Annotated in this window: 41 protein-coding genes and 2 pseudogenes (1 of these 43 running past the window's edge); 16 read left to right on the top strand and 27 right to left on the bottom strand. The window is 64.9% G+C overall.

The features are described from left to right. Together AC628_RS07120 and AC628_RS07115 are read left to right on the top strand one after the other, a co-directional pair. Positions 1-9,659 carry the 3' portion of a filamentous hemagglutinin family protein gene (locus AC628_RS07120; protein WP_143201473.1) on the top strand. It extends 3,649 nt beyond the left edge of the window, so only the last 9,659 of its 13,308 coding nucleotides appear in the window; its start codon lies beyond the left edge, outside the window; the stop codon is at positions 9,657-9,659. 269 nt (positions 9,660-9,928) lie between these two features. Beyond that, the gene (locus tag AC628_RS07115; RefSeq protein WP_074126059.1) at positions 9,929-10,834 is read left to right on the top strand and encodes an FkbM family methyltransferase; all 906 of its coding nucleotides are present in this window, start codon (positions 9,929-9,931) and stop codon (positions 10,832-10,834) included. Between the two features lie 101 nt (positions 10,835-10,935). Here the strand turns inward: AC628_RS07115 and AC628_RS07110 are convergent, their stop codons facing one another. Then, on the bottom strand, positions 10,936-12,909 hold the full coding sequence (locus AC628_RS07110; protein WP_074126013.1) for a substrate-binding domain-containing protein: 1,974 nt from the start codon (positions 12,907-12,909) through the stop codon (positions 10,936-10,938). A 107-nt stretch (positions 12,910-13,016) separates the two neighbouring features. Between AC628_RS07110 and AC628_RS45775 the strand changes: the two genes are divergently transcribed. Further along, positions 13,017-13,139, top strand: coding sequence for a hypothetical protein (locus AC628_RS45775; RefSeq protein ID WP_283806539.1), 123 nt, complete (start codon positions 13,017-13,019; stop codon positions 13,137-13,139). Positions 13,140-13,453: 314 nt separating this feature from the next. Here the strand turns inward: AC628_RS45775 and AC628_RS07105 are convergent, their stop codons facing one another. Continuing rightward, complete coding sequence (locus tag AC628_RS07105) at positions 13,454-15,436, bottom strand: substrate-binding domain-containing protein (protein ID WP_074126012.1); 1,983 nt, start codon at positions 15,434-15,436, stop codon at positions 13,454-13,456. Between the two features lie 455 nt (positions 15,437-15,891). Between AC628_RS07105 and AC628_RS07100 the strand changes: the two genes are divergently transcribed. Together AC628_RS07100 and AC628_RS07095 are read left to right on the top strand one after the other, a co-directional pair. Beyond that, on the top strand, positions 15,892-18,996 hold the full coding sequence (locus AC628_RS07100; protein WP_074126058.1) for a helicase-related protein: 3,105 nt from the start codon (positions 15,892-15,894) through the stop codon (positions 18,994-18,996). Positions 18,997-19,826: 830 nt separating this feature from the next. Continuing rightward, positions 19,827-21,377 (top strand): porin, encoded by a 1,551-nt coding sequence (locus tag AC628_RS07095; RefSeq protein ID WP_074126011.1) that lies wholly within the window; start codon positions 19,827-19,829, stop codon positions 21,375-21,377. An 83-nt stretch (positions 21,378-21,460) separates the two neighbouring features. On the opposite strand, the gene AC628_RS07090 is transcribed toward AC628_RS07095, so the two are convergent. The 4 genes from AC628_RS07090 to AC628_RS07075 form a co-directional block, all read right to left on the bottom strand. Next, entirely contained in the window at positions 21,461-22,513 is a 1,053-nt protein-coding gene (locus AC628_RS07090) for an LLM class flavin-dependent oxidoreductase (protein WP_074126010.1), read from the bottom strand. After that, positions 22,513-23,436, bottom strand: a complete 924-nt coding sequence (locus tag AC628_RS07085) for a glutathione S-transferase family protein (RefSeq protein WP_074126009.1) — start codon at positions 23,434-23,436, stop codon at positions 22,513-22,515. The genes AC628_RS07090 and AC628_RS07085 overlap by 1 nt, the downstream gene beginning before the upstream one ends. 112 nt (positions 23,437-23,548) lie before the next feature. Next, positions 23,549-24,307 carry an SDR family NAD(P)-dependent oxidoreductase gene (locus AC628_RS07080; RefSeq protein ID WP_074126057.1) on the bottom strand — a complete coding sequence of 253 codons (759 nt, stop codon included), beginning with the start codon at positions 24,305-24,307 and terminating at the stop codon, positions 23,549-23,551. Positions 24,308-24,403: 96 nt separating this feature from the next. After that, complete coding sequence (locus AC628_RS07075; RefSeq protein ID WP_074126008.1) at positions 24,404-24,973, bottom strand: TetR/AcrR family transcriptional regulator; 570 nt, start codon at positions 24,971-24,973, stop codon at positions 24,404-24,406. Between the two features lie 104 nt (positions 24,974-25,077). On the opposite strand from AC628_RS07075, the gene AC628_RS07070 reads away from it, so the two are divergent. Both AC628_RS07070 and AC628_RS07065 read left to right on the top strand, forming a co-directional pair. Beyond that, positions 25,078-25,866, top strand: a complete 789-nt coding sequence (locus AC628_RS07070) for a crotonase/enoyl-CoA hydratase family protein (protein ID WP_074126056.1) — start codon at positions 25,078-25,080, stop codon at positions 25,864-25,866. Between the two features lie 205 nt (positions 25,867-26,071). After that, positions 26,072-26,920 (top strand): division plane positioning ATPase MipZ, encoded by an 849-nt coding sequence (locus tag AC628_RS07065; RefSeq protein ID WP_074126007.1) that lies wholly within the window; start codon positions 26,072-26,074, stop codon positions 26,918-26,920. Positions 26,921-26,935: 15 nt separating this feature from the next. Here the strand turns inward: AC628_RS07065 and AC628_RS07060 are convergent, their stop codons facing one another. From AC628_RS07060 to AC628_RS07045, 5 genes and pseudogenes are all read right to left on the bottom strand, one after another. Next, positions 26,936-28,375, bottom strand: a complete 1,440-nt coding sequence (locus tag AC628_RS07060) for a glycosyl hydrolase family 79 N-terminal domain-containing protein (protein WP_245321078.1) — start codon at positions 28,373-28,375, stop codon at positions 26,936-26,938. Between the two features lie 129 nt (positions 28,376-28,504). Next, a pseudogene (locus AC628_RS07055) lies at positions 28,505-29,312 on the bottom strand (IolE/MocC family protein). Between the two features lie 3 nt (positions 29,313-29,315). Then, complete coding sequence (locus AC628_RS45170) at positions 29,316-29,624, bottom strand: hypothetical protein (RefSeq protein ID WP_245321077.1); 309 nt, start codon at positions 29,622-29,624, stop codon at positions 29,316-29,318. Next, positions 29,621-30,658 (bottom strand): MFS transporter, encoded by a 1,038-nt coding sequence (locus AC628_RS07050; protein WP_245321076.1) that lies wholly within the window; start codon positions 30,656-30,658, stop codon positions 29,621-29,623. Before AC628_RS07050 ends, AC628_RS45170 begins: the two co-directional genes overlap by 4 nt. Positions 30,659-30,736: 78 nt before the next feature. Then, the gene (locus tag AC628_RS07045; RefSeq protein ID WP_074126005.1) at positions 30,737-31,609 is read right to left on the bottom strand and encodes a phytanoyl-CoA dioxygenase family protein; all 873 of its coding nucleotides are present in this window, start codon (positions 31,607-31,609) and stop codon (positions 30,737-30,739) included. A gap of 97 nt (positions 31,610-31,706) precedes the next feature. Between AC628_RS07045 and AC628_RS07040 the strand changes: the two genes are divergently transcribed. Further along, positions 31,707-32,717 carry a LacI family DNA-binding transcriptional regulator gene (locus tag AC628_RS07040; protein WP_074126004.1) on the top strand — a complete coding sequence of 337 codons (1,011 nt, stop codon included), beginning with the start codon at positions 31,707-31,709 and terminating at the stop codon, positions 32,715-32,717. 62 nt (positions 32,718-32,779) lie between these two features. On the opposite strand, the gene AC628_RS07035 is transcribed toward AC628_RS07040, so the two are convergent. From AC628_RS07035 to AC628_RS07005, 8 genes and pseudogenes are all read right to left on the bottom strand, one after another. Continuing rightward, complete coding sequence (locus tag AC628_RS07035) at positions 32,780-33,313, bottom strand: NADH-quinone oxidoreductase subunit B family protein (RefSeq protein ID WP_074126003.1); 534 nt, start codon at positions 33,311-33,313, stop codon at positions 32,780-32,782. Between the two features lie 12 nt (positions 33,314-33,325). Then, positions 33,326-34,837, bottom strand: a complete 1,512-nt coding sequence (locus AC628_RS07030; RefSeq protein ID WP_074126002.1) for a hydrogenase large subunit — start codon at positions 34,835-34,837, stop codon at positions 33,326-33,328. An 18-nt stretch (positions 34,838-34,855) separates the two neighbouring features. Continuing rightward, positions 34,856-36,304, bottom strand: coding sequence for a hydrogenase 4 subunit F (locus AC628_RS07025; protein WP_074126055.1), 1,449 nt, complete (start codon positions 36,302-36,304; stop codon positions 34,856-34,858). 9 nt (positions 36,305-36,313) lie between these two features. After that, positions 36,314-36,964: pseudogene (locus AC628_RS43775) on the bottom strand (hydrogenase-4 component E); the annotation flags it as partial. After that, positions 36,964-37,920: a respiratory chain complex I subunit 1 family protein gene (locus tag AC628_RS07020; protein WP_074126001.1), complete on the bottom strand. Its 957-nt coding sequence runs from the start codon at positions 37,918-37,920 to the stop codon at positions 36,964-36,966. The pseudogene AC628_RS43775 and the gene AC628_RS07020, both read right to left, overlap by 1 nt. Next, positions 37,911-39,926, bottom strand: a complete 2,016-nt coding sequence (hyfB, locus tag AC628_RS07015) for a hydrogenase 4 subunit B (RefSeq protein ID WP_502689540.1) — start codon at positions 39,924-39,926, stop codon at positions 37,911-37,913. Before hyfB ends, AC628_RS07020 begins: the two co-directional genes overlap by 10 nt. Continuing rightward, on the bottom strand, positions 39,923-40,195 hold the full coding sequence (locus AC628_RS07010; RefSeq protein ID WP_074126000.1) for a helix-turn-helix domain-containing protein: 273 nt from the start codon (positions 40,193-40,195) through the stop codon (positions 39,923-39,925). The genes hyfB and AC628_RS07010 overlap by 4 nt, the downstream gene beginning before the upstream one ends. A gap of 161 nt (positions 40,196-40,356) precedes the next feature. Further along, positions 40,357-41,256, bottom strand: coding sequence for a CHAD domain-containing protein (locus AC628_RS07005; protein WP_245321075.1), 900 nt, complete (start codon positions 41,254-41,256; stop codon positions 40,357-40,359). 303 nt (positions 41,257-41,559) lie between these two features. On the opposite strand from AC628_RS07005, the gene AC628_RS07000 reads away from it, so the two are divergent. From AC628_RS07000 to AC628_RS06990, 3 genes are all read left to right on the top strand, one after another. Beyond that, the gene (locus tag AC628_RS07000; RefSeq protein WP_074125998.1) at positions 41,560-41,994 is read left to right on the top strand and encodes a MarR family winged helix-turn-helix transcriptional regulator; all 435 of its coding nucleotides are present in this window, start codon (positions 41,560-41,562) and stop codon (positions 41,992-41,994) included. Between the two features lie 143 nt (positions 41,995-42,137). After that, on the top strand, positions 42,138-42,905 hold the full coding sequence (locus tag AC628_RS06995) for an enoyl-CoA hydratase-related protein (RefSeq protein WP_074125997.1): 768 nt from the start codon (positions 42,138-42,140) through the stop codon (positions 42,903-42,905). Between the two features lie 111 nt (positions 42,906-43,016). Beyond that, entirely contained in the window at positions 43,017-43,907 is an 891-nt protein-coding gene (locus AC628_RS06990) for an aldose 1-epimerase family protein (RefSeq protein WP_074125996.1), read from the top strand. A 27-nt stretch (positions 43,908-43,934) separates the two neighbouring features. On the opposite strand, the gene AC628_RS06985 is transcribed toward AC628_RS06990, so the two are convergent. The 3 genes from AC628_RS06985 to AC628_RS06975 all read right to left on the bottom strand — a co-directional run bounded on the left by AC628_RS06985 (position 43,935) and on the right by AC628_RS06975 (position 46,270). After that, on the bottom strand, positions 43,935-44,234 hold the full coding sequence (locus AC628_RS06985) for a hypothetical protein (protein WP_245321074.1): 300 nt from the start codon (positions 44,232-44,234) through the stop codon (positions 43,935-43,937). Between the two features lie 32 nt (positions 44,235-44,266). Continuing rightward, entirely contained in the window at positions 44,267-45,268 is a 1,002-nt protein-coding gene (gene trpS, locus AC628_RS06980) for a tryptophan--tRNA ligase (RefSeq protein ID WP_074125995.1), read from the bottom strand. A 267-nt stretch (positions 45,269-45,535) separates the two neighbouring features. Beyond that, positions 45,536-46,270, bottom strand: a complete 735-nt coding sequence (locus AC628_RS06975; protein WP_074125994.1) for an SDR family NAD(P)-dependent oxidoreductase — start codon at positions 46,268-46,270, stop codon at positions 45,536-45,538. Between the two features lie 208 nt (positions 46,271-46,478). Here AC628_RS06975 and AC628_RS06970 point away from each other — a divergent pair, with 208 nt between their 5' ends. The 3 genes from AC628_RS06970 to AC628_RS06960 all read left to right on the top strand — a co-directional run bounded on the left by AC628_RS06970 (position 46,479) and on the right by AC628_RS06960 (position 49,122). Further along, positions 46,479-46,892, top strand: a complete 414-nt coding sequence (locus AC628_RS06970) for a DUF3830 family protein (protein ID WP_074125993.1) — start codon at positions 46,479-46,481, stop codon at positions 46,890-46,892. Between the two features lies 1 nt (position 46,893). Beyond that, complete coding sequence (gene puuE, locus AC628_RS06965) at positions 46,894-47,832, top strand: allantoinase PuuE (protein WP_074125992.1); 939 nt, start codon at positions 46,894-46,896, stop codon at positions 47,830-47,832. Between the two features lie 147 nt (positions 47,833-47,979). After that, the gene (locus AC628_RS06960; protein WP_074126052.1) at positions 47,980-49,122 is read left to right on the top strand and encodes a mechanosensitive ion channel family protein; all 1,143 of its coding nucleotides are present in this window, start codon (positions 47,980-47,982) and stop codon (positions 49,120-49,122) included. 13 nt (positions 49,123-49,135) lie between these two features. On the opposite strand, the gene AC628_RS06955 is transcribed toward AC628_RS06960, so the two are convergent. Genes AC628_RS06955 through AC628_RS06935 form a run of 5 tightly spaced genes read right to left on the bottom strand, consistent with a single transcriptional unit; the run spans position 49,136 to position 54,507 of the window. Then, positions 49,136-50,668, bottom strand: a complete 1,533-nt coding sequence (locus tag AC628_RS06955) for an ABC transporter ATP-binding protein (RefSeq protein WP_074125991.1) — start codon at positions 50,666-50,668, stop codon at positions 49,136-49,138. After that, positions 50,665-51,348, bottom strand: coding sequence for a biuret amidohydrolase (gene biuH / locus AC628_RS06950; RefSeq protein ID WP_074125990.1), 684 nt, complete (start codon positions 51,346-51,348; stop codon positions 50,665-50,667). The genes AC628_RS06955 and biuH overlap by 4 nt, the downstream gene beginning before the upstream one ends. A 15-nt stretch (positions 51,349-51,363) precedes the next feature. Then, on the bottom strand, positions 51,364-52,290 hold the full coding sequence (locus AC628_RS06945; protein ID WP_074125989.1) for an ABC transporter permease: 927 nt from the start codon (positions 52,288-52,290) through the stop codon (positions 51,364-51,366). A 1-nt stretch (position 52,291) separates the two neighbouring features. Then, complete coding sequence (locus tag AC628_RS06940) at positions 52,292-53,401, bottom strand: ABC transporter permease (protein ID WP_074125988.1); 1,110 nt, start codon at positions 53,399-53,401, stop codon at positions 52,292-52,294. After that, positions 53,398-54,507, bottom strand: coding sequence for a BMP family ABC transporter substrate-binding protein (locus tag AC628_RS06935; protein ID WP_074125987.1), 1,110 nt, complete (start codon positions 54,505-54,507; stop codon positions 53,398-53,400). The genes AC628_RS06940 and AC628_RS06935 overlap by 4 nt, the downstream gene beginning before the upstream one ends. Before the next feature lie 372 nt (positions 54,508-54,879). On the opposite strand from AC628_RS06935, the gene AC628_RS06930 reads away from it, so the two are divergent. Next, positions 54,880-56,142: an allantoate amidohydrolase gene (locus AC628_RS06930; protein WP_074126051.1), complete on the top strand. Its 1,263-nt coding sequence runs from the start codon at positions 54,880-54,882 to the stop codon at positions 56,140-56,142. Between the two features lie 138 nt (positions 56,143-56,280). Beyond that, a complete protein-coding gene (locus AC628_RS06925; RefSeq protein WP_074125986.1) occupies positions 56,281-57,525 on the top strand; it encodes an ATP-binding protein in 1,245 nt (414 codons plus the stop codon). The last annotated feature ends 146 nt before the right edge of the window (positions 57,526-57,671 follow it).

Raw genomic sequence — 57,671 nt, 5'->3', positions numbered from 1 at the left:
TCGATGTCAGCGGCGTGTTCGTGCCCAATCCGCAGGTGACCACCTATTCGACGGGCACGGTGCGCGACGGCGGCACGATCTCGCTGTTGGCTACCACCGTGGTGGCGGAGGCAGGCGCGCAGTTCAATCTGCAGGGTGCGGCGGTGACCGCGGAAAGCAACCTGATCCAGGTGCCGCAGACTGGTTTCGGGCCGCACGTCGCCGGGCAGGCGGCCTGGAGCAACGGTGGCAGTCTGCAGCTGTCCGGCACGACCGTCTATTTTGCCGGCACCGTCGATGCGGCGGGCGGCGCGCCGCTTGCGACCGGCGGCAGCCTGACCATCGGCGTCGTCAATCCAAGCGTGAACGGCGCGCCGCCGGCGCCGGATACCATCACGGTGGAGCAGCCCGGGGTGGTCGCAGCGAACCTCTCGGCTTCGGGCGCGTCAGCGACACCGGGTGCATTCATCGGGGCCGACACGCTGAGCAACAGCGGCTTCGATTCCATCACGCTCAATGCGGGCAAGATCGTGTTCGACGGTTCGGTCAACGTCAGGATTCCCGGCGCTCTGACCCTTTATTCTCGCAACGGGCGCTTTGCGCTAGCCGACGCCTCCACGGTCAATTTGAATGCGGGCTACGTTCGCTTGGTCGGGCTTGGAGTGGACAGCGGCGTGCCGGCTACCGTCGGCACCGGCACCAGCACGTTGAACATCACGGCGCAATGGATCGACCTCGAGAGAGGAATCTTCATTGACCGCGCCGCGGAGACCAATTTCACCAGCGCCGGCGCCATCCGGTTGCTGCCGAATTACTATGGCTTTGTCGACGGTGGCCCCGGCTCGGGCGAGACGATTTTCGGCGGGGCGCTGGTCGTTCCAGGCAATCTGACGCTGCGCGCGGCAGAGATCTATCCGGTCAGCAACACTGGTTTCCTGCTGATGTCGACCGGCTCCGCCGGCGCGATCACCGTCGCCCAGAACGGAGTGGCGACGCCTCCGCTCTCGGCAGGCGGAAGTCTCGTGCTCAGCGCGCAGACCATTGTGCAGCGTGGTACATTGTGGGCCCCCCTTGGCAAGATCGTCGTCGGCGTACGGACCAGCGCCGACCTCCCGGCCGACCTCGCGCGGGCGATTAAAAATGTATCTGGCGTATCTTTTGCGGCAGGTAACTTCACGCCGACACAGAGCGTGACGTTGACGACGGGCAGCCTGACCTCGGTCTCGGCGGCGGGCCTGGTGATTCCCGACGGCTACACCATCGACGGCACCACCTGGTATCAGGGCAACATCAACGGCGCAGCCATCGTGCCGCCGGTGCTCGCCGCACCGCCCAGCAAATCGATCAGCCTGTTCGGCACGGATGTGGCGACCCAATCCGGCGCCGTGCTCGACCTCAACGGCGGCGGCGATATCTATGCGACGGAGTTTGTCGCAGGCACCGGCGGCAGCCGCAACGTGCTCGCGACCTACCAGCAGAATCCCGCCAACGGCAGCATCACATCGACCTACGCCGACGGTCGCCAAGTCTATGCCCTGGTCCCGACCTATTCGGCAACAGTTGCAGCCTACGATTCCAACCTTGCCTTCGCTCCATATTATTCAGGCCTGGTAATTCCGGCCGGCACCAATGCCACGGCCGGATCCAGGCAGCCATTCGCGAACGGGATCGCACCGGGGCAGTCGGTGACCATCGGCGCCGGCGCCGGCATCCCCGCCGGCACCTACACGCTGCTGCCGGGAATGTACGCAACGCTGCCCGGCGCCTACCGCGTCGTCCAGGTTGCCAGCAACGTCAATCCGAATGCGGTCGCCAGTACCTCGAGCTCCGACGGCTCGCGATACATCACCGGCACGTTCGGCAATCAATTGACCGGCGCGCGCTCGTCGCAATCGGCCGTGTTCCAACTGCAGTCGCAATCGGTCTGGTCGCAATACTCCCGCATCGACATCACCTCTGGAACGACCTACTTCCGCAATCAGGCGCTTGCCGCGGGCAATGCGCCGCCGCCGCTGCCGATCGACGGCGGCGTGCTGGTGCTCGGCGCCATCAACTCGCTCGACCTTGCCGGCACCAACCGCTTCGCGCCCGGCACCAGCGTTCTGGCGCCAGGCCTCGTCGGCGGCGGCGGTCAGGTGCAGATCGGCGGCAGCAATATCCTGATCCGCGCCGCCGACCAGGCGGTGCCCGCCGGCGATTGCCTTGCCGGAAGCGCGCCGGGCTGCACCGGCTCGACCAACTATCTGGTGCTCGATGCCGATCAGATCAGCCGCCTTGGGGCGTCCTCGGTGCTGATCGGCGGCACCGCTCAAGTGATCAATGGCGTGCAGAACATCACTGCCACGGCGCTCAATCTCGAGGTCCTGACCGACGCGGCGCACCCGTTGACCGGGCCCGAGCTGCTTCTGGTCTCGCTTGCCGGCGACGGAGCTCTTGTCACCGGCAGGGGCCTTGTCATCGATGACGGCAGTGTCGTCAGGGCGGTCGGCGCAGTGCCCGGCGGCACCAACCGCAACATCACGATCGGCGCGTTGCCGGTCAAACAGTCCGATGACAGTTATGTCTTTGCCAGCGGCGACGGCGCGCTGCTGCGCGTCTCGAATGGCGACACGGTGACGGTCAGCCGAATCTATGTCCCCGGGCAATATGCCGGCAGCGGTCCACCGCCGAGCAGCCAGACCCCGCTGGGCGCCCTCTCGGTCGGCGCCGGCGCGATCATCGACGGCGGCAATGCGCTGACGCTCGACACCAGCGGCAGCGGCACGCTCGCCTCCGACGCCATCCTGAATGCCAGGAATTACGACATCGCCGGATCGGTCATCAACATCGGCGGCGGCAGCGGTGGTATTGTGCTGAACTCCGCGGTGCTCGCGAATTTCAACGATGCGGTCTCGGTCCGGCTGCGCAGCGCGACCGCGATCAATCTGTACGACGCCAGCGGATTGCAGATCGGCGATGCTGCGCATCCGATCGGCACGCTGACCTTCGATAGCGCCGGGCTCTACAGCCAGGGTGGCAACACCACCGTCAATGCCACCAACATCGATCTCGCCAACACCAGCGGCGCGACCGGCACGGGCATCACCGGCGCCGGCGGCACCCTCACGCTCAATGCTTCGCAGGTCATCACCGAGGACGTCGGCGCCAAGCACCTCGGCGGCTTCAGCCAGATCTATTTCAACGCCGGCAAGGCGATTGCCTTCAGCGGCAATGGCACGCTCGATACGGGATCGATTGCGGCTGCGGCGCTGATGTTCAATATCGGCGGTGTCACGATCGCGAACCCCGGCACCGGCTACACCAGCGTCCCGGACGTGACCATCTCGGGCGGCGGAGGATCCGGCGCCCAGGGCACCGCGTTGCTAGGCGTGGTCAGCTTTGCCGTCGTCAGCGGCGGGTCGGGCTACAGCAATGGCGATCCGGTCACGGTGTCCGGAACCGACAATAATGGCAACCCGGTCACGGCGACCGGCACCGCCATCGTCGATGCCAACGGTGCTGTCGTCGGCGTCAAGCTCACCTCGTCCGGCTCCGGCTTCCCCGGCTTTGTCGACTCCATCTCCGTCGACAGCGCCACAGGGGACGGCAGCGCCCAGTTGACCGCGGCGCTGGGCGTGGTCGGCGTGACCATCACCAATCCGGGCACCGGCTACACCAGCATGCCCACCTTCTCCTTCGCCAACGGCGGCGGAGGCGTGGCCACGACGGCGCAGGCTGTCGTCGACGTGACGGGAATCAACCTGACCAACTCGGGTGACGGCTATCTGAGCACCCCGACCATCAAGATCAGCGGAACCGGCACGACGGCGACCGCGACGGTGTCCGGCGGTGCCGTCACCGGCGTGACGCTGACCAACGCCGGCACCGGCTATACGAGCCTGCCGACGGTGACGTTCGCGGGCGGCGGCGCGGGCGCCGCGAACATGGTGCTGTCTGCCCCGGCGATCGTGGTCAATAGCGGCGCGACGCAAGCGCTGAGCACGCTGGGCAATGTCAACCTCGTCACCGCCGCGGGCAACAAGCCCGCGAGTATCGCCAGCAATATCGGCGGCGTTCTCGCCATCGCCGGCGGGTCGGTCACCGACAGCGCGACGATCCAGGCGCTGTCCGGCAAGGTCAGCTTGACGGCGACCGCGGGCGACGTCGTGCTTGGTAGCGGCGCGCTCATCGATGCATCGGGCTCGCGCATCACGATCCTCGACGTGGTCCAGGACGCGCCCGGCGGCGACGTGCAACTGGCGTCGACGGCAGGCAACGTCATTGTCGGGCAGGGCGCCACCGTCAGGGTTGCCGGGGCAGGCCGGGGCTTTGCCGGATCGTTGTCGATCCTGGCTGCGAACACCGCGGCGCTCGACGGCACGCTCGACGGCAGCGCCGCGTTCAAGGATCTCGGCGGCAATTTCACCTTGCAGGCAGGGAATCTCACTGGGGCGGCCGGCCTGCCGCTCACAGCATTCACCGGCGGCTTCTCGGTGCGCCTCGGCAGCGGCGACATCCGCATCGAGGCCGGCCAAACGCTCAGCTCCGGCAAGGTTCTGCTGGTTGCCAACAATGGCAGCGTGATCGTCAACGGCACTATCGACGCCAGCGGCCCGAGCGGCGGCCAGATCTCGCTTTACGGCGCCGGCGTCACATCAGGCGGCGTCACCACCGGCGGCGTCAGCATCGGCGCCAGTGCGGTTCTCAATGCGTCCTACGCAGCAGGCGATCCGTCCGACCCGGCCTTCGCCGCCGCCAGCCTGGTGCAGACCGGCGGCACCATCACGCTGGGCACCACCGGCACGCCTGATGCGGGCGGCGCCGTCAACGCCACCTATGGCTATCAGAACATGTCGACCTCGGGCGCGATCAGCGTCGCCGCGGGCGCTATCTTCAACGTCAGCGGTGGCCCGGGCGGGCCGAACATCAACAACTCCGGCGGCGCGGTCATCATCCGCGCGCCGATCCTCACCAACAACACTGTCAATGTCGACTTCCGTGGCACCGTTATCGGCGTGGTCGATGCCGGCGGCAACCCGATCGGCAAGGGTGTCGTGCTCAGCCCCTACGCGGTGTGGAGCACCACCGACAGCTCGACTGGCGCGCGGCATTTCGACGGCATCATCGATCCGGCCGGATGGTTCGACGCCGCTGGCAATCCGCTGCCGGGCACCGATCAGTCCGGCAACACGATCGTGGCCCCGACGCCGCAGGCGCCGCTGGCGACCGGAACGATCTTCATCGTCACGGCGCCGAATGCCGATCACGTCGGCTTCTATCAGAACACGCTGGCGAGCTTCGTCCAGAACCTTGCCGTGACGCCGGCGGCGGGCGGCGCGAGCTTCGCCAACATGCATGTGCGGCCCGAGATCGATCTGATCAATCCGAGCCTCGACATCAACAAGGGCAACATCACGGTCGCCAGCAACTGGAATCTCGGCGCGGGCAGCGTCGATGCGTCCGGCCACGTCTCGCTGGTGTATCGCACCGCGGCCGGCGGCGAGCCGGGGTCGCTGGTGCTGCAGGCAATGAACAACGTCAACATCAACGCGACGGTGACCGACGGCTTCTTCGTCAACTACACGCCGCGCGGCGGGGATGCGTCCGCGCTCTATGCGAGCGAGATCAATTCGAGCCTCTATCAGGCCTATCTCGGCATGTTCCCGGACGGCAACAATCTGGTCTACAATTCAAGCGGCATCGCCGATTATCTGGTGAAGACCAATGGCTCGTGGTCGGGCCCGTCATCGCCCACAGCCACGCCCAGCGGCGCATTCTTCGGCCTGTCGGATGCCGCCTACAACGCGCTAGCACTGCAGTTCAAGCTGGCGCAGCCGACCGTGATTTCCTCCAGCGATCCTGCGGTGATCGATCAATACAATCTGTATTATTCGCAATACCTGAGGATGTTCCGCGCCTACGAGACCGAGCTGGTCGGGGTCAACGTCAATGGGATCAACGCAGCGGCGACAGGCGTTTCGGCGCGCGGCGGCATCGTGCTGTCTTATGCGGACTTCGTGGCTTACACCAACACGCTGCCTGGCGATCACGTGAATCCGTCAATCAACGCGATCCCGGCGGCGCCCACCACGAGGACGCAGTATTACAATCTAACCAACGGCATTGGCAGGTTGCAGTACAATTCGGGGACCGGCAACGTGGTCACCGGGGCACAAGACTATGCCACGAAGTGGACGGCGTACTTCCTGAGCGTCATCAATACCAACCTGGTGAACAGCGGTAAGCCGAGGTTGAACACTTATCTCTTCCCGACGAGCCTTCCGATTGGTTTGGACTATGCGGCTGGAGCTGACTTCGCAAACGGTGTCCTCGCCGCCGTCGCAGTGACACCACCGGCGCCGCCGGCGGCCTACACCGTCGTGCAGGGCACCTACCTTCCGTCGACGGATCAGCTCCCTCCCGCCGACCGGATTGCCAACAACCCGGCGGTCTACAACCCGGTCGGGGGCACCCTCAGCACGGTCTATAACACCACATCCGCATCGCAACTGATGTCTGCCGCCGTGAGCGGCAAGGGCAGCTTCTCCTACGACATCGTCGCCGGGGCAGATTTTACTGCTGCGAACGCGCCGCCGGTCGATCCCAACGCGGTGATTTCCCTGTCACAGTCCTCGACGGTTACGGGCAATGTGAGCATCGACGGGCACATCTCTTATCTCAATAAACTATCAACGGCTCTCGGAACGACGACAGTCAACATCCCGACCCTCGTGCGCACTGGCACAGGCTCCATCACGATCGCTGCGGCCGGCAACGTCGAACTGCGCGATCAGGTTGCTCCAGGGGCGGTCTATACCGCCGGCGTTGCCACGACTACGCCGGCGGATTTCAATGCGCCGACCTTGCCCGCGCTCTACACCGTCCAACCAAACGGGCTCGTCAGTGCGCCGGCTTGGGCTACCGGCGGCGGAGCCGTCACTGTCAGCGCCGGAGGGTCGATCATCGGCATCGAAATGCCGATCGACGCCGATGGCAGCCAAACTGGCATTGCTGGTGCCTCGACGGGGCAGATGTGGAGCGATTGGTACGTCCATTACGGCCTCTCAAACGGCACGTCGACGCCGTTCTCGGGTTGCGCGGCTGCGGGTTCGGTTGCCTGCCAGACCGCAACCTGGATCAACTACGCCACCTTCTTCCAGGGCTTTGGTGCGCTCGGCGGCGGCAACGTCACGCTGTCGGCAGGCGCCGATATCATCGATGTCGGCGCGTCGCTGCCGGAGACGCTCGTCGTCGGCGGCGGTTTCACGTCGGCCAATCCGCCCAAGGTGACTTATTACGGCGGCGGCAATCTCAGCGTGACCGCCGGCGGCAACCTCCTGAGCAGCGATTTTATGGTGAGCCGCGGCGCGGGTCTTATCCGGGTGGGCGGCTCGGTCCAGGCCACCACCAGCAATCCGTTGAACCAGGGTCGTCCGACGGTTGGGGTCACGACGAACGACGGGAGTTCCGTCGTCGGCACCTATGCGCTGCCCTTGCTGCTCTCAGTGCAGGATGGCTTCATCACTCTCGCTGCTCGCGGTTCGGTGACGCTCGGCAATGTCTACGATCCCGCTGCGCTGCCGCTAAATGCCGGGGTGCAGACGGAGGCAAATCGCTACCTACCTGGTGTGGCCCCATTCTCGACAGGCAACGGTGTCTGGAGCAATTATTTCACCAGCTATGGCGCCGCGAGTGGGATTTCGCTGACGAGCATCACGGGTGACGTGATAGGCCCGGCCGTTTCAGTGAATTCGATCCCGGGGCTTTTTGCACACAACGCCAACGCTAACCTCGCCCTTGGAGGAAATGCGAACCCCTCGATCGTCGGGCTGCTGCTTCCCGCGACGTTCGACCTGACGGCACTCAGCGGAAATCTGGCTCTCAGCAAAACAGACGCGAGCAATCTGCTACCGAGCAACTCCGGCACGATCAACCTCGTTGCGGCCGGCTCTATCGACCTCGGAACTGGCCTTTCGATGCCCGACCTCAGCACCAGCATCGCTCAGTATGTCGGCTCACCACTCTCCGCGATCGACGTTGCCAATTCCATCAACCCGCTTGGGCTGCCGTGGGCGACCCTGACCCAGGCGCTGCATGCGAACGATCCCGTGCCGGCAGTGATCGCGGCCGGCAAGGATATCCTTGCCGTCAATGCTGTCAGCACTTTCGCCGCCAGCGTGACCCTGATCAAGCCGGCGCGGATCGAAGCGGGCCATAACATCTACGCGGGGCTGGCCCCGGGCGGCGGCGTTTCGACGACCAGCAACGGCACGCCGTTGGCCGGTAATAGCTTCAATTTTCAGGGACAGAACAACAACGCGACCGACATCACCAGCATCGTCGCCGGCAACGATCTGGTCGGCGGCTCCTATCTGCTCTACGGCCCCGGCACGTTCGTGCTGCAGGCCGGGCATGATCTGGGTCCGTTCTCGCCATCCGACACGTCGACACGCGGCATCGCGACGATCGGCAACGGCAGCGCGATCGGCGGCGCATTCGCCCTGAACAATCCTCTCAAGCCCTATTTGCCGTCCAAGGGAGCCGAGCTCGATCTGCTGTTCGGCGTGAAGCCCGGCATCAACTATGCCGCGGCGATCGCCGATTACGTTGATCCGGCGCAGGCCGGCACCGGCGGCATCGACTTCCTCAGCGATATCGCCGCTGTCCTTGGCCAGCCGCGCGATCAGGCCTGGGCCACCTTCCAGGGCCTGCCGCAGGCGCGGCAGCAGCTACTCGTCAACCGCGCCTTCCTCGACTTCCTGATCCAGGTGGGCAAGGACTTCAAGAATCCGGCGAGTCCTTATTTCGGCCAGAACGCCCGCGCCTATGCGGCGATCTCCACCCTGTTCCCGGCCGGCTACGGCTACACCGACAACAGCCTGAGCGTCGACGGCAAGGCCGCGCCGAAGATCGCCACCGGCAAGTTCAATGTCGCGGCCTCCGTGCTCGAGACCCAGATGGGCGGCGACATCAACATCCTCGGCCCGGGCGGCGGCATCACCGTCGGCCATTCTTCGCTCGATACCTTGAGCCCGAGCCAGGAAGGCATTCTGACCCTCGGCGGCGGCGCCATTCGTGCCTTCGCCAACGACTCGATCCTGGTCAACCAGAGCCGCATCATGACCCAGCAGGGCGGCGACATCGGCCTGTTCACCGCCAATGGCGACATCAGCGCCGGCGCGGGACCGAAGACCTATGTCTCGAGCCCTGCGCTCAGCGAGATCTGCACCGTCGACGGCTATTGCTACATCAACCCGCAAGGGCTGGTCACCGGCGCTGGCATCGCCGCGCTGGTCACGCTGCCGGGCCAGGATCCGACCAAGAGCAATGTCACGCTGGTCGCGCCGCGCGGCACCATTGACCTCGGGGCGGCGGGCGTCCGTGGCAATGATCTCATTTTCGTGGCGCCGGTCGTCCAGAACGCGTACAACGCGCAGGCCACCGGTACGGTGACAGGGCTTACAGCCCCACCATCACCGAACACGGCGTTGGCCGGAGTCACCAACAACGCGACGGCAGCGACCCAGCAGTCCGGCCAACCGGCGCCGAACAAGCCCAACGACCAGCCTTCGATCGTGATCGTCGAGGTGCTGGGCTACGGCGGCAGCGGCGGCGACGACACGACGCCGGCGGGCAGCGGCGACAGCCAGAAGTCGAACAGCAGCGACGACGAGCGCCGTCGCCGCGGGCAGCAGCTTTAGCCCGTCGTTGTGTCATGGTTGCGCTGATCCGGCTTACTCACTGCCCTTCTCATGTTGAAGGTCCGTGAATGCATGCAACCTCGTCATTGCGAGGAGCGGAGCGACGAAGCAATCCATGGTTCCGCGCGTGTGGACCGATGGATTGCCTCGCGGAGCCTGTCATCCGGCGGCGCTTCGCGCCGACCGGGTGGCTCGCAATGACGGGGATAGAGCTGCGCGCTTCGATCGCAAGGTTCGATGCGCCTTGCGCCGCTCGGTGAGGTCTTATGATGTCATCTCTGTCAACCGCGCCCGCGCCATCAGTCCCAGCTGACGAAACCGACCCGCTCAGCGCCCTGCTTGCAGCCGAACGTCTCACCGCCGTGGTCGATATCGGCGCCAACCCGATCGACGTCCCGCCCTATCTGCCGCTGCTGCAGAAGCGGCTGTGCCGGCTGTTCGGCTTCGAGCCGCAGCCCAGCGCGCTGGCCGAACTCAATGCGCGCAAGAGCGAGCTTGAGACCTATCTGCCTTATGTCGTCGGCAACGGCGAGCAGGCCCGCCTTCGCGTCTGTGCCGCGCCCGGGATGACCGGCCTGCTGGAGCCCGATCCGCTGATGCTGAAGCACTTTCAGGGCTTCAGCGAATGGGCCCGCATCATCGCCGACAGCAAGATCGCGACGCATCGACTCGACGATATCGGCGAGATCGATGCGATGGATTATCTCAAGATCGACGTGCAGGGCTCGGAGCTCGCGATCTTCCAGAACGGCCGGCGGCGGCTCGCGGAAGCGGTCGTGATCCAGACCGAGGTCTCGTTTCTGCCGCTGTACAAGAAGCAGCCGGTGTTCGGCGAGATCGACCTCGAACTGCGCAGCCAGGGCTTCGTTCCCCATGCCTTGCTCGGGATCAACAAGCGCATGATCTGGCCGATGCGCGGCGTCAATCCCTATGAGGCGTTCAACCAGCTGCTCGAGGCCGACGCCGTCTATGTCCGCGATTTCACCAAGGCGGAGGCGATGAGCGCCGAGCAGCTCAAGCATCTCGCCCTGGTCGCCCACCATTGTTACGGCTCCTACGATCTCGCGGCCATCTGCATCCAGCATTTGCTCAACCGCGATGCGATCGTCCCCCAGGCCGGGAGCCGCTATTTCGAGCTCGCCGCCGCGCACCGCGCCGCCGCCGAGGCCGGCTGAAACGCCAACAGAACGGCCGGGCCCCGATCGAGAGCCCGGCTGTTGATGCCTTGCGTGAGATCGAGATCCGGGTCGCCCCGGATCACGATTCCATGTTGGCGCTAGTTCGCGCCGCCGGTGACGCCGGTGCAGCCGTCGGTCTGCGTGCCCGACGTGCTGTAGGCCGCGATCGCGCTCGGCAGGCCGCCGGCCGCGCTCGATGTCAGGTAGGCGTTCAGGATGTTGGTGGCCCACACGCCGTCGAGCTCGTGGAAGCCGTTGTTGCGGATGACCCGGGCGACGTTCGGGTCATAGCCGGGATTGTCGGAATTCGATGTCGCCGGATTGTAGTTCGGCAGCCCGGTGACCGATCCGCCGAAGTACCAGGCGAGCCAGTTCTTCACGGCGGGCACCCGCGTCCCGGTCGTGTCGGCGTAGCAGCTGTACACGTTGAGGAAGCTCGCGCCGGTGATCGGATAGTCGGCCTGCGACTGCATCGGGATGCCGATGACGGACAGGCCGTCATAGGTCACGCCGCCGACGACGGTGCCGGCGGGATAGACCTGGGCGTACAGGTTCCAGGCATCATAGCTGCTGTTGATGTCCGGTGCCGTCAGATTGGAGAACGCCAGCTGGGCGTTGTTCGGCGTCGGCGGGACGAAGTTTTGCGCCTTGCCGTTGCTGCCGACCTGGCCCGGATGATAGACGCCGAGCAGGCGCTGCCGTTCGTTCTGGACGCTGGCCGACAGCGGTGCCGCTGCGGAGATCGTGGTGCCGGCGATTTCCTCGGTCACGGTCTGCGCATAGGGCTGGGTGAAGTCGGCGCTGAGATAGCCGATCCGGCCGGCGAAGCGCGGGTCGGTGCCGATCTTCAGCGCTTCGTGGTTGCTGCCCGACGCGCTGATCCAGTGCGGATCCGGACGTTCCTCGTCGTCATCCACATCAAAGGGGTCGCTCTGGTCGGAGCTCTTCACCGCCCTGATGTTGTCGAGCAGGCGGGAGAATTTGCCCGACGGCAGGTTCGCCGTGGTGCTGCCGCCGACGCCGACACCGGTGAAGATCTTCTTGTAATTGTAGGTGCCGGTCGGGTCGAGCAGCGGGCAGAGGTTGGCGAGGTAGTTGGTGAGGATGAAGCTCGCGCCGGCATCATCCGCGCGATAGACCACCTTGATCGGCAGCCGGCCGCTGGTATAGGCGACCGGGGTCAGCGAACCGTTGGTGTTGGCGTCGTAGAAGTGCTGGAATTGCTGCACGCCGTTGGCGTCGAGCGCGGGGATCAGCGTCGAGGTGTCGTGCCAGTCCGTCACGGTCGCCGAGAAGATCGCGCAGAGCTGGGCCGCGGAGAGCTGGATCGCGCCGCCGGCCTGGTTGTTCGGCGACAGCGCCGACTGGTTGGTCCAGGTCACGCCCGAAGCGGAATTCGAGGTGTTGACCGCAATCGCAACCGGGACCTCCATGGCCGGCACCTGGATCGGCGCGCCGACGGCCGAGGTGTTGAAGCTGGCGGCCGAGCTGCTCAGGGCGCCGATCAGCAACGTGTTCTGCCAATTGGTCGAGGGGACGAAATTGCTGAACGAGATGGTGGTCAGGCTTGCAATCGTGCTGGCGAGCGGCGCGTCGCTGGCGGCGAAGTCGAGCCGCGGATAGGGATAGCTCTTGAAGGCCGAATTGGCGGTGTCGCGGAACGGCGGCTTGGCCGAAGGCTTGCGCACCACGGCCGGCGCGGAGGCCGGGCTGCCGCGGAACAGTTGCCGCGCATCGTCGGCGATGTAGGCGCGCTGGCCGTTGCCGGAGCCGACGGCGGCGAACAATCCCTCGACCGAGGTCGAGACGAGGGTGCAGCTGGTCGGCAGCAGGTTCGGGCTCGGCGTTGCGGTCGTGAAGCTCGGCGAGAATGCCTGGCCGTCATTGGCGAGCGTCGCGCCCGCATAGCAGTCGAAGATCTGCCGCAGCGCCAGCGACGACAGCGTGCTGCCGCCGCCATAGATGCCGGTTTGGGCCGCAGCCGGTTGCCGGGCTCCGATCATGGCGGCGGCCGACAACACGACCAGCGAGGTCGTGCCCAGCACGCGTTCGGCGAACGATTTCGTCTTCATGATAACCTTCCCTGTTTTTGTTGCGTGACACGGCAGCGCCGCGCGACGGCCTGACGGCCTCGTGATGTCCGGAACGTCTTGTTCGATGGCTTCAGAATGGGATGGCGATGAAGAAGACCTTGCAGGAACGTCTCAAGACAATCGAAGCTGTTCGCCGCGCAAGGCGAACAGCCCTGCGCGTCGTTGTCGGCATCGGCGCCGATGTGGCTCACACCCCTAAGACAATCTGAATGGGTGCGATGCGCAGAGACCCGTGGTGATTTTTCGGACGTGGGTGGGTTCTGAAGAGAAACGCCTCACCCCATCAGAGCCGTCACCGGATCGATGCGCAGGCGTCACGATCCGGCTTCAAAGGTGCGGCGGGATTGCGAGGGCTCGATCACGAGCAATTCGGCGACGCTCGCACGCTGCGCGGCTAGTGAGAGTTTCGACGGCGTGTCGACAACGAAACGTGCGCCTCGTTCGAGACGCCCGTTCGCGTCACATACCCCGCGCTGCCTCAGCGTTCCGCAATCGGGGTTGCACGCCGGCAATGTGCGTTGGGTTACTTGGCGCCGCCGCTGGCTCCATTGGCTACATTCAAGCAGCCGACTACCTGGGGCGTGCCTGCGGCAGCGATGTCGGTGTAACTTGGGCCCCAGGAGCCCCAGTACTGTTTCTTGATGTTCTGCGCATAGCTGACCGGCACCGGGTGGAAGCCGGCATTTTGGACCACCGGAACGACGTCGGGATCGTAGTTGGGATCGGTGCTGTCGGCGCCGGCGAAATACCAAGTCAGGAAGTTGACGAGGTTGGTCACGCGGTCGGGATCGCTCTGGACGTTGTAGCAGCTATACAAGTTGAGGAAGGTCGTGCCGCTGAGCGGATATGCGTTCAGCTTGTTGGTGAGCGGCAGCACCGGCAGGCCGGTCACGTTAACGCCGGATTGGATGACGGTGCCGTACACGTTGGCGTAGATGTTGTAGTCGTTCCAGGTCCAGGTCGTGGAGGGGCTCTTGAGCCTCGTGTCACCCCACGCAGCGTTGGCGGCGTCCGGTGTCGGTGCGATGAACGTCAGGGACGTCGATCCCCCATTGTTCGGAACATAGGTGCCGGCAGCGCGCAGTTGTTCGTTCTGCAGCGCGGCCGAATACGGCGCACCGACATTGCTCAGGCCCGCTCCCGACACCTGGGTGGTGTAAGGCCTGGTCAGATTGGCGCCGACATATCCGATGCGGCCTGCCCCGCCAACTCCATCGCTGATCGTGGCGGCCGCGCCGCCGCTTCCTATTGCGGGAATCCACGTATTTGTGGTCACTGTCGTGTTCGTTGACCATGGACCAGGGCCACGCACAGCGTCGATGCGCGCGATCAGATTGGTGAAGGACGTGCTCGGCAGGGTCGTAGTATTGAAGATTGACTTGTAGCCATAGAGGCCGCTTGGAGTGTCAAGCAGCGGGCAGACCGCCTTGAGATAGTTGGTCAGGATGTAAGTCTCGCCGCTTTCGTCGCCGTTGTACACCACCCGGATTGGGAGGGACGAAACCGAGTATGCCTGCGCCGTGCCCGAGCTGTTGAGGTTCGTGTAGTCAAAAGCGGCGAGCTGCTGCGTGCCGGTTTTGTCGAGGAACGGGAGATAGTTGGGAGTCGTGCTGTTCCAGTTGGTCACCAGGCCGGTGAAGATGGTGCACATCTGCGCGGTCGAGAGCTGGATGGCGGCGCCCTGGTTGGCCTGGGTCGCGGGCAACGTGCCCGTGCCGGCGACCGCCGAATTCACCGTCATCGTGCTGGTGTTGACTGCAATCGCAACGTTGGCCTCGAACGCCGGGATCTGGATCGGATTGCCGTAGACCGTGGTGCTGTAGGCGACCGATGCGGTCGAGGTGCTGTTCATTATGATCTGGGTCAGCGCGCCGCCGGTGGTGGTCCAACTTTGCGTCGGATTGAAGCTGATGGACGAAGTGGTCAGAGCTGCCAACGTGGTACCGATCGGCGCTTCCGACAGGCCAATATCGATACGTGGATAGGGATAACTGCCGAACGTCGTCGCTGGAGCTCCCGGATTGGCCAGGTCGATCATCGGCGGTTGGATCGCCGGTAGCGGCGTGTTGATCGGAAAGTTGGCCGATGCGTTCGGCATGAGCCTCCTACTGTACCATTGCTGCGGGGTGTTGGTGATGAAGCCGCGCATGCCGTTCCCGCTGCCGACGCCGGCCACCAGGCCCCGAGCTGGAGCGCTCCTGAAGGCATCCGGATCCCAGACGGTGCAGGTGGTCGGCAACTTGCCCGGTCCTGGGAATGTGGAGTCGAACGAGAAGCCGTCGGGATAAGCAGTGCCGGAGCCAACCGTCGCGCCCACGTAACAGTCGAAGATCTGCCGAAAGGCTCCAGAGGCAAGCGTGCTGCCGCCCGCGTAAATGCCGCCGGTCGCTATGGGAATCTGCGCATTCGCGGGCCTCGCGCCCGACGATGCGAGAAGGGTTGCCGCGGATATGGCCAGGATCGAGGTCGTGCCGCGCAGATGCCCCGAAAACGTTTGCTTTCTCACTGCTGTGCTCCCGATTGTTCGCCGAGCGTTGATTGTCCGGATATCGACACCTACACGCAGAGCTTGTAACTGTAAGACATCTCTACGCGACGCGATGCGCAGCTGGTTTGCGATGATTTTTTCGTGCGCGTCCGCCGCGACCTCTCTCGTGACGCGATCCGATGCAGAGGCTGGACTACAAAGCGGCTGGCACCGCGCGCGAGACATCTCCGTTGCCGCAATTGATCCCCAGCCCGCGGCTGTTCAACGCGCGTGCGAGACTGTAATGAGGGCGCGGGCTGCATGCGTCGGGGGGCGCCGGCGGCCTGCGGTCGCTTGTCACCAGGCGATCGCTCTCACGAAATAACGATGGATTTGACGTGGCGAATACCAAGAAGGCCCGCGCTGCTGCTGGCGCGAAGAAGAACAGCAAGGGATTGGCGCGTTCCGGGATCTCATCTTCCTCGCCCCTCGGCATGTTGGCGCTGCATCTCCTCGAGCAATGGAAGAAGTCCGGCCGCGACGGCATCGTGTTCCTTGCGGAGAGCGAGAACAGGGCCGAGCGCCTCGGCAGCGTGCTGCATTCGCTCGATCCTTCGCTGGAGGTGCTGGTGTTTCCGCGGCTGAATACCTTGCCGTTTGACGGACTGGAGCCGTCGCGCGAGATCGCGGGCAGGCGGAGTTCGGTGTTGCGGCGTCTTGCGAAGAGCAAGAGGCCCGTCTTCCTGGTGTCGACGGCCGAGGCGGTCATGGAGCGGTTGCCGTTGCCCGCGAGCTGGAGCCGCCTCAGCATCAGCTTGAAGGTCGGGGCGCGCTATTCCGAGCAGGATCTCAAGGATCGCCTGGAGGCGCTCGGATACGATCTCGACGAAGAGGCGGATTATCCGGGAAGCGTCCTGTTCCACGGCATGACGTTCGAGGTGTTTCCGGCCGGCGCCCTTGGGCCGTTCAGGATCGAGCATTCCGGCGGAGTGATCCGCAGGATTGCTGGCGTCGATCCCGACGAACACGACGTCGTCTTCGACACGCAGGAGCTGTTGATCGATCCGATGTCGGAGCGGATCGCGCTGGGAGGCAAAAGGGCGCAGCGCGCGGCGCTGCCGGACTATTGTGATCGCGCGCGCTGGATCGCGGACGCCGGCGTGTCCGCTCACGCCGACAGCTGGCTGAGCACGATCAAGGAAGCGGCCGGCCGCAGGGAAACGGAGCGCGAGTATTTTGCGCCCGCTGACTGGAAGCGGCTGACCAAGCGCATGAGCGTGCTGCCGCGAAAGGCGGCTTTCATCCCGACACCTGATTTCTCGAAGGTCGCTTCGTCGCGGAAAGCGCTCCGCGCCTTTGTCGCCGACACGGAGCGCGCCGGATCGCGGCTGCTGCTCGTTGCAGCTGTTGAGGACGACCTGCGCACGATGGAGCGCATGGGCGGGATCAAGGCGGAGCGCTTCACCGACTGGAGCGAGGCGGCAAAGGGGCGGGGCGGCGAGGCCGCGCTGTTGGCAGACTTCGACACCGGCTTCATCGGTTCAGGCCGCAAGCCGCTTGTCGTGGTGACGGCAACCGATGTGCTCGGCAGCCGGGCCCATCATCCGCAGCCGATGGCCAGAGCCTGGAGTGCGGCGTTCGATCATCCCGACGTGCCGGAGCGGGGCGCGGTCGTCGTTCATCTGCAGCGCGGCCTCGCCGAGCTCGACGGCTTGCAGACCCTCGACATGGGGAAGGGATCGTCCCGCGAGATGATCAGGCTGGCATTTGCCGGCGATGACGCCGTGCTGGTTCCGCCCGCCGACCTTGCACTGATCTGGCCCTATGCGGCTGAACTCGGCAGGCTGACATTGGACAGGGCCGACGGCAGCACATGGTGGGCGCGACGGACCAAGGCGGAGCACGAAATCCAGATCGCCGCCAAGGCGCTTGCCAAACATATCGCGCAGCGGCGTCGCCGGCGCGCGCCCAAGCTGGTCGCTCCCGGTCCCGCATATGAGCGGTTCGTCGCGCGCTTTCCGTATTTCACGACGGTCGACCAGGCGAAGGCGATCCGGGACGTGCTCGACGATCTCGCGTCGGGTCATCCGATGGACCGGGTCGTGTGCGGCGATGTCGGATTTGGCAAGACCGAGGTCGCCCTGCGCGCGGCGGCGGCCGTTGCGCTGTCGGGCAAACAGGTTGCCATCGTTGTGCCGACCACTGTTCTGGCAAGGCAACACGTCGCGACGTTCCGCAAGCGGTTTGCGCCGCTCGGCATCGAGGTGGGAAGCCTGTCGCGCGCGACATCGGCGCAGGAAATGCGGGAGACGAAGGAGAGCCTGCGAAGCGGCAAGATGAAGGTCGTGGTCGGCACGCAGGCGATCGCATCGAAGGACGTCAAATTCGCCAGGCTGAGCCTGGTCATCGTCGACGAGGAGCAGCATTTCGGGGCAGCGGAGAAGGCGAAGCTCTCGGGTCTGGCGAAGGGTGTCCATACGCTCTGGATGAGCGCCACGCCGATCCCGCGCACGCTTGCGGCAGGTCTTGCGGGATTCAGGGATCTCAGCGTGATCGCATCCCCGCCGGTGCATCGCCTGCCGGTCGTGACCAAGATCGCGCCATTGTCGGACGCTGCCATTGCAGCGGCATTGCTGCGCGAGCAGCGACGTCACGGGCAGAGCTTCCTGATCTGTCCGCGCATCCAGGATCTCGATCCGCTGCTGGCGCGCGTGCAGGCGGTCGCCCCGGAGCTCCGCATCGTTTGCCTGCATGGCAGGCTGCCTGCCGAGGAACTTGACGATCGCATGATGAGCTTCGTCGAGGGCGAGGCCGACGTCCTGTTGGCGACCAACATCGTGGAAAGCGGTCTCGATATTCCGCGGGCGAACACCATCGTGGTCTGTTGGCCGGAAAAGTTCGGTCTGGCACAGCTTCACCAGCTGAGGGGACGGGTGGGACGCGGTGGAACGCGCGCCTTCGCGTACATGCTGACCGAAACGAACTCGGAGCAATCCGGCAAGCGGTTGGCCGTTCTGGAGGAGTTCAGCAGACCGGGCGCAGGTTTTGCGATCAGCGAGCGTGATCTGGACCTCAGAGGTGCCGGAGACCTGTTGTCCGAGCGGCAATCCGGCCACGTGCAGGTGTTCGGACCGGTGCTCTATAACCACCTTCTGAAGCAGGCTTCGGAGAAGACCAACGATCGGTCCGCCGATCTGTGGGTGCCCGACCTCAACCTTCCGCTCGCGGATCTCTTGCCAAGGAGTTACGTGCAGTCGGAATCGATGCGCCTTGAAATTTATGGCCGCGTCGCCAGGTGCCGGAATGAAGACGATCTGGAAGATCTGGAGGAAGAGACCTCGCGCCGTTTCGGCAGGCTGCCGCCGGCGGGTCGGGACTTCTTCGCGGCGGCAAGGCTCAGGATCGATTGCAAGCGGCGAGGCATCGTGAGGCTCGATGTCGGGCCGGAGGCCGTCGCAGCGACGTTCCTCCCGGGGAGGCTGCCGAAATCCAGAGCACGATCGCTACAACGCGACGGCGATCGCGTCTTTTACTCAGATCGGACACACGAGCCGCCTTTCGAGCGGATCAACGACCTGCTGGATATTCTGGACGAGTGAGTGCGACGTCACTCTCGGCACCGCCTTCGTGGGCTGGGTCACACGCCCCGTTGCTTCACAGCGCTTACCAGCTCTCGTCAGACACGAGTCTTGTGACTGCATCCGACTGCATCGCGCCGTGTGACTGCGTCACGCGCGCAGTGGAGATATTTCATCGCGCAGCTGCTGCGGAGAACAAATCGACTGATCCGGTGCACTGACATCGCCGTGACATGTAGTGCCGGTACTGCAGACCTAAAGCGGTCCGTCCGCCGTCCTTCGGCCTGCTCCGAGCCATCGGAAAGCCCCCTTCCAGGCCCGACTCGACGGTATCCAGGGCGGGCTATGTCGTTCAGATACCGGTATTTTTGGGCCGAAATATCGTGCCCGGGGCCGGAATCAGTACCGCCAAAGCGGGCTCCAATTTTCGCTTGCTCCGTAGGACTACGCGTTTTGCACACCGTTCCGCCCGGTGTTGCCCAAATTTGCGCCCGCCAGCAGTATCTTAAATATTCTTATTAAATTTCAATGGCTTGTTGAGGTGCTGCAGTTCAAATGCCCGTGATATTTGTGCAACATTTGCCCGAAAACAGCCGCAACTCCTGCCATGGCAAGCGGTCTTTTGTTGCGTGATCGGGGGGCTTCTGTCTCATATGGAACTGCGACGGAGGGGGGCATCCCGAGGTCGTCCCGTTCTAGGTGGTTCGCTTAAGTCCCTCGCGTTCATGCGGGTGTGTCCGAAGGCGCGAAGCGACTGAGCGGGGATTTAAGGGACAAAGGGAACCAACCTGAGGGTGTTTACCCGGCGGATCCGGAACCTTCCCTGAGATAGAGCAACTTGGAGGTTTAACATGAAGATGGTTAAGAGCCTTATCCTCGGCTCGGCGGCGGCACTCGTCGCGGTCGGCGGAGCTCAGGCGGCCGATCTTCCCGTCAAGGCCAAAGCGGTCGAGTACGTGAAGGTTTGCTCCCTGTATGGTCCCGGTTTCTACTACATCCCGGGCACCGATACCTGCATCAAGCTCGGCGGCTACCTGCGCGCCGACGTCGTCGTGAACTCGAACTCGGATCACACCGGCAACACCTCGGGTGCCGGCGGTGCGAACAACCGGTTCACCAACGGCTACACCTGGCGCTCTCGTGAAGACTTGAACATCGATACGCGTACGGCGACCGAATACGGTGTCGTCCGTACCTTCTTCGATGCGACGTTCTCGTGGACGTCGGACACCTACGCTGGCCAGGGCAACGGCGCGACCGTTTACTCCCCGATTGGCGCGGTTCAGGCCCCGAACAACGCGAACTCCGGTGCGGTTGCTGGCGGTACGGTTGGCGTCTACTACGCCTTCATCCAGTTCGCCGGCTTCACCATGGGTAAGGCGGTCTCGCAGTTCTCGGCTCCGTGGGCCAACTATCCGGGCAACAACTTCGACGGTCTCGTCGGCGGCGGCGGTACGATCACTGGCGTGAACCAGTTCACCTACACCGCTCAGTTCGGCAACGGCGTGTCTTTGTCTCTGTCGGCTCAGGATCAGACGGCCTACTACCAGGCTGGCGTGAACAACACCCTCGCGGGTGGCGCTTACGGCACCAGCGATTACGCTGGTACGATTGCTCCGGACCTCGTCGCGATGCTGCGCGTCGACCAGGCTTGGGGTCTGTTCCAGGCGTCGTTCGCGGCGCATGACAACCACGCGGCCTACTACGGCGGCACTGAGTTGACCGGTCATCCGGACGACAAGTGGGGCTGGGCTGGTCAGTTGGCCTTGTCGATCAAGAACATTCCGACCGGACCTGGCGACACCATCAACGTGCAGGGCGTCTACACCAACGGTGCGACGCGCTACAACATCCAGGACCTCGCTGGTTCGGCTGGTGCGAACACCATCTATGGTGGAACCGGTCTGCCGGGCGCCTACCAGAGCATTGGTATCGGCGTTGCTCCTGACAGCGTGTTCGGTGCTATCGGTGGCGTGAACACTGGGCAGCAGCTGGTCACGACCTGGGGCTTCCGCGGTGCCTACGTGCACAACTGGAACCCCTACTGGAACACTTCGATCTACGGTGCTTATGCCGGTATCACCTACAACGATACGGCTAAGACCCTGCTCTGCGGCGTCGGCGGCGTTGGCGGTTCGGTTCGGACCACCCTCAATGCTCTGGGCGGCGCGATCACCACCTGCAACCCCGACTACAATATCGCGCAGATTGGTACCCAGACCCAGTGGACCCCGGTCAAGAACCTGACCTTCACGGCAGACCTGACCTACACCCATCTGGATCAGAAGTATGCTGGTACGGTGTCGGCGCCCAGCGCCGCGATCGGCAAGCCTGCTGCTCTCTACGAGCTGAAGGACCAGAACACTGTGACCTTGCTGCTCCGCGCTCAGCGCAACTGGTAATACCGGTTGATCTGATAGCCGACTAACAGACCCCCGGCGCCAAAACGCCGGGGGTTTTGCTTTGTGCGGGCGGCTCTCGTGCGTCACGCGGCGAGCATGTCGCGCACCATCGGCACCACCTTGTTTCCATAGAGCTCGATGCTCTTCATCAGCTTCTCATGCGGCAGCGGGCCCGCCGAGTATTTCAGCTGGAAGCGCGCGGCCCCGAGCGCCTTCACGGTCGCCGCGATCTTGCGGGCGACGGTTTCCGGCGCGCCGACATAGAGCGAGCCGTGCTCGGCCTCGGCGACGAACTCATCGCGGCTCATTGGCGGCCAGCCGCGCTCCTTGCCGATCCGGTCGCGCATGACCTTGTAGTCCGGCCACAGCTCTTCGCGGGCTTGCGCGTCGGTCTCGGCGACGTAGCCCGGCGAATGCACGCCGATCGGCTGCGGCGTCCGGCCGAACTGCTGGTAGGCGCGCTGGTGCAAATCGACATAGGGCGCAAAGCGCTTGGGATCGCCGCCGATGATCGCGAGCATCAGCGGCAGGTCGTAATGCGCCGCCCGCACCACCGATTCGGGGCTGCCGCCGACGCCGATCCAGGTCTTCAGCCGGCCGTGCTCGACCGGCGGATAGACCGACTGGCCCTTGAGCGGCGGCCGCAGCTTGCCCTCCCAGCTCACCGGCTCTTGCTTCAGGAGCTCGGTGAACAGGTCGAGCTTCTCCTCGAACAGCTCGTTGTATTGCCTGAGATCGAAGCCGAACAGCGGGAACGACTCGGTGAACGAGCCGCGGCCGAGGATCACCTCGGCGCGGCCGTTCGAGACCGCATCGACGGTTGCGAAGCGCTGGAAGACGCGAATCGGATCGTCCGAGCTCAACACGGTCACCGCCGAACCGAGGCGGATGTTTTGGGTGTGTGCAGCGATTGCCGCCAGCACGGTCTCGGGGGTGGAGATCGCAAAGTCGGCCCGGTGGTGCTCGCCGAGCCCGATGAAATTGATCCCGAGCTGATCGGCCAGCACCGCCTCGTCGACGACGTTGCGGATCACCTGGGCGTGGGACAGCGGCGCGCCGGCGGCGTCCTTGGTGACGTCGCCGAACGTATCAGGCCGCGAAACGCAGCGTTTCCACCCCCGCGAGCCGGCCGCGATCAGCCCGGGACGACCAGGAAGCCGGCGCGCGGGAAATGCACCACGACCTCGCCGACGCGCTCGTCGGACCGGCGGATCGCGATGTGCTGTGCCGACAGCGAGACGATCTCGCCGCGGACCGGGACCTTGCCGTAGTCATCCGGCATCACAGCGACGACGTCGCCGGGCTTGCGACCGTTCGGATCCGTGGGGTCGCCGAACACCGGCGACTCCGGCTGCGCCTTCGCTGCGACCTCGAGCGCGTCGGCCGACGACATCTCGCTTCGCGTGCCGTGGCCGATGGCGCGGATGCGCTCCTCCCACGCCGCGGTGCGTGGAAAAGGCTTCATCATTTCGTCGATCGTGGCGAGGCTCTGCCGCGCGTACCACACGTTCATGTAAGCGCTGACATCGGCGAGGCTGAACTCGCCGAACAGCCACGGCCGACCATCACCGAGTTGCGCCTCGATCCAGTCGACATTGGTGCGGAACTGGTCGCGCATCTGCGGGAGCGCCGCGGTCATGGCGGCGATGTCGAACTTGCCGCCGCGCAGCTTCTCGCGATCCGCAATGAAATCCTGTGGGACCTTGTCGCCGATGAAGCCGAACACGAGGTTGACCGTGCTCTGAAAGAACGGCCGGTCGGTCCACATGCCGAGCGCCCAGGGCATCCCGGCATTTCCTCCGGGAAACAGCGTCGGCGCCGGATAGCGCCGTTCCAGCTCGCGGATGATGATCTGGGTGTCACAATAGATGTCCGCGCCGATCTGCATCGTTGGCGTCCGGCGATAGCCGCCGGTCATCGGCATCAGGTCCGGCCGCGGCATGATCCGGGAAATCCGCACCGAGTTCCAGGCAAGCTTCTTGAATCCGAAGATGATGCGGATCTTCTCGGAGAACGGCGACTGATCGAAATGATGCAGGATCGGCGTGGGCTGCGACATGGCCTTCTCCCGGGGATAGGGGGCGATCGTCTCGGATCTTGTCGCTTAGCCTGACAAGATTTGCGCGGATCGCAATCGATTTTCCCCGGTGAAGGCGTGCCGCCCTGGGCGCTCAGAACTGCTCCGCCCATGGCCGCAGGTCGAGCTCCAGCGTCCAGGCGCTGCGATGCTGGTGGTGCAACACCCAATAGGCCTCGGCGATGGCCGCGATGTTGAGCAGGCCGTCCGGCCCGCGCTCATCCTTCAACTGTGGGCGCATGCTCAGCAGGCGATCGCCGCCGATGCCGCCGTCGACCACGACATGACCGACATGGATGCCCTGCGGCCCGAATTCCCGCGCCACGCTCTGCGCCAGCGCGCGCAGCGCCGCCTTGGCGGCGGCGAAGGGCGAATAGTTGGCCTTGCCGCGCAGCGAGCCGCTGGCGCCGGTGAACACCAGCGTGCCGCCGCCGCGTCCAAGCAAGGCGGGGATCGCGGCCTGCGCCAGCTGGAAGCCGCCGAGCGCGTGCTCGCGCCAATGCTCCTCGAAACGCTGCTCGCTCACTTTCAGGAACGGCGCGGGCCGGTTGGAGCCGGCATTGTGCACGGCCATCGCCAGCGGGGCCAGCCTCTCGGCGGCCTCGACGAAGCGCGCCACGTCGGCTGCGATCGAGGCATCGCCGACGACATGGGTGACCCTGGCGCCATCGGCGGCGAGTTCGGCAGCGGTTGCTGCGAGCTTCTCGGCGTTGCGCCCGGCGATCGCGACCGGATAGCCGCCGGCCGCAAAGCGTCGCGCGATCGCGGCGCCGAGGCCGTTGGATGCGCCGACGCCTGATATCAGCACGCTGCCCTGCACAGCCGTCGGCTCGAGGGTAGATCGGTCGTTCATGGCTTGCTCCATCAAGAGCATGATCCGGAAAAGTGGAAACCGGTTTTCCGAAAAGATCATGCTCAAACAAACAAGGTGCCCGCGGTGCGGGCGCTATCATTCGTCTGAGGCCATCGCGACGATGCGCTCGCGCACCGTGCGCAGAATGGCATCGGACCGCTTCGGATCGGTGATGACGCGCGAGATCGCGAGTGCACCGACCATCGCGCTGACAGCGACGATCGCGCTGTGATCGTCATCGTCACCGAGCGTCTCGGCGACCTTGGCGATGAAGGATTCGATGTGCGGCTCCATCACCGCGCGGCATTGTGCGTCGGCGCGGCCGACATCGGAGATCAGCGCGCCGATCGCGCAGCCCGACTTGGGCGTGTCGCGATGGGTGCGGCTGAGATAGCTTCGCACCAGCGCGTTGATGCTGACCGGTTTGTCGGGATCGCGCGCTGCGTGCGCCGAAGCTTCGCCCGCGGTCAGCGCTTGTTCCAGCGCCGCGGCGATCAGGTCGGAACGCGAGGCGAAGTGCCCGTAGAAGCCGCCATGGGTCAGCTTCACCTGCTGCATCAGGCCGCCGATGCTGAGCGCATCCAGCCCCTTGTCGCGGATCTGCGTCGCAGCCTCGTTCAGAATACGCTCCCGGCTCCTGGCCTTGTCGGCCTGGGAATGGCCCATCTCACAGTGCCTCTGTTTGACTCTCGTTCTGGATTATGACCATCATGCATCTGGATGACAACCATCATCCAGAAAATATTCAGTCACAAAGCAGGGAGGAACAGATGTCCGGCAGCGCGAGCGAAGGGCGGGTCCGCCACGAGCGGCATGGCCGCATCCTGAAGATCATCATCGACAATCCCGCGAAGAAGAACGCCTTCAGCCCGGAGATGATGGCCGAGCTGTCCGACGCGCTGACGCTGCTCGACAATGACGACGGTCTCTGGGTCGGCGTGCTCTGTGCCGCCGGCGGCAGCTTCACCGCGGGTCTCGACATGCCGAAATTCTTCGGCCCGACGGCGAGCCGTAAGCCGTTGCCGGAAGGTAACGTCGATCCCTTTGGATTGTCGAAGCGGTGTCGGAAGCCGATCGTCACGGCGGTGCAGGGCATCGTGTTCACGGTCGGTATCGAGATGATGCTGGCCGGCGATATCGTCGTCGCCGCGGACGACAGCCGCTTCTGCCAGATGGAAGCCAGGCGCGGCATCGCGCCGCTCGCCGGCGCGCATTTCCGCTACATCGGCCGTGCCGGGTGGGGCGATGCGATGTATCACCTATTGCTGTGCGACGAGTTCTCCGCGGCCGAAGCGCATCGGATCGGTCTCGTGCAGGAGGTCGTGCCGGCCGGTCAGCAGATCGAGCGGGCGATGGCGCTCGCGGAGATCATCGCGCGCAACGCGCCGCTCGGAATCCAGGTGACGAAGGAAGCGGGCCGCAAGTTCATCGAAGCCGGCGAGCAGGCGGCAATCGCGATCATCCCAGAGATCCGCGAACGCGTGCTCAACACATCAGACGCGGCCGAGGGCATCAAATCGTTCGTGGAGCGTCGCGCAGCGGTGTTCCAGGGGCGCTAGTGCCCGGGACGCGAGTCCCAAAGCGCGAGTTGCGTTCGTGATACGTGCTGCAGGAAGCTGTGACAATGATGTCGCAGCTTCTTGATTTTGATCACGACGATGTTGCAGCGACTCTTGTCGAGATTCGTCGAATCAGGGAGACTTCAATCATTCATTAAATTTCGTTTCGTCCTGGCTCTCACTCAAGCGTCCGGTTTGGCATCCCATGACAAACGCACGAGTAATTGTTGTCGGAAACAACAAGGGCGGCTCTGGCAAGTCGACGATTGCCATGCACGTCGCCATCGCGCTGATCAAGGCGGGTCAGCGTGTCGCCACCATCGATCTCGACAATAAGCAGAAGTCGCTGACGCATTACGTCGAGAACCGGCGTGACTGGGCGCGGGAAACCGCGCTCGAGCTCGGCGTCCCGGCGCATATGTGCTTCGAGACGGTGAGCGGCAGGAGCAGCGAGGTCGAGACGCTCGGGCGCAGCGCGCTCGCCGAGATCGTCGAACGGCTCAGCCGGTCGCATGATTTCGTCGTCATCGACTGCCCCGGTCACGATACCTATCTGACGACGTTCACGCATTCGCTGGCGAACACGCTGATCACGCCGCTGAACGACAGTTTCCTCGATTTCGACGTGCTCGGCACCGTCGATCCGAACGATTTCAAGGTGACCGGCATCAGCCACTATTCCAAGATGGTGGAGGAGGCGCGGCACCAGCGCAGCGCAAATGATCAGCCGGCGTTCGAGTGGGTGGTGCTGCGCAACCGTCTCTCCACGCTCGGTTCGCGCAACAAGCGCCTGGTCGGCGAGGCTCTCGGCGAGCTGTCGAAGACGCTGAATTTCCGTCTGGTCGACGGCCTGGCCGAACGCGTGATCTTCCGCGAATTCTATCCGCGCGGATTGACCGCGGTCGACGATGTCAACCAGCTCGCGCTCGGCGGCCGGCCGACAATGTCGCATGTCACCGCATGGCTCGAGATGGAGCGGTTGATGACCGCGATCATGCTTGGCCATCTGGTGCGCCCGCCGGAATCCTCCGACGCCAGCCGCGACGCGGCGTAAGGCGACGTCGCTTCGCTACCGGCAATTGGCGTTGCCGGCGTTGGCAATGGTCAGGAACGTGATCGTTGCGGGAGCAAAGACGATCGCTCCTGCCGCAGCTGCATCACCCGTTAGGGCCGGGACCTGATCGGAAGCCCCGAGCGCGAGCGTGCTGCCATTGAGCTGAACGGTGCCGTCGGTGGGCTTGGCGCTCGCCAATGTGTAGCGTTGCGCGGCGGCTGCGAGCGTCAACTTGCGTTGCGTCCGCCGATCATTGTTGATGACGAGCAGGGTGATTGCATCGGACATGTCGCGCGCGCAATGCGCATAGACATGGAAACCGGGTTGCCCCGAGATGCCGACATCGAGCACGGTGGTTCCCATCAACCGTCGCCATAGCAGCGCGGCCCAATAGTTCGGCCGCGGCAGATGGGTTCGCTCGTCGAGTAGCCCGTAGTCGCTGGCGGCAAGCGTGTTGTGCATGACAACCCGGACGCCGGCCTTGGCCAGTCGCCCCAGCTGATCGAGGTAGCGGAACGTATCGGCGAAGGTTGCGGCCCAGCGGTTGCCGCCGCACGCAGTCTCCGCGGTCTCGGTCAGCCAGATCGGCTTGCCCGGTGCAAGCCGGTCGCGCAGCGTCTTGTAGAAGGCGAATGTCCTGCCGGTTCGCGCCAGCCATTCGTCCGACAACGCCTGCTTGGCTGTGCGATTGCCGGAGCATCGCGCCGAGAGCGCGCCGTAGTGATGGTAGGAGACCGCGTCGATGCCTGCTGCCGATACCGTGAACCGCGCTCTTGCATCGGCGCCGGTGCCGATCGTGCCTGGGCCGAGGATCGTCACGTCAGGCGCCGCAGTCTTCATGAATGTGCGGAAGGTGGCAAAGTCCCGGCCGTAGGCCGCGGCATCGTAGTGGTCGGGCGCGCCGCCGATCGCGGGCAGATCGGGCTCGTTCATGAACTCGGCTGCCGCGATCCCGCCGCCGGCCGATCGCGTGAAGGAAAGAAGCTGCCGGGCCTGTTCGGAGGTCCATCGTCCCGCAGCATCGCGCGTGCCGGCGCTGATCGCAAAAGACGTGACGATGAGGGCATCGACGGCGTGCGAGAAGTCGATCACATCTAGCCATCGTTGCCGTGTCAGCACGCCGTTGAAGCCGGCCGGCGGTGCGCTTGGCGGCACGTCGGAATCTGCAAAGAATGTGCTGTTGGCCCAGGTTCCGCTGACGCGAAGGAGGGCCGGAGCGAGTGCTGCGGCGAGTTTTCGTAGCCGGCCATCGCGCAGATCGATCGGTGGGCGCGGTGCGAACCGTTCCGTCTTTGCATCCGCGGCGGCGGCCGCATAGGGCTTCCAGAATCGTCCGCCGGTCACCTCGACCATCTCGATGTTGTAGGACTGGAAACGCGGATCGATCGTCGCAACGCGCGGCATGCTCGCGACATCAAGCGTCAGTTCCGCCGCGACCGCCTTCGTGCAGACCAAGGCGGCAATAGCCGGGATGACGATGCGTGTGAGGCGTTGAAGTGAGCCGGCTCGTTGGTGGTTGCGCACGGGTGCTCGCGTCGATCTGAACTGCTTGTCAATTCAGAATGCCGCTGCCGCCTGCTTGAATCAACGCACGAGGGCGCCTTGCGGCTCGCTTGCGATGCGATCCCACAGCGCGCGGATGATGTCCTTCATGACCAGCGCGTCCTGCCAGCGGTCGGACAATTCCCGGCCATCTGGACCGGTGATGGCATAGGGCGGCGGACCAAGCTCGCACAGAAAGGTCAAGGTCGCATCGGGCCCCGCGCGCTTGCGCCAGGAGCGGATGCCGTATTCCCACCAGTCCATGAATAGCGACACCCAGCCCTGGTGCTGTGGAAAGCCCAGCGAGATCTGCACCTGCTCGCGGCTCGCGATGCGGCCGTGGATGCCCCACGCATGGTCGAGGATGCGATGCATCATCGCATGGTTGACGTCGTCGACCGGCCAGGCGAATTCGCGGCCGACCAGATAATGCGAGAGGTCGGCGGTCAGCCGCAGATCCGGAAAGCAGTCGAGCAAATCGAGCATGAAGAACAGGTCAGTCGTCATGCGGTCGCGATGGGTCTCGACATGCACGGCGACGCCGGCCTCGGCCGCAGACGTCCGGCTGCAGATTGACATGATCGGCGCCGAGCCGGGCAACCAGCGCGAGCACCGGCTTCAGATCGTCGACGCTCTTCGGATAGCATTGCGCCTGCCAGATCATGCCGTGCGCGCGAAGGAAGTCCGTCACTTCGCGCGCGAAGGCAGGATCGATGAAGCGGACGCCGGCGCCGTCAAACCCGGCGTCGCGGATCATCGCGAGCTGGGTTTGCAGCGGCCATTCGGCCTCGTCGGCCAGCCGCCGCTCCATCGCCCAGAGCGACTGCAGGACGCGCAGTTGCTGCGCCACCGTTCAGGCCCGCGCCGGGATCGCGGTGGGCAGCTCGGCCTGTTCGCTCGCGTCGGCGGCGATGTTCTCCTGATACGTCTCGGGCCCGATCCAGATCGCAACCACCGTGCAGGCCGACAGGAACATCGCGTAGCAGGCGACCGGCCACCAGGTCCCGTATGCCGCCACCAGTGCGGTGGCAACGAACGGCGCCGGGCCGCCCGACAGCAGCGAGCCGAGCTCCCGGGCGAAGGCAAAGCCGGCGAAGCGGCGCTGCGGCGGGAACAGCTCGGCGAAATACGCCGCCTGCGGCCCGAACATCGCCGCGGTCACCACGCGCGCGCCAGGATGAAGGCGAGTGCGATCATGACCCACTCCTTGGTGCCGACCATCCAGAAGAACGGGAAGGCGAGCGCGACGCCAGCCAGCGCGCCGAACATGTAGACCGGCCGCCGTCCGATCCGGTCCGACAGGGCGGCAAAGCCGAGGATCGCAAACAACTCGACCGTGAATGCCAGCATCAGCGCGCTGAGCGCCTCCGCTTTCGGCACGCCGAGCGTCGTGATGACGTAGCTCAGGCCAAACACCGGGAAGAAGTAGCCGAGCCCGTTTTCGGCCATCCGCGCGCCGAGCACGACGAAGAAGTTGCGCGGGTGCTGGCGCAACGCCTCCATCGCCGGATTGCTCTCGACCTTGCCACGCGCCACCACCGCCTCGGTATAGACAGGCGTCTCGGTGATGCGCATGCGGACGAAGATGCCGACGACGATCAGCAGGAAGCTGGCCAGGAAGGGCAGGCGCCAGCCCCAGCTCATCAGCGCCTCACGCGGCAGCGTCGTCACCAGCGCGAAGGCGCCGGCGGCGAGCAGGTTGCCGACCGAGACACCGAGCGGCGCGAAGCCGCCCCAGAAGCCGCGATGCTTCGGCGGCGCATTTTCAACCAGATAGATCACCGCGCCGCCATATTCGGCGCCGGCGCCGAGGCCCTGGATCACGCGCATTGCGACCAGCAGCACCGGCGCCCAGATGCCGATCTGCGAGTAGGTCGGCAGCACGCCGATCGCGGTGGTGCCGATGCCGATCATCAGCAGCGTTGCGACCAGCACCGGCTTGCGGCCATAGCGGTCGCCGAGGATGCCGAACAACAGGCCGCCGAACGGCCGCACCACGAAGCCGACGCCGAAAGTCAGGAACGACAGCAGCGTGCCGACAACAGGATCGCTCTTCGGAAAGAACAGCTCGCCGAACACCAGCGCGGCTGCGGTGCCATAGAGGAAGAAGTCGTACCATTCGAGCGCGGAGCCGATGCTGGCTGCAAGAATCACACGCAGGCGCGATTTGCTGGCGCCATCTGCCATCTTGGTCATTCGTTTCCCCGTAGTTTTGATTTTTATGGTTTGAAAGCAGCAATGCCCGCGGCGTGGCCGCGGGCATTGTCGTCGTCCTCAGGCAGCGCGCGTGAAGTAGGATTTCTTCGACGCCGACTGGGTCTCGTAGATCGATCCCTGCCGTTTGGCCGGCGGCAGCGGCATCCGCACCGGCACGTCGGTGAGCCGCGGTGCGACCACCGGCGGACCCGCCAGCAGGCGGCTGTTGAACTCGTCAAAGTCCTTCACACCCATCAGCGGCCAGGCGTCGCTGGCAGCGACTTCATAGAGCAGCAGGTTGCGCGGCCGGTTCGATGTATTGGTCGCCGAGCCGTGCAGCGCGCGGACATGGTGGAATGACATGCTGCCGGCCTTGCCCATGCAGGGCACCGCGCGCTTGATGTCGTCCTGGATCTGGTCCGGATCGATCAAGCCGGCGAAGTGGCCGTCCTCGCCGTGATGATCCCACATCGTGGCGCCGGTGTGCGTACCCGGCGTCACCAGCATCGGTCCGTTCTCGATATCGCAATCGTCGAGCAGCACGCCGATCGCGAGAATGTCGTCATTGGTGTGCGGATAGAACGCCCAGTCCTGATGCCACTCGACGGGCGAGCCGTATTGCGCCGACTTCATGTTCAGCTTGGAGCCGTGCAGGCGGAGGCCGGGGCCGATCAGCTTGGTCAGGATCGAGATCACGGCGGGGCTGCGGACGATCTCGTCGAAGATCGGGTGCACCTTGTGCGGCGCCTTGATGCGGCGGACGCGCGGGGTCTCCGGCGTATGGCCCGGTTCGAGGTCGTAGACATCGGTGTGCTCGCTCACACTGGCGGCGCCAGCCACCAGCTCTGCGAGCACCGTGCGCACCTTCCCCAGCGTCTCCTGGTTGAGCACCTCGGGGACCACGATCACCCCGTCGCGCTTGTAAGCCTGGGCCTGCTCGTCCGAAATCATGCTGTTTCTCCCTTTTTGCTCTATGTTAGCGCTAACATGAGGCGATGCTAGCGCTAACATCATGGCTTGGCAACCCGGAATCGTGCAGGGTCGGGCCATGAGCTCCGAACTGACCGAACCCGGGACCGGCCCGACCGGTGCCGCGCCCACCCTTTCAGAGGTGGCCAAGCGCGCCGGCGTCTCCTCGATCACGGTGAGCCGGGTGGTGCGGATGCCCGACCTGGTCGCCCCGGAGACCCGGGCGCGGGTCGAGCAGGCGATGCGCGACCTCGGCTATATCCCGAACCTCGTGGCGGGCGCGCTGGCGAGCGCGCGAACCAATTCGGTCGGCGTGCTGGTGCCGACCATCGCCAACTCGATCTTCGCCGACACGGTGCAGGGCCTGTCCGACAAGCTCGAGCCGCTCGGCTTTTCCGTGATCCTGGCGCAGTCGCGCTACGACGCGGTGCGCGAGGACCGCATGCTGGCGGCGCTGCTGTCCCGGCGGCCGGAGGCGATCATCATGGTCGGTTCGCCGGCAACGGAGGAGGGCAGCCGGCTGCTGCGCAATGCGCGGATCCCGATCGTCGAGACCTGGGATCTGCCGGCAAATCCGATCGATGCGGTCGCCGGCTTCGACAATTACAAGGCCGGTGTCGCTGTCGCGAAACATCTGGTTGCGCAAGGACGCAAGCAACTTGCCTTCATCGGCGGCGACGATCCGCGCGGCACGCGCCGCTGGTTCGGCCTCAGGGACGAGGCGCTGGCCAGCGGTCTCGCTGAGCCGCGAAGATTGATCCTGGACCGCAAGGACTCCGGCAGCGTGGCGGCACATGCGCGTCTGCCTGATGTCGACGCCGTGTTCGCCGCCAATGACGCGCATGCGATCGGCTTCATGTCCGGGCTGCGCAAGGCCGGGCTGCTGCGCGACGGCCCTGCATCTGCGCAACCGGTCGCCGTGATCGGCCTCGGCGATCTCGAAATGGGCCGGCTGATCTCGCCGACATTGAGCACGATCAGCGTGCACGGCGATGCGATCGGCCGCACCGCGGCGACATTGACGCTGGAGCGCGGCGGCGAGCGCCGCATCGATCTCGGCTTCGAGCTGGTGCTGCGCGACAGCGGCTAAAGCATGATCCGGAAAAGTGCGTAGCGGTTTTCCGAGAAGATCATGCTTAAGAGCGCGATCCCTCACCTTGCCGTGTCGCCAGCGTCCACCTCCTCGAGCAAGCTGAGAAGACCACGCAGGATCGTCATCGGAGGTGGAGGACATCCCGGAATGTGGAGATCGACCGGGACAACCGCGGAAACCCCGCTCACCACCGCGTAGCTGCCGGCAAAGCAACCGCCGTCCCTGGCGCAATCGCCCGCCGCGACAACCCATTTCGGATCGGGCGTTGCACTGTAGGTTCGCTCCAGCGCCTCGCGCATGTTCTTCGTCACCGGACCCGTGACGAGCAGGACATCGGCGTGACGGGGTGACGCGACAAACCGGATTCCAAATCGCTCGACGTCATAATACGGATTGCTCAGCGCGTGAATTTCCAGCTCGCATCCGTTGCACGAGCCGGCATCAACCTCGCGGATCGACAGGCTGCGGCCGAGGCGGCGCCTTGCGGTGCGGCCGACCGTGGCCGCGAGCTCCGCGATCGCGGCGTCGTCCGGACGCGGCGCCTGCTCGGTCAATGGCTGGCGAAACAGGCTCTGCAGCAGAAGTTTGCGCATCGCGTCCGGTCCTCAGAGGTCGTGCCCTGAATAGGAGCAGTTGAACGACTTGTTGCACAGCGGGAAGTCCGCCACGATGTTGCCTTCGATGGCCGCCTCGAGCAGGGGCCATTGAAACCATGACGGATCGCGCAGATGACATCGTTCGATCCGGCCATCGCTCAGGCGCAGCCATGCCAGGATGTCTCCCCGGAAACCTTCGACGAGCGCGATGCCTTCGCAAGGCTCCGGCGCGATCTGCAACGGCACCTTGATTGGGCCGGCCTCGAGTGCATCGAGGATCTGGCCTGCCAGCGACAGGCTCTGCTCGACCTCGCGGATCCGGATCCAGACGCGGGCGTTCACGTCGCCGTCGTCGAGTGTGGGCACATCGAAGCGCAGGCCGTTATAGGGGTGATAGCCGGGGCTGCGGCGGGCATCGTAGGTGCGGCCACTGGCGCGTCCGACATAGCCGCCGGCGGCGAATTGACGTGCGAGCGCCGCGGTGACGATGCCGGTTCCGACGGTTCGGTCCTGCAACGATGCCGTGTTGTCATAGAGCTCGACCAGCGATGGAAAATGCCGGCGGATCTGTTCGAGCGCGGCCCGGATTGCGGTCGAACCATCGGCCGTGATGTCGCGAGCCAGGCCACCGGGAACGACGATGTCGCGCATCAGGCGGTGGCCGAAGGCAGCGTCAGCCGCGCGCAGCACGCGCTCGCGCATCACGCCGCAATGCGCGTGCATCAGCGCGAAGGACGCATCGTTGCAGATCGCGCCGATGTCGCCGAGATGGTTGGCCAGCCGCTCGAGCTCAGCCATCAGCGCACGCAGCAGGAGCGCGCGGGGCGGCACGGCAATCTGTATCGCGGCCTCGACGGCTTGCGCGAACGCCAGCGCGTAGGCGACCGTGCTGTCGCCGGACACCCGGCCGGCCAGCCGCGCGGCCTGCTCGACGGTGCTTCCCGCCATCAACCCTTCGACGCCCTTATGGGTGTAGCCGAGCCGCTGCTCGAGGCGAACCACGGTCTCGCCGCTGGCGGTGAAGCGGAAATGTCCGGGTTCGATGATGCCGGCATGCACGGGGCCGACCGCAATCTGGTGCAGGCTGTCACCTTCGGCCGGAAGGAACGGATAAGGCGCTGGATCCGGTGCTGCATCGAGACGTTCGCCCAGCGGTGCCTGCATTTGCCAGCGACCATGATCGAGCCAGGGGCGGCTGTCCGGCGTCTCGATGGCCACGAGTCCGAACAGGTCGTGGATGGTGCGCTCTGGTCGAAGCGCCGGGCGATGGCGGGCAGCGACGGAAGGGTAGCGGCGATCGGGGCAATCCAGACTGATCACACCAATATCGGAGGTGCGGTTGTCAAGGAGCGCCATATGCACGCGCGACGGCTCGCCCCACAGTCCGAGCAAGCTCAGGCTGCCATCCGCAAGGGCGCTGGCGGCGGAGCGCCAGGTGCCGCCGTCCACGCTGACGCGCCGCCATGGGTTGTGCCGTTCAACCCTGCGGCCTGCCCGGATCAGATCGATCAATGCCGGCATGTCTCGTTCTCCCTCGCGCTAGCCCAGGAGGTTGGCGACGTGCTGGAACCAGACGACGAGCGGTCCCGGAAGATAGATGCCCGCAGTCAGCACCAGCGCGAAATGCGCGAACATCGGCAAATAGGACGCTTCGGCCGGCGCCGCACTGCCGCGCGGCTCGCCGAACGCAAGGCTCGTCAGGCGCAGCACGAGCGCGCCGAAGGCGAGCAGCAGGCCGAACACCAGCGGGATCGCGAGCAGCGGCTGGCGCGCGAAGGTCGAGCTGACGATGAGAAACTCGCTCATGAAGATGCCGAGCGGCGGCAGACCGGCGATTGCGACCACGCCGATCACAAGGCCCCAACCGAGTGCGGGATGGGTTTCAGTCAGGCCGCGAATATTGGCGATCCGCTGCGTGCCCTTCACCTGGGCAATGTGACCGACCGCGTAGAAGATCCCCGATTTGGTCAGGCTGTGCATCACCATGTGCAGCAGGCCGGCGAAGTTGGCGAGCGGGCCGCCCATCCCGAACGCAAACACGATGATGCCCATATGCTCGATCGAGGAATAGGCGAACAGTCGTTTGATGTCGCGGCGGCGGTAAAGCATGAAGGCCGCGAACAGCAACGAGGTCAGCCCCATCGTCACCATCAGCGGACCCGGCGATATTGCGTCCGGATTGGCGGCAAGCAGGATCTTGAAGCGGAGCACCGCGTAGAGCGCAACGTTGAGCAGCAGGCCGGACAGCACGGCAGAGATCGGGGTCGGGCCCTCGGCATGCGCATCCGGCAGCCAGGCGTGCAACGGCGCGAGGCCGACCTTCGTCCCGTATCCGAGCAGCAGGAAGATGAAGGCGACGTTGAGCAATGCCGGATCGAATGCCGCGGCGCGGCTGACCAACACCGTCCAGACCATCGCGTCCTGCCCCTCGCCGGTGACCGGCAGCGCGGCCATGTAGACCAGGATGGTACCAAACAGCGCGAGCGCGATGCCGACGCTGCCAAGGATGAAATACTTCCAGGCAGCCTCCAGCGCCGCGTGGGTCCGGTAGATGCCGACCATCAAGACGGTGGTGAGCGTGGCGATCTCGATCGCGACCCACATCAGGCCGATATTGTTCGACACGAATGCGAGGTTCATGCCGAACATCATGACCTGATACATGGCATGGTAGAATCGCAGATAACGCGGCGTCAGTCGCTCGGTCTCGAGTTCATGGGCAATGTAGCTCGCGCTGAACACGCTCGTGGTTAGCCCGACGAAGGTGTTGAGCACGATGAAGACGATGTTGAGATCGTCGACCAGCAGATACTGGCCGGGTTGCGGGCGGGCGATCACGAGCAGCGAAAGCGCGGCCAGGAAGGTGCTGAAGCTGGCAAGGATATTGAGCCCCGCGGTCAGCCGATAGCCGGGCAGCGCCGCCAGCACCGCTGCGGCGCAGATCGGTATCAAGAGAATCCAGGCAACGGCATCCGACGCCGCGTTCATCGCCGCTCCCCCCCTGAACTCATCGAGCGCGCCGACATCGACGGTGTCGAAGCGCTCCCGGATCCGGAACAGGAACACGCCGATGACGATGAACGCGATCAGGATCGAGAAGGCCACGCTGATTTCCACGACCAGCGGCATGCCCTTGGCGCCGGTCGCGGCCAGCACCAATCCGTTTTCCAGCGACATGAAGCCGACGACCTGACTGACGGCGTTGCGCCGCGTCACCATGACGAGCAGTCCCAGCAGCACCACCGACAGCGCGAAGGCGAGGTCTTCCCTCGCCAGCGGATCGGCCGCGCCGGTCACCCGCAGCATCAGTACCATCGAGAGGGCGACGAGCCCCATGCCGGCCAGCATGGTCGGGCCGATACCCACTGCGGTCTCGATATCGCGATGAATGCCGAGCTGCTTGACGATCCGATGCAGCGCCACCGGGATGATGATCGCCTTGAACACCAGCGCGATGACCGCGGTCACGTAGAGATGCGGTGCGTTCTGGATGAATGCCTGCCAGGCGACGGAGAGCGCGAGCACCACGGCATGGGCTGCGAAGATGTTCAGCAACGCATACAGGCGGTCCTGATACAGCATCATGAAGCTGATCAGCACGAGCCCGCCGGCGAGCAGATGAGCAATGTCGAAGGCGAGGTTGTGCATCAGAAGCCTCGCGACACGAACCGGAGAAGCGTACCGAGCAGGCCGAGCATGAGCGCGGCGCCGAGGAACTCGGGAACACGGAAAACCCGCACCTTCGCTGTCGCGGTCTCGAACACTGCAAGCAGGAAGCTTGCGATCAGGAGCTTGAGGATGTAGGCGGCGACGCTCACGAGGTACGACAGCGGGCCTGCGCCTTCGGTGGTGATCTGCCAGGGAAAGAACACGCAGATGATCAGGGAGACGTAGAGCTGGAGCTTGAGAAAGGCGCCGAACTCGATCATGGCAAGGTGACGCCCGGAGTATTCCAGGATCATCGCCTCGTGCACCATGGTCAGCTCCAGATGCGTCGCCGGGTTGTCGATCGGAATGCGGGCGTTTTCGGCGAGCGCCACCATGATGAGGGCAATCATCGCCATGCCGAGCGATACGCGCAGGCCCACTTCGGATGACGCCATGAAGGTCGCGACCGTCGACAGCTGGGTCGAGCCGGCAATCAGCGCGACGCAGAACACCATCAACAGCATGGCCGGTTCGGCCAGGGCGGCGATCATCACCTCGCGGCTGGAGCCGATGCCGCCGAAGCTGGTGCCGACATCCATGCCCGCAAGCGCGAGGAAGAAGCGCGCGCTGCCGAGCAGGGCGACGATCGCGATCAGGTCGGCGCTCCAGTTGAATTCAAGGCCGGTCGCAAACGTCGGGACCAGCGCCGCAGCAACCCAGATGGCAGCGAATGTCACATAGGGCGTGACACGGAACAGCCAGGACGCGTTTTCGGCGAGAACGACTTCCTTGCGCAGCAGCCGCAGCAGATCGCGGTACGGCTGGAGGATCGATGGTCCTTTGCGGCGTAGCAGGCGAGCCTTCATCTTGCGCACGACGCCGGTCAGGAGCGGCGCGAGCAGCAGAACAAGCGTCATCTGGCCCAGTTGAACGAGGATGTCCGAGATCACGACCATATCGCGAGTGCCAGCAGCAATGTGACGAGGGTTGCGAAGACCAAGCTGAGATAGCGGCGGATGGTGAGGAACTGGAGCTGGTTCAGCCGATCGGCAAAGAACCACACTGTTTCAGTCACCGGCGTGTAGAGCCGCTCCCAGACCGGATCGTGCATGTCGATCCTGAGGCGGGCCGGCCGCAGGTCGCCCGGCGGCGGCATGTCGACGTGTTCGCGGGCCTGGAAGATCAACGTGCCGAACACGCGGCGGATCGGCTGGACGAAGCTTACTCCGGAATATTGCGCCGCCGGAGCCGGATCGGCAAAGCCGCAACCCCAGGCGGGCCCGCGCCTGATCGCGCGCGATGCAAAGCGATGGATGAAATACACGGCAAGCGATGCCGCAGCCGTGATGAAGATGAAGACGAGCAATCCGTTGTAGGAGCTGCGGCTCTCCTCGATCGGAACGATCGAAAGCCAGGCGTCGCTCGCCTGCACCGGCATGCGGTGACCGATCACAGCCGTTGCGACGGGCGAGAGCGCGTCGATCACCAGGCCCGGCAGGATTCCGGCGAGGAAGCACAGTGCAGCGAGGCCAAACATCGCGGCGAGGCAATAGCGATCGACCTCGGCGGCGGTCTCAGCGGCCGTGCTTCGCGCGCGGCCGAGGAAGGTGATCCCGAAGGCCTTGACGAAGCACGCGGCCGCGAGCGCCGCCGCCAGCGCCAGCAACGCGCCGACCGCGGGCACCATGATCTTCAGCATCCATTGTGGCAGATCGGGGCTTTGCAGGACCGCCTGAAACATCAGCCATTCCGATACGAACCCGTTGAACGGCGGAAGCGCCGAGATCGCAACGCAGCCGACGAGAAAGACGAAGCTCGTAAGCGGCATGCGGTGGATCAGACCGCCCAGTTTCTCCATGTCGCGTTCGCCGGTGGCGGTCAGCACCGCACCGGCGCCGAAGAACAGCAGGCTCTTGAAGAACGAATGGTTGAGGACATGGAACAGCGCGGCTGTGAAGGCGAGGGCCGCCGCCAGGCCGTAGCCATTCGCCTGAAACGCCAATGCGAGGCCGAGGCTCGCGAAGACGACGCCGATATTCTCGATCGTGCTGTAGGCGAGCAGGCGCTTGAGATCCTTCTCCATCAGCGCATACAGGATCCCCATCACCGCGGTCACTCCGCCGAGGATGAGAACGACGACACCTGCCGACCAGCTCGGCGGTCCGAGCAGATCGAACACGACCCGGATGAATCCGTAGACCGCAACCTTCGTCATCACGCCGCTCATCAGCGCAGAGACATGGCTCGGGGCCGCGGGGTGAGCGAGCGGCAGCCACACATGCAGCGGGACCAGGCCGGCCTTCGACCCGGCGCCGAGCAGCATCAGCGCAAGCACCAGCGCGGCTTCGGACGGCGTGTGCTGGATGGCGCGCATGGCCGCAAAACTGTAGCTGCCGCCGGCTCCCGACAGCAGGCCAAACGCAAGCAGCAGGGCCAGGGTCCCGAAACTTGCCATCACGAGATAGACGTAGCCCGCGCGCGCATTGTCTGCTTCACGATGGTGCGACATCACGAGCGCCCACGACGCGAGCGACATGAATTCCCAGCACAGCAGATAGGTGAACGCGTCGTCGGCAAGCACAACGAGGTTCATCCCGGCCAGGAACGCCGGAAAGAACGGCAGGACGCGGTGCGGCGTCGTTTCGTGGCTGCCGTAGCCGAGCCCATACAGGCTTGCGGCCGCACCGCCGAGATTGACCACCGCGAGAAAGAATGCGGCGAGCGCATCGAGACGGAAATGCGAGCCCAGCCAGGGCAGGCCGACCGGCAATATCAGTTCGGTCGCATTGCTGTGGGCGATCAGCGCGTGCAGCGCCTCGGCCAGCGCGATCGCCGAGATCGCGAAGGTCGCGCCGTAGACGACGGCTGTCGATCGGCGTGATCGGCTGGTGGCAATCGCGAGAACGGTCGTCGCCAGCAGCGCGGCTACACACCAGAGCTGCTGGACGACCGTTGAGATCACGTCTGCACCTTCGGCGAGCCTGATCCGGCCTTCAATCGCACGCCGCGGCCGCCGCCGCTGCTGACGGCGCCCTCGCTGATGACCTCGACGCCGGCCGCACCGAGCGCGTCGATCAGTTTCACCAGCGAGTCGACATTGCCTCGAATGGTGCCCTCGCTTGCTTCCATGCGCTGGATGGTCGGCACGGACAGCCCGGACAGCTCGGCGAGCTGCCGCTGGTCGATGCCAAGCAAGGCTCTTGCAGCCCGAAGCTGCGCTGCAGTGATCATCGATCGGGCCGTCGGTTGGGAGTCGAGTCTAGTTGAATGTCATTTATGCATATTAAGTAGTCATGTTACAAGTCCAATAAATGATGTTTTATACATCATTATGTGCAAGACCGCTTGGCGCGATCGATGCCGCGTGCCGGCAAGAATCCGCTGCTGGGTGCTCAGTCGGAGATCTTTCGATAGACGGCTGCGGCGCGGCGCAGCAGCTGGCTCTTGCGCTTTCGCTCGTGCACGCGCTGGTGCTTGGCCTTGCGCTGCTGGGCGCACTGCGCGAGCGCATCGGCACTTTCGAGCAGTGCGCGACGCACCTCGTCATCGTTCAGCTCGCCGAGCAGCTGCTGTCCCTTGCGCAGATGCTTCAGCACGTTCCGCCACGATGCGTAGACATCGGCAGGCAAGCCGCCCTCCGAGAACTCGATGGCGTAGCGCAGCCGCTTGCTGGCGAGCCGGACGCGGTGGCGCTTGTTCTTGCCCATGCCTTGCAGCCCGCGGCTCCTGTGGCACAGTTTGCCATGCCACCGCGCCAGCCGGCGGGCGTGAAATACTGCGACCGGCACCGCCCGCCGCTGCGCGGCGCGGCGGTTCTGCCGCGTGGTCCAGGGGCCGCTGCCGACCCAGTCCCACATGCCGTCGAACCATTGCCAGTATCGGTCGCTTTGCAACGCCTCCTTGAGGGCGTCGAACGCGTCGGTTCGCGCCGTCTGGAGCGTGCGCTCCTCGGGCAAGCCCTTGCTGTTGGCGATCGCGACGTCGAGATCGCGCGTCGCGCCGAGATGGGCGCTCAGCCATTTCAGTTCGGATTTCAGTCGCGTCCATTCGCTGTCGGCCACCATCGGGCCGTAGAAGGCGACCGCCGCCTTCAGCCGCGTCAGCGCGATCCGGGTCTGGTGCAGCGCGGCGGAGTTGCCGGAGCTCAGGGCCTCGTGATTGGTCGCGACTTCCTCGAGACATTCGGACAGGATCAGGCGAAACGCGGTCTCACAACGCATGGCCTGGCTGAGGTGGCGCGGCCGCTTCGGGCGGGCAACGCGTTCCCGGTCCGGACTAGCCGCTGACGTCATGGCACTCCCGTGGCGCTGCCGGAGCCGCGACGCAAAGCGCCGCTCCTGGATCGAAGATTTCCCGTTTGGTCGATGCCGATCAAGGGTTTTCTGCCGATGGCGGCACTGCGGTGATCCGGCACTGCAATCAAAATGTCGCAATCAACCTGGCCGGGCGGTCTCATTCCAATCGACATGTTGGCTCGCTCCGGTGGGGGCGTCGGTGCATCGAGGCCGCCGCGCGACAACGGATTTCGACCAATCGCCAGATATTTCGTTCGCGAAATATATTGATATTTCGTACGCGAAATATATAACGGCGGGATGAGAGCGGAACACCGGCTGATCTTTCTCCTGACCGTGGCCTATCGACGGCTGCAACGCGCCATCGATCAGGAGACGGCCGCACACGATCTGACGTCGGCCCAGACGGGCGTGCTGTTCTTCCTCGGCCGCAATGACGGCGCGCTGATCGGCGATGTCTCGCAGGCGCTCGACATCGTGCCGTCGGCGATGACCGGGCTCGCCGACCGGATGGAACGTGCGGGCCTCGTGAAACGCCGGCGCGACGGTGAGGACGGGCGCAGCCAGCGGCTCCATCTGACCGCGGCGGGGCAGGAGCTCGGCAAGCGCGCCGCGACGCGGACCAGGGTGATCAACAACCGCCTGATGGACGGGTTCTCGGAAGCCGAGATCGACGTGGTCTCGCGCTGGCTGACCAGCCTGCAAGAGAAGTTTCCGAAGGACAAAGATGGTTAGAGCATGATCCGGAAAAGTGCCAAGCGGTTTTCCGAAAAGATCATGCTCAAATCAAAGGACCGGTTAGAGCGTTTTCAAGCGAAGCGGGTACCGGTTCGCGTGAAGAAAGCGCGTCAAACGAGTAGCAATCAAAGGAGTGAGACATGAGTGATGTGGTCGTAGCGCTGGACGGTGGCGTTCTCACCGTGACGATGGCGCGTCCGGACAAGAAGAACGCGATCACCAACGCGATGTATGGCGCGATGGCCGACGCGCTCGAGCGCGCGGAAGGCGATTCCGCTGTACGCGCCGTGCTGTTGCAGGGCGACGGCGATAGCTTCACCGCAGGCAACGATCTCGCCGATTTCGCCGCGGTGTCGCGCGGCGTGCAGGGCGAGCGTCACGTGACGCGCTTCCTTAGCTGTCTTGCCAAGGCGACGCGGCCGCTGGTTGCCGCCGTGCAGGGCAATGCGGTCGGCATCGGCACCACCATGCTGCTGCATTGCGACCTCGTCTATCTCGCGCCGACCGCGCGGCTGATCACGCCGTTCGTCAACCTGGCGCTGGTGCCGGAGGCGGCCTCGACCTACCTGCTGCCGCAGCGGATCGGCTATGCGCGCGCCTATGCGATGTTCGCGCTCGGCGAGCCCGTCGAGGCGGAGACTGCGGTCTCGATCGGCCTGGCCAATGCAGTGGTGCCGCTCGCGGATCTCCGCGCCAAGGCACGCGCTGCTGCCGACGCATTGGTGAAGCGCCCGTTCGGCTCGCTGCAGCACACCAAGGCGTTGATGCGCGATCCCGCTGGGATCAGCGCGCAAATGGCGCGCGAGGGCAAGATCTTCCAGGAGCGGCTAATGAGCGCCGAAGCGCGCGAGGCCTTCGCCGCCTTCGCCGAACGGCGCCAGCCGGATTTCTCCAAGATCACTGGCTAGGCTTGGACGTGGGGCCGCCACGCGCGGGCGGCCCTATCGCTTTGGGGTTGACGGCCTCGCCGGCATCGAACATCTCGTGTCAGGGCACAGCGCAACCCGGCGAGGCGAAGCATGAGCGACAGTCACACGCTGCGCGGCGATGGAATCGCCGCGACCATCCTGGCCCAGGGCGCCGAATTGTCGTCGCTCAGGAATGCCGAAGGCACGGAACTGGTGTGGCAGGCCGGGCCGCAATGGCCGCGCCATGCGCCGATCCTATTCCCGATCGTCGGCCGGTTGAAAAGCGACACGCTTCTCCACAACGGTAGGGCCTATCCGATGACCCAGCACGGCTTTGCGCGGGACCGTCGCTTTGCCTGGCTGGAGCAGGGGCCGCGATCCTGCAAGCTAGCGCTGTCAGACGATGCGGAAACGCGGGCGCGCTATCCTTTCGCGTTCAGGCTAGAGGTGACCTACGCCGTTGATGGCGCCGATCTCGAGGTCGGCTTCGAGATCATCAACACCGGCGACGAGATGCTGCCGGCCTCGCTCGGCGGTCATCCCGCGTTCAATTGGCCGCTGGTGCCGGGGCTTCCGAAGGAGGCTTACACGCTGACCTTCGGCAAGACTGAACCCGCGCCGATCCGGCGGTTGAAGGATGGATTGATGCGGCCGCAGCCTGAACCCAATCCGGTCAATGGCAGAACGCTTGCGCTGTTGGAGGAGCTGTTCGATGACGACGCGATGGTCTTCGATAAGATTGCAAGTACATCGATCCTCTTCACGGCGACACTGGGCCCGGCAGCAGCCACGCAAGGCCCGGCGATCGAAATTTCCTGGCGCGGCTTCCGCGAGCTTGGCGTCTGGTCGAAGGTTGGCGGGGCTCCGTTCCTTTGCATCGAACCATGGTACGGTTTTGCCAGTCCGGCGCAGTTCGATGGCGAGTTTGCCGACAAGCCCGGCCTGATGCACATCGCGCCGGGCGCGCGCCGTTCGCTGAGCTACCGGATTCGCGTGAGCTGACGAGACGACATCGCTTGCGTGATCAGCTCAATTCGGGCGGGTGCCAAGCGCACCCGTGAGCGCGCCCACCGACGGCGGGTTTTCGTGCGCCCAGGCCTCATGCGCGGCGAGATCGCGGTAGTGCTCGGCCATCCGCAGCAACCGCTCGCGGATGCCGGCATCTTCCTCGCCCTTGGCCTGATCGGCCAGCTGCGCGGCGCGTTCGAGAAGCGTTTTCGGATCGATCACGACTGGCTCCAAATCCGGTTTCGCCACAGCATGATCCGGAAAAGTGCGAAGCGGTTTTCCGAAAAGATCATGCTCAAAACAGACAACGGCCTTAGCCAAGCACAGTTCCTGCCATGGTTTCATGACAGGGTTCAGAGCTGGAACAAGCCCAGCCCCGCCATCACGTCGCGCTTGGTTCGTTCGGTGATCTCCCGCGCTTTCAGGGTTCCGCGCCTGATCACGTCGACGACGTGATCGCGATTGGTCGCGAGCTCGGCGCGCCGCGTCCGGATCGGTGCGATCAGGGCTTGCAGGACGTCGTCCAGCCGCCGCTTCACGGTCGCATCGCCGAGACCGCCGTGCCGATAGCGCGCCTTCAATTCCTCGACGGCGTCGTGATCGTCGTCGAACGCGTCGAGATAGGTGAACACGACATTACCCTCGACCTTGCCGGGATCGGCGACGCGCAGATGATCGGGATCGGTGAACATCGCGCGCACCGCGGCCGAGATGTCATCGGGCGAAGCCGAAAGCGCAATCGCGTTGCCCGCGGATTTGCTCATCTTGGCGCGTCCGTCGACGCCGGGCAGCCGTCCCGCGCGCGGAATGATGGCCACGGCCTCCGGCAGCAACGGGCGGCCGGCAAGCGTATTGACGCGACGGACGATCTCGTTGGTCTGCTCGATCAGCGGCGCCTGGTCCTCGCCGACCGGCACGACGGTGGCGCGAAACGCGGTGATATCGGCGGCCTGCGCCACCGGGTAGCACAGGAAGCCCGCCGGGATGTCGCGTCCGAAACCGCGCGTGCGGATCTCGTCCTTGATGGTCGGGTTGCGCTCGAGCCGCGCGACGGTGACGAGGTTGAGATAGAGCATCGACAGCTCGGCGAGCGCGGGAAGCTGCGATTGCAGGCAGATCGATGTTCGCTCGGGATCGATGCCGACGGCAAGATAGTCCAGCGCGACCTCGATGACGTTGCTGCGGACCTTGCCGACATCGTGCGCATTGTCGGTCAGCGCCTGCATGTCGGCGAGCAGCAGAAACTGCTCATGGCTGTCCTGAAACTGAAGGCGGCTGCGCAGCGAGCCGGCGTAATGGCCGAGATGCAGCGGCCCGGTGGGGCGGTCGCCGGTCAGGATGATCGGTTTGGTCACGGTGTATCTCCATTCGGTTGAATGGGGACACCGCATGCGGGCCGGGATGGGATGAAAGAAAAAGGCCGCCCGATGCGGCGGCCCCGAAAATGCATGAACGCGTTCGGCCCGCCTGTCAGTCGGCGAGCCACCAGAGACTGGCGATGAGGATCGATCGGTCCATGGCGTGACCGGTAAGGCAAACCTGCGATGCGGTCAAGCCGATCTGGCTAGTTGTTTGACGCGTTTTCTTCACGCGAACCGGCCTCCACTTCGCTTGAAAACGCTTTAGTTGAACGCCATGCCGCCGCTCATCGCGATGGTCTGTCCGGTCATGTAGGGATTGTTGACCAGCAGCATCACGGCCTGCGCGACCTCCTCGGCAGTGCCGAAACGGCCGACCGGAATCCGGCTGACGAGGCCGCTCTGTCCCTTCATCATGTCGGTCTCGATCAGCGACGGCGCCACGGCATTGACGGTGATGCCTTCCTTGACGAGGCGTGCGGCATAGCCGCGGGTCATGCCCTCCATGGCCGCCTTGGATGCATTGTAGTGCGGGCCGATCGAGCCGGCGCCGCGCGCAGCGCCGGACGAGATGTTGACGATGCGGCCCCATTTCCGGGTGCGCATCATCGGCAGCACCGCTTGTGTGCAGAGAAACGCCGATTTGAGATTGACCGTGATGGTGCGGTCGAAATCCTCTTCGGTGAGGTCGTCGACGCCCCTGACGATCGCAATCCCGGCATTGTTGACGAGGATGTCGAGCGGGCCGAGTTCGGACTTGGCGCGCTCGACCAGGCCGGCGACGGCGGCAGCCTCCGAAACGTCGGCAGCGATCGCGACGGCCCGGCCGCCGGCGGCTATGATGCCCTTCGCCAGCGTCTCGGCCTCGGCCGCGCGTTCGCGATAGTTGATCGCGACGGCGGCACCGGCGTCCGCCAGCATCTTGACGATCGCTGCACCAATGCCGCGCGAGCCGCCGGTCACCAGCGCCACATGTCCGTGCAGACTGTTTGTTGTCATCTAGTCACCCTGATTGACGTATCCTTGTCGTATCCTTGGAGGCTCGCAAACGGGCAGGCGAGGCGCAACGCAACTTTGCTCAAATCTGCGTTGCGGGACCGTCAAGCGGCGAAAAACCGCCTCTTCCCGCCGGAATCGGCCTTGCGTCCGGCGCGGGCCGGCGGCAATGGTTGGGGCATCACTTCTTCCAGCTACCCACGAGAGCCCGATGAGCAAACTGATTGTCCGCGCCGGCGATTTCACCTTTGACGCCCGTTTCGAGGAACAGCTCGCGCCGAAGACGGTGGCCGCGTTCCGCAACGCGATGCCGTTCGAGAGCCAGGCGATCCATGTGCGCTGGAGCGGCGAGGGCGTCTGGATGCCGCTCGGCGATCTCGATTTCGGCGTCTCCTACGAGAACCACACCAGCTATCCGGCGCCGGGCCAGATCATCCTCTATCCCGGCGGCATCAGCGAGACTGAGATCCTGCTCGCCTATGGCGGCGTGCACTTCGCCAGCAAGATGGGCCAGCTCGCCGGCAATCACTTCATCACGCTGACCTCGGGGCTGGAAAACCTCACGGCCTTCGGCAAGACCGTATTGTGGAAGGGCGCGCAGAACATCCGCTTCGAGGAAATCTGATGTGACCGAGGCCCGCTATCCGCGCGATCTCCGCGGCTACGGCCGCAACCCGCCGGATCCGAAATGGCCTGACGCTGCGCGCGTCGCCGTGCAGTTCGTGGTCAATTTCGAGGAGGGCGGCGAGAACAACATCCTGCACGGCGATCGCGCCTCGGAAGCGTTTCTGTCCGACGTGCTCGGCGCGCAGCCCTGGGTCGGTCAGCGTCACGCCAATATCGAGACGATGTTCGAATACGGCTCGCGCGCCGGCTTCTGGCGGCTATGGCGGATGTTCACCGAGCGGAAGCTGCCGACGACCGTGTTCGGCGTCGCGATGGCGCTGAAGCGCAATCCCGATGTCGTCGCCGCGATGCAGGAGGCAGGCTGGGACATTGCAAGCCACAGCCTGCGCTGGGTCGAGCACAAGGACATGTCGGAGGACGAGGAGCGCGCGGAGATCGCCCGCGCCATCGCCGTGCATACCGAGGCGACCGGCGCGCGGCCGCTAGGCTGGTACACCGGCCGTTCCTCGATCAACACGCTGCGGCTGCTGATGGAGGCCGGCGGCCTGCGCTATCTCTGCGATTCCTATGCCGACGATCTGCCGTACTGGATCAAGTCACCGGGCACCGAGCCGCATCTCGTGATCCCCTACACGCTCGATGCCAACGACATGCGTTTCATCAACCCGCAGGGCTTTGGCGGCGGCGACGAGTTCTACAGCTATCTGAAGGACAGCTTCGACGTGCTCTACGCCGAGGGCGCGACGCGACCCAAGATGATGTCGGTCGGCCTGCATTGCCGTGTGGTCGGCCGTCCCGGCCGCGCCGCCGCGCTGATGCGCTTTCTCGATTACATCGGGAAGCACGAGCACGTCTGGGTGCCGACGCGGCTCGCGATCGCCGAGCACTGGCACGCCAATCTGAAGCATCTCGCCGCGGACGCGTTCGAGATCGGCTAGCGACGGTTCCACGTCCACGAATTTGATGCAGATCCCCCGATGCATCCGAGCGAGTTGCATCGGATGAATTGCTGCGTTGCACGAATGTCAGAAGCGATCCCGGATTCCGTGCGTTAGCGGCCTGCAATGCGGGAGCAGGCGGGTTTCATGCGGGATTTCCTGACCGAACTGGAACATACATTTCGCTGGGTTCCGGACTGGGTCGTTGGCCTCGGCCTGATCACGGGCGCGATTGCGGTCGCGCTTATTGTTCATTCGATTGCGCAGCGCCTCGTCCATCGCATGGTCAGATCGCAGAACTCGGTCGCCCCTCAACTGCTTGAGCGGACATCAGGGCCGTCGCGGCTGGCGCTTTGTCTTGCCGCCGTCGCACTGGTGTTACCGCTGGCACCGCTCGACGATCTGCTGCGGCTGACGCTCGGCCATGTCTTCGGCGTCGCCGTGATCGCGCTGGTCGGCTGGATATCGATCCGTGCCGTCGACATGGCGTCGGCCAGGTATCTCGATAAATTTCGTCTCGACGTTGCCGAGAATTTTCTGGCGCGCAAGCACGTCACCCAGGTTCGCGTCTTCAAGCGGGTCACCGACACGCTGATCGTCATCATTGCGGTCTCCACCGCGCTGATGACCTTCGATTCGGTCAGGCAGTATGGCGTTAGCCTGTTCGCGTCCGCGGGCGCAGCCGGCTTGATCGTCGGTCTCGCAGCGCGACCCCTGTTGAGCAATCTGATCGCCGGCGTGCAGATTGCCGTCACCCAACCGATCCGGATCGAGGACGCCGTCATCATCGAGAACGAATGGGGCTGGGTCGAGGACATCGCCTCGACCTATGTCGTGATCCGGCTGTGGGACTGGCGGCGCATGGTGGTGCCGCTGTCCTATTTCATCGAGCGCCCGTTCCAGAACTGGACGCGCGACGCGCAGTCGCTGATCGGCGCGATCGCCCTGCATGTCGACTATAGCGCCGATGTGCCTGGCATCCGAAAGAAGCTGGAGCAGGTCGCGAAGGAATCGAGGCTCTGGGATGGTGCGGTCGTCAATCTGCAGGTGATCGACACCCATCCGCGCACCATCGAGCTGCGCGCACTGGTCAGCGCACGGAATGCGCCGCAGTCCTGGGACCTGCGCTGCGAGATCCGTGAGAAGCTGCTGGCGTTCATTCGGGATGAGATGCCCGAGGCGCTGCCGCGGGATCGGGCGATCCTGGCGCCCGCCGCCGACGGATTTGGCCGGGGATTTCTGCACGGTGCGCCACCGCGTGAACGCTCGGCTGCGACGTCGCCGAACTGAAGAAAGACACGCGTCAGTGTCCTGCCATGTGCCGGCCGATCTCGGTGAGGTCGGCCTCGCTGGCACGGGCCTCGTGCACGAACGCGCCGTGGAACATCACGACCAGCCGATCCGACAGCTCCAGCAACTCGTCGAGATCTTCGCTGACGAGGAGCACCGCGGCGCCGCGGTTGCGGGCGGCCATGATCTCGGCGTGGATCTGCGCCACCGCCGCGAAGTCGAGCCCGAAGCATGGGTTGGCCGCGATCAGCACCTCGACATCGCCCGAGAGCTCGCGCGCCAGCACCGCGCGCTGCACATTGCCGCCCGAGAGCGCGGCGATCGGCGTCTCCGGCGTGCGGGTCTTGATCTTGTAGCGGTTGATCTTGCGCTCGGCATCGCTGCGGAAGGCGGAGCGGTTCAGCCACCAGCCGCCCCGCGCGAACGGCGCGCGGTCGAACTCACGGAAGGCGATGTTGTCGGCGACGCTCATGCCGCCGACGCAGGCGTTCTTCAGCGGCTCCTCCGGCAGCAGCGACATCCTGTGGCGGCGCATCTCCTCGCGGCTTGCCGAGTAAGCCTCGCCCTGGACACGGATCACGCCGCTCTCGGCTTCGCGCTGGCCGGCCAGCACCTCGACCAGCTGGCGCTGGCCGTTGCCGGACACGCCGGCGATGCCGACGATCTCGCCGCTCTTCACCGTCAGCGACACACCGTGCACGGCAATTGCGCCCGCGTCATCGCGCGCAGTGAGCTTGTCGAGTTCGAGCCGGGGCGCGCCGGTCTCGCCGGTGCGCGGCGGCTGCACCGTCAGCTGCTCGGCGCCGATCATGGTGCGCGCCATCTCGTCGGGGGTGAGATCGGCGACCCGGCCGGTGCCGGCGAGCTTGCCGCGGCGCAGGATCGTGACGTCGTCGGCAAACGCCATCACCTCGCGGAACTTGTGCGTGATCATCAGGATGGTCAGTTCGCCCGCCACCACCATGGCGCGGAGCATGCCGAGCACCTCGTCGGCTTCGCCCGGCGTCAGCACCGAAGTCGGCTCGTCCAGGATCAGGAAGCGACGCTTCAGATAGAGCTGCTTGAGGATCTCGCATTTCTGCCGTTCGCCGGCGGAGATGTCGGAGACCTTGGCATCGAGCGGCACCTTGAACGGCATCCGCGAAAGGAAAGCCTCGAGCTCCTTCTTCTCCTTGCGCCAGTCGACGACCGAAGGCACGTCGTCGCGCGCCAGCACCAGATTCTCGGCGACTGTCATCGCCGGCACGAGGGTAAAGTGCTGGTAGACCATGCCGAGCCCGAGCGCATGTGCATTCTTGGGATTGGCGATGCTCTGCTGGCGGCCGCCGACGATGATGTCGCCTTCGGTGGCGTGGTAATAGCCCATGATGCATTTCACGAGCGTGCTCTTGCCGGCGCCGTTCTCGCCGAGCAATGCGTGGAACGAGCCGGGGCGTACCTTGAGCTCGACATTGTCGAGCGCCGTGAAATCGCCGAACCGCATCGTCATCGCGATGGCGTCGACGCCGAACGCGCCTGAGGGGGCGGGCGGCTCGCCGATGATCACGACAGCGCCCCGATCAGGTCGGCGGATTTCGTCACCGCGCCGAACACGCCGCCCTGCATCTTGATCATCTTCAGCGCGTGGTCGTGATTACCTTTGTCGGTCGCGCCGCAGCAATCCTCGACCAGCACGCATTCGAAGCCGCGGTCGTTGGCCTCGCGCATCGTGGTGTGGACGCAGACATCGGTGGTGATGCCGGTCAGCACGATGTTCTCGATGCCGCGCAGCCGCAGCATCAGCTCCAGATCGGTGGCGCAGAACGATCCTTTGCCGGGCTTGTCGATAACAGGCTCGCCCGGCAGCGGTGCGAGGTCGGGGATGATCTCCCAGCCCGGCTCGCCGCGCACCAGGATGCGGCCGCAGGGACCGGGATCGCCGATGCCGGCGCCGATCTGGCGCGAGCGCCATCGCTTGTTGGCGGGCAGGTCGGCCAAATCAGCGCGGTGGCCTTCGCGGGTGTGGATGATGTGAAAGCCCTGCGCGCGCATCACCGCGAGCAGCTTCCTGATCGGCTCGATCGGCGCGCGGGTCAGCGACAGGTCGTAGCCCATCTTGTCGACATAACCGCCGACGCCGCAGAAATCGGTCTGCATGTCGATGATGATGAGCGCGGTATTCTCAGGCCGCAAATCGCCATTGTAGGGCCAGGCGTAGGGCTCGGACTTGATGAAGCGCTCGGGCATGAATGATCTCGCGGTCTATCGGGTGATGGACAATTCGGCGGGCGCACCGGTCAGCGTGCGCTTCGGCGAGCAGGTGATGATCATGATCGCCAGGGTCAGGATGTAGGGCGCGGCATTGAACAAATGATAGCCGGAGGTGATGCCGACCGATTGCAGCGCGGGCCCGAGCGCGGCGGCGCCGCCGAAGGCGAGCGAGGCCCACAGGCACAGCATCGGGTCCCAGCGCGCGAAGATGACAAGCGCGACCGCGGTGATGCCCTGGCCCGAGGACAGGCCCTCGTTCCAGCTGCCGGGATAGAACAGCGACAGGAACGAGCCGCCGATGCCGGCGAGGAAGCCGCCGACCATGGTGGCGCGCAACCTGATCAGCAGCACGGAATGACCCATCGCGCGGGCGGCGTCGGCGCTTTCGCCGGCGGTACGGATCAAGAGGCCCCAGCGCGTCGTCCTGAAGGCCCAATAGAGCAGCGGCGCGATCGCAACGCCGATCAGGAACAGCACGTTGATACGCAGCGCCGCGCGCAGTTGCGGGATGTCGCTCCACCATCCGAAATCGATCGCCGGCAGCCGTGCGGCAGTCGGCTCGATCAGCGGCTTGCCGAGGAAGAAGGCCAAACCAGTGCCGAGCAGCATCAGCGCGATGCCGACCGCGATGTCGTTGACGCGCGGCAACGAGCAGATGCCGGCATGCAGCGCGCCGAACAGGGCGCCGGTGATCCCGGCCGCGAGCACACCAAGCCATGGCGAGCCGGAAAGATAGGAGATGCCGTAGGCGCTCATCGCGCCCATCACCAGCGTGCCTTCGAGGCCGAGATTGATGCGGCCGCTTCGCTCGGTGATGCATTCGCCGAGGCTGACGAACAAAAAGGGCGTCGAGACGCGGATGGCGCCGCCGAACACAGCGAGCGGGACGGTCCAGAGCCCGAGCGAAGCATCCGCCATGTCAGGACTTTCCCTTCAGGAAGCCGATGCGCCCGTAGAGCGCGTCGCTCGCCAGCACGAACACGAAGATGATGCCTTGCAGCACCAGTACCGAGGCGTCGGGCAGGCCGAGCCGCCGCTGCAACAGGCCGCCGGAGGCCGAGATGCCGCCGAGCAGGATCGCCACCGGAATGATCGCAAGCGGATTCTGCCGCGCCAGGAATGCAACGAGGATGCCGGTGAAGCCGTAGCCCGCGGCGAGGTTGGCATTGGTTCGGCCCTGCACGGCCGCGACCTCGATCATGCCGGCAAGGCCTGCGCTGCTGCCGGCGAGGAAGCAGACGGTCAGGATCAGCTTGCCGACACCGAGTCCCACGATCTTCGCGGCGCGGATGTTGCCGCCGGCGACGCGCGCAGCGAAGCCGAAGGTGGTGTGATAGATCAGGATGTAGGCGGCGATGGCCGCGACCAGCCCGAACACCAGGCCCCAATGCACGTCGGTGCCGGGAATGGTGCCGATCATGTTGGCGGCGCCGATCTCGCGCGTCGACGGCTTGTTGAGGCTGGCCGGATCGCGCATCGGTCCCTCGACCAAATGGTTGAGGATCGCCAGCGCGATATAGACCAGCAGCAGGCTCGAGATCGTCTCGTTGACGCCGCGGTACTGCCGCAGGCCGCCGGATAGCGTGATCCAGAGGCCGCCGCCGATCATGCCCGCGATCACCATCGCGATCTGCACGACGATCGGCGCCGCGCCCTGCAATGCCAGCGCCGCCGACGTCGCCGACAGCGCGCCGATCAGGAGCGCGCCTTCGCCGCCGATGATCACCATGCCGAGCTGCGCCGGCAGCGCCGTGCACAGCGCGGTCAGGATCAAGGGCGCTGCGCGGGTCAGCGTGTTCTGCCAGGAGAACCAGGTACCGAACGCGCCGTAATACATGTAGAAATAGAGGTCGAGCGGGTTCTTGCCGTAGAGCGCGATGAAGCCGCCGAACACCGCGAGCGCGCCGACCAGCGCCGCGCCCGGGATCAAAATGTACTCGATGCTCCCGCCGTAGCGCTGGAGGAATCCGGAATCGGCGGCCGGAGCGACGCCGGCCGCCTCTACCGATTCCGCCGCCTCGGTCGTCACGCGGTGGCTCCGATCACGCCCTCGACCAGATAATCCATCTTCTCGAGCTCGGGATCCTGCTGGCCGCGGTCGGTGCCGGAAGCGATCACCATCTTGCCCTTGTTGTCGACGAGCGGGCCCTTGAAGATGGTATACTCACCGGACATGAACTTGGCCTTGACGTCGTCGGCATGCTTGCGCGCCTCGGCCGAGACCATCTCGCCATAGGGCGAGACCTTGACGATCTCTTCCTTGAGGCCGCCGCGATAGAAGTTCGGGATTGCTTCACCCGCGGTGATCATCTTGACGAACTTCGGATACAGCGCTTCCCAATTCCACTCGGCACCGGTGAGATAGGCCTTCGGCGCCAGCGGCGACTGGTTGACGTGATAGCCGCACACCATCGCGCCGCGGCGCGCGGCGTTCTCCACCATCGTCTTCGGTCCGTCGACATGACAGGTCAGCACGTCGACGCCCTGGTCGATCAGGCTGTTGGTCGCCTCGGCTTCCTTGACCGGCATCGACCAGTCGCCGGTGAAGATCACCTGCGTCGTCGCCTTCGGATTGGCGAGCCGAGCGCCGAGCGTGAAGGCGTTGATGTTGCGCAGCACCTGCGGGATCGGCTTGGCGGCGACGAAACCGAGCTTGCCGCTCTTGGTCGAGTAGCCGGCGACGATGCCGGAGATGTACTGCGCCTCGTCGATGTAGCCGAAATAGCTGCCGGCGTTCTTCGGGTCCTTGTCGGTCCACAGGCCGCCGCAATGTTCGAAGTGCAGCTTGGGAAACTTGCCGGCCATCTTGACGACATGCGGGTTGTAGTAGCCGAACGAGGTCGGAAACAGCAGCGTGGCGCCGTCGAGGTTGACCATGGACTCGATGGTCTTCTCGACCGCATCGGTCTCAGCCACCTTCTCTTCCTCGACCACCTTGATGCCGGGAAGCTTCTTCACCGCTGCCGCGCCCTGCGCGTGGGCCTGGTTGTAGCCGTAGTCGTCGCGCGAGCCGACATAGATGAAGCCGACCGTGGTTTCCGCCGCCGCCGCGCTGCGAATGCCGAGCGTGCTGCCGAGCGCCAATGCCGCGCTTCCCTGCAATAAATGCCTTCTTGAAATCCTGCCAAAATCCATCGCCTGCTCCCTCCGGCGGGACCGGCCCGCCTGTCCTTGTCGCAGCCGCCGTAACGGCGGCGCTTGACGGAGTGTCGCAAGCTTCGTGCCAAAGCACGTTTGGCGATCATGGTTCCGTAAGCGGCTGATTCTGAAAGAAAATGGTGGTCGATGTGGTTCGCCTTTGGAATCGGCATGCGCCATGATTGCCCAATTTGTGAGCGATCGATCTTCGTTGTATGCAATGCCGTTAAGCAACCGCTAACCGCCGGGCGGCCGATGCGCGCCCGACCGGGACGTCGCGGCAGGCGCCATTTGCCGGCTGGTGAATCGGACCGGGCCTGCTACGAGTGAAGCGGGCTCGGGCGCCGGGTTGGACCGATGGGAAACAGCATGAGCGAGAAGAATCCGTCTTCGAATCCGTCCTCTCTTGGCGACGAGATCGTGGCGCGGATCGATCAGCTTGCGGCGATCTCGGAGACGCCGGAGCATCTGGCGCGCATCTTCCTCACCGACGAGCATCGCAAGGCGGCCGATCTCATCCTGTCCTGGATGCGCGAGGCCGGCATGAGCGCGCATCTCGATGCGATCGGCAATGTCTGCGGCCGTTACGAGGGCGAGCGGCCGGGCCTGCCGGCGTTGATGCTCGGCTCGCATTACGACACCGTGCGCGATGCCGGCCGATGGGACGGCCCGCTCGGCGTCATCACCGCGATTGCCTGCGTCGCCGATCTGAACCGGCGCGGCAAGCGGCTGCCGTTCGCGATCGAGATCGTGGGTTTTGCCGACGAGGAGGGCGTGCGCTTCGCCTCGACCTTGCTCGGCAGCCGCGCGGTGGCCGGCACGTTCGACGAGAGCGTGCTCAACACGCGCGATCGCACCGGCATCACGATGCGCGATGCGCTGATCGCCTTCGGGCTCGATCCCGATCATATCGGCAAGGCGGCGCGTGCCCGCCGCGAATTGCTCGGCTATGTCGAGCTGCACATCGAGCAGGGGCCAGTGCTGGAAGAGAAGGCGCTGCCGGTCGGCGTCGTGAGCGCGATTTCAGGCGCGACGCGGCTCGCCGCCAATCTCACCGGCTTCGCCGGCCATGCCGGCACCGTGCCGATGCCGCTGCGGCGCGATGCGCTGACGGGTGCCGCCGAATGCATCGTTGCGATCGAGCAATTCTGCAAGTCCGACGAACAAGGCCTCGTCGGCACCGTCGGCTATATCAGCGCCATGCCCGGCGCCACCAACGTGATCCCCGGCAAGGTGTCCTTCACGATGGACATCCGCTCGCAGAGCGACATGCATCGCAAGCGCGCCGTCGCCGACATCGTGCGGCAGATCGAGGCGATCGCAAAGCGACGCGAGCTCGCACTTCAGATCGACGTCACCCACGAGAACCGCAGCGTGCCTTGCGCACCATGGCTGAAGACGCAGATCGCTGCGGCCGTCGCTGCCGAGGGCCATGCCGTGTTCGAGCTGCCGAGCGGGGCCGGGCATGATGGCATGGCGATGGTCGACGTCGCCGATATCGGCATGATCTTCGTGCGCTGCCGCGGCGGGATCAGCCACAATCCGGCCGAGCATGTCGAGCTCGCCGACGCCGACGCCGGGGCGCGGGTGCTGCTGCGCTTCATCGAGAATTTCGAACGCACGGTGCCGTGAATATGTGAAGGCGCCGCACCTGGGCGGTCGTCTGTCCGTGCCGAATCTGGACAGATTTGACCGCCATTGCCTGGCACAGTCCGCCTATTTGCGCACCGGCCGTGAACGGCTAGACTTGGCGTCAACGGGGGGAAGGACATGGGGTCGTCCGTCGTCCACGACGTTCAGTTCCCAAAACAACCGGCGCTGCAGCTGATCTATGACACTGCACCGATTGGTCTTGCCTACCTCTCTCCCGACTGCCGTTATCTCCAGATCAACCAGCGGCTCACCGAGATCTGCGGGATCTCCGTCGAAGGTCATCTCGGACGCACGGTTCATGATTGCGTGCCCGCGCTGGCCACCGCGGTCGAAGGCATCGTTCGCTCGATCATGGAGACCGGTGAGCCGGTGACCGGCGTCGAGGTCTACGGCCAGCGCCCCGGCCATAATGACGAGCGCTGCTGGATCACGCATTGGCATCCGCAGCGCGAGCCGAACGGCAGCATCGTCGGCGTCAACGTTGCGGCGGAGGAGATCACCGATCGCAAGCGCAGCGAGCGCGAGATCCGTGCGGCGCGCGATGCGGCCGAGAAGGCCTTGCACCATCTGCAGGAGACCCAGGCGTCGCTGATCGAGGCGGAGAAGCTCGCGGCGCTCGGCCGGCTGGTGGCCGGCGTTGCGCACGAGATCAACAGCCCGGTCGGCACCAGTCTCACCGTCGCCTCGGTGCTCGAGCAGAAATGCGCCGACTTCGCCGCCGAGGCCGCGCGCGGCAAGCTGAAGCGCTCCAGCCTGAGCGATTTCATCGAGGTCGTCGAAAGCGCGTCGTCGCTGCTGGTCGGCAACCTCAAGCGTGCGGCGGACCTGGTGCAGTCGTTCAAGCAGGTGGCCGTCGATCGCAGCTATTTCGACCGCAGCCAGTTCGATCTCGGCGAGGTGACCGAACAGGTGCTTTCGAAGCTGCGTCCGGCGTTGCCGAAGAACAATCTGGCGCTCGAGGTCGATTGTCCGTCGGGTCTCGTGATGAACAGCTATCCCGGCCCGTATGGCCAGGCGCTGACCAACCTGTTCGTCAATTCGGTCGTGCACGCGTTTCCGGACGGCAAGGGCGGCACCATCACGATCCGGCTGCGCGCGTCGGGCGCGGACCAGGTGGAGATCCTGTTCGCCGATGATGGCTGCGGGATGAGCCGCGACGTGCTGCGGCAGGCCTTCGATCCGTTCTTCACCACGCGCCGCGACATTGGCCGGATCGGGCTTGGCCTGCACATCGTCCACAACATCGTCACCAACCGGCTGGGCGGGGAGCTGCATCTCGACAGCGCCCCGGGCATGGGGACGGGGACGCGCGTGCGCATCACCCTGCCGCGTATCGCCCCGCAGCGCGGGACGGATAGCTGACGCCCGGGCAGCATGATCCGGAAAAGTGCGAAGCGGTTTTCCCTCGTGACAAACGCGGAACGCGTTTGCGCGGAGATCATGCTCAAACAAAGAGCTAAAGCGCATCGCGCTTTAGGCGCCGAGAAGGAAATACTCCCTGCCTTTCG

The sequence above is a fragment of the Bradyrhizobium sp. NAS96.2 genome (genome assembly GCF_001908235.1).
Taxonomy (GTDB): domain Bacteria; phylum Pseudomonadota; class Alphaproteobacteria; order Rhizobiales; family Xanthobacteraceae; genus Bradyrhizobium.
This window is presented reverse-complemented; position numbering and strand designations above follow the sequence as displayed.

Bases quoted from the DNA above. Each gene is read 5' to 3' on its own strand.
- AC628_RS07065 (WP_074126007.1), top strand. From the start codon at position 26,072: ATGACAAACGCACGAGTAATTGTTGTCGGAAACAACAAGGGCGGCTCT.
- AC628_RS07020 (WP_074126001.1), bottom strand. From the start codon at position 37,920: ATGGTCGTGATCTCGGACATCCTCGTTCAACTGGGCCAGATGACGCTT.
- AC628_RS07005 (WP_245321075.1), bottom strand. From the start codon at position 41,256: ATGACGTCAGCGGCTAGTCCGGACCGGGAACGCGTTGCCCGCCCGAAG.
- AC628_RS45775 (WP_283806539.1), top strand. From the start codon at position 13,017: ATGAAGAAGACCTTGCAGGAACGTCTCAAGACAATCGAAGCTGTTCGC.
- AC628_RS06930 (WP_074126051.1), top strand. From the start codon at position 54,880: ATGAGCGAGAAGAATCCGTCTTCGAATCCGTCCTCTCTTGGCGACGAG.
- AC628_RS07095 (WP_074126011.1), top strand. From the start codon at position 19,827: ATGAAGATGGTTAAGAGCCTTATCCTCGGCTCGGCGGCGGCACTCGTC.
- AC628_RS07035 (WP_074126003.1), bottom strand. From the start codon at position 33,313: ATGCGCAAACTTCTGCTGCAGAGCCTGTTTCGCCAGCCATTGACCGAG.
- AC628_RS07030 (WP_074126002.1), bottom strand. From the start codon at position 34,837: ATGCCGGCATTGATCGATCTGATCCGGGCAGGCCGCAGGGTTGAACGG.
- AC628_RS07025 (WP_074126055.1), bottom strand. From the start codon at position 36,304: ATGAACGCGGCGTCGGATGCCGTTGCCTGGATTCTCTTGATACCGATC.
- AC628_RS07010 (WP_074126000.1), bottom strand. From the start codon at position 40,195: ATGATCACTGCAGCGCAGCTTCGGGCTGCAAGAGCCTTGCTTGGCATC.
- AC628_RS07110 (WP_074126013.1), bottom strand. From the start codon at position 12,909: ATGAAGACGAAATCGTTCGCCGAACGCGTGCTGGGCACGACCTCGCTG.
- AC628_RS07000 (WP_074125998.1), top strand. From the start codon at position 41,560: ATGAGAGCGGAACACCGGCTGATCTTTCTCCTGACCGTGGCCTATCGA.
- AC628_RS06925 (WP_074125986.1), top strand. From the start codon at position 56,281: ATGGGGTCGTCCGTCGTCCACGACGTTCAGTTCCCAAAACAACCGGCG.
- AC628_RS06995 (WP_074125997.1), top strand. From the start codon at position 42,138: ATGAGTGATGTGGTCGTAGCGCTGGACGGTGGCGTTCTCACCGTGACG.
- AC628_RS07085 (WP_074126009.1), bottom strand. From the start codon at position 23,436: ATGTCGCAGCCCACGCCGATCCTGCATCATTTCGATCAGTCGCCGTTC.
- AC628_RS06970 (WP_074125993.1), top strand. From the start codon at position 46,479: ATGAGCAAACTGATTGTCCGCGCCGGCGATTTCACCTTTGACGCCCGT.
- AC628_RS07045 (WP_074126005.1), bottom strand. From the start codon at position 31,609: ATGATTTCGGACGAGCAGGCCCAGGCTTACAAGCGCGACGGGGTGATC.
- AC628_RS07080 (WP_074126057.1), bottom strand. From the start codon at position 24,307: ATGAACGACCGATCTACCCTCGAGCCGACGGCTGTGCAGGGCAGCGTG.
- AC628_RS06975 (WP_074125994.1), bottom strand. From the start codon at position 46,270: ATGACAACAAACAGTCTGCACGGACATGTGGCGCTGGTGACCGGCGGC.
- AC628_RS06990 (WP_074125996.1), top strand. From the start codon at position 43,017: ATGAGCGACAGTCACACGCTGCGCGGCGATGGAATCGCCGCGACCATC.
- AC628_RS07050 (WP_245321076.1), bottom strand. From the start codon at position 30,658: ATGACCAAGATGGCAGATGGCGCCAGCAAATCGCGCCTGCGTGTGATT.
- AC628_RS06945 (WP_074125989.1), bottom strand. From the start codon at position 52,290: ATGGCGGATGCTTCGCTCGGGCTCTGGACCGTCCCGCTCGCTGTGTTC.
- AC628_RS07100 (WP_074126058.1), top strand. From the start codon at position 15,892: ATGTTGGCGCTGCATCTCCTCGAGCAATGGAAGAAGTCCGGCCGCGAC.
- AC628_RS07040 (WP_074126004.1), top strand. From the start codon at position 31,707: ATGAGCTCCGAACTGACCGAACCCGGGACCGGCCCGACCGGTGCCGCG.
- AC628_RS06935 (WP_074125987.1), bottom strand. From the start codon at position 54,507: ATGGATTTTGGCAGGATTTCAAGAAGGCATTTATTGCAGGGAAGCGCG.
- biuH (WP_074125990.1), bottom strand. From the start codon at position 51,348: ATGCCCGAGCGCTTCATCAAGTCCGAGCCCTACGCCTGGCCCTACAAT.
- AC628_RS06960 (WP_074126052.1), top strand. From the start codon at position 47,980: ATGCGGGATTTCCTGACCGAACTGGAACATACATTTCGCTGGGTTCCG.
- AC628_RS07075 (WP_074126008.1), bottom strand. From the start codon at position 24,973: ATGGGCCATTCCCAGGCCGACAAGGCCAGGAGCCGGGAGCGTATTCTG.
- AC628_RS07115 (WP_074126059.1), top strand. From the start codon at position 9,929: ATGTCATCTCTGTCAACCGCGCCCGCGCCATCAGTCCCAGCTGACGAA.
- AC628_RS07070 (WP_074126056.1), top strand. From the start codon at position 25,078: ATGTCCGGCAGCGCGAGCGAAGGGCGGGTCCGCCACGAGCGGCATGGC.